The 56894-nt window shown below is 69.4% G+C and carries 54 protein-coding genes and 4 pseudogenes (1 of these 58 running past the window's edge); 30 read left to right on the top strand and 28 right to left on the bottom strand.

Annotation, left to right across the window (positions count from 1 at the left end):
- The 4 genes from ON31_RS19030 to ON31_RS19015 form a co-directional block, all read right to left on the bottom strand.
- A protein-coding gene (locus tag ON31_RS19030; RefSeq protein ID WP_039815482.1) for a hypothetical protein crosses the window boundary here: on the bottom strand, positions 1–264 show its start. The gene continues 288 nt to the left of window position 1, outside the view; only the first 264 of its 552 coding nucleotides appear in the window; its start codon is at positions 262–264; its stop codon lies off the left edge, out of view.
- Position 265: 1 nt separating this feature from the next.
- On the bottom strand, positions 266–1993 hold the full coding sequence (locus tag ON31_RS19025) for a DEAD/DEAH box helicase (RefSeq protein ID WP_039815575.1): 1728 nt from the start codon (positions 1991–1993) through the stop codon (positions 266–268).
- 190 nt (positions 1994–2183) lie between these two features.
- A complete protein-coding gene (locus tag ON31_RS38055; protein WP_029924071.1) occupies positions 2184–2378 on the bottom strand; it encodes a DUF7455 domain-containing protein in 195 nt (64 codons plus the stop codon).
- A gap of 349 nt (positions 2379–2727) precedes the next feature.
- The gene (locus tag ON31_RS19015; protein ID WP_039815481.1) at positions 2728–4512 is read right to left on the bottom strand and encodes an acyl-CoA dehydrogenase; all 1785 of its coding nucleotides are present in this window, start codon (positions 4510–4512) and stop codon (positions 2728–2730) included.
- 52 nt (positions 4513–4564) lie between these two features.
- Here ON31_RS19015 and ON31_RS19010 point away from each other — a divergent pair, with 52 nt between their 5' ends.
- The 3 genes from ON31_RS19010 to ON31_RS19000 are packed head-to-tail and all read left to right on the top strand — an operon-like array spanning position 4565 to position 6653.
- Positions 4565–4966, top strand: coding sequence for a DUF952 domain-containing protein (locus ON31_RS19010; protein WP_051037471.1), 402 nt, complete (start codon positions 4565–4567; stop codon positions 4964–4966).
- 10 nt (positions 4967–4976) lie between these two features.
- Positions 4977–5459, top strand: coding sequence for a cation:proton antiporter regulatory subunit (locus ON31_RS19005; RefSeq protein WP_029924074.1), 483 nt, complete (start codon positions 4977–4979; stop codon positions 5457–5459).
- 6 nt (positions 5460–5465) lie between these two features.
- Complete coding sequence (locus ON31_RS19000; protein ID WP_039815478.1) at positions 5466–6653, top strand: cation:proton antiporter; 1188 nt, start codon at positions 5466–5468, stop codon at positions 6651–6653.
- Here ON31_RS19000 and ON31_RS18995 read toward each other — a convergent pair.
- A complete protein-coding gene (locus ON31_RS18995) occupies positions 6552–7253 on the bottom strand; it encodes a rhomboid-like protein (RefSeq protein WP_039815477.1) in 702 nt (233 codons plus the stop codon). The genes ON31_RS19000 and ON31_RS18995 overlap by 102 nt on opposite strands.
- A gap of 293 nt (positions 7254–7546) precedes the next feature.
- On the opposite strand from ON31_RS18995, the pseudogene eat reads away from it, so the two are divergent.
- From eat to ON31_RS35245, 4 genes and pseudogenes are all read left to right on the top strand, one after another.
- Positions 7547–8964: pseudogene (eat, locus tag ON31_RS18990) on the top strand (ethanolamine permease).
- Entirely contained in the window at positions 8961–10373 is a 1413-nt protein-coding gene (locus tag ON31_RS18985) for an ethanolamine ammonia-lyase subunit EutB (protein ID WP_039815476.1), read from the top strand. The pseudogene eat and the gene ON31_RS18985 overlap by 4 nt, the downstream one beginning before the upstream one ends.
- A pseudogene (locus ON31_RS35250) lies at positions 10370–10690 on the top strand (ethanolamine ammonia-lyase light chain EutC); the annotation flags it as partial. The gene ON31_RS18985 and the pseudogene ON31_RS35250, both read left to right, overlap by 4 nt.
- A 240-nt stretch (positions 10691–10930) precedes the next feature.
- A pseudogene (locus ON31_RS35245) lies at positions 10931–11431 on the top strand (ethanolamine ammonia-lyase light chain EutC); the annotation flags it as partial.
- Positions 11432–11497: 66 nt separating this feature from the next.
- On the opposite strand, the gene ON31_RS18975 reads toward ON31_RS35245, so the two are convergent.
- Positions 11498–11929 (bottom strand): DoxX family protein, encoded by a 432-nt coding sequence (locus ON31_RS18975; protein WP_039815475.1) that lies wholly within the window; start codon positions 11927–11929, stop codon positions 11498–11500.
- 100 nt (positions 11930–12029) lie between these two features.
- On the opposite strand from ON31_RS18975, the gene ON31_RS18970 reads away from it, so the two are divergent.
- Positions 12030–12605, top strand: coding sequence for a TetR/AcrR family transcriptional regulator (locus ON31_RS18970; RefSeq protein ID WP_039815474.1), 576 nt, complete (start codon positions 12030–12032; stop codon positions 12603–12605).
- 14 nt (positions 12606–12619) lie between these two features.
- Here ON31_RS18970 and ON31_RS18965 read toward each other — a convergent pair whose 3' ends face one another.
- Entirely contained in the window at positions 12620–14209 is a 1590-nt protein-coding gene (locus ON31_RS18965) for a Na+/H+ antiporter (RefSeq protein WP_039815473.1), read from the bottom strand.
- A gap of 68 nt (positions 14210–14277) precedes the next feature.
- On the opposite strand from ON31_RS18965, the gene ON31_RS34750 reads away from it, so the two are divergent.
- The 3 genes from ON31_RS34750 (at position 14278) to ON31_RS18950 (ending at position 17106) form a co-directional block, all read left to right on the top strand.
- Positions 14278–15393 (top strand): sensor histidine kinase, encoded by a 1116-nt coding sequence (locus tag ON31_RS34750; protein ID WP_051037469.1) that lies wholly within the window; start codon positions 14278–14280, stop codon positions 15391–15393.
- On the top strand, positions 15390–16037 hold the full coding sequence (locus ON31_RS18955; protein WP_039815472.1) for a response regulator: 648 nt from the start codon (positions 15390–15392) through the stop codon (positions 16035–16037). The genes ON31_RS34750 and ON31_RS18955 overlap by 4 nt, the downstream gene beginning before the upstream one ends.
- 85 nt (positions 16038–16122) lie before the next feature.
- Positions 16123–17106, top strand: coding sequence for a DUF418 domain-containing protein (locus tag ON31_RS18950; RefSeq protein ID WP_218007357.1), 984 nt, complete (start codon positions 16123–16125; stop codon positions 17104–17106).
- Here the strand turns inward: ON31_RS18950 and ON31_RS18945 are convergent.
- The 3 genes and pseudogenes from ON31_RS18945 to ON31_RS18935 all read right to left on the bottom strand — a co-directional run.
- Positions 17078–17911, bottom strand: coding sequence for an MHYT domain-containing protein (locus tag ON31_RS18945; protein ID WP_039815470.1), 834 nt, complete (start codon positions 17909–17911; stop codon positions 17078–17080). The genes ON31_RS18950 and ON31_RS18945 overlap by 29 nt on opposite strands.
- A 292-nt stretch (positions 17912–18203) precedes the next feature.
- Positions 18204–18860, bottom strand: coding sequence for an esterase/lipase family protein (locus ON31_RS18940; protein WP_051037467.1), 657 nt, complete (start codon positions 18858–18860; stop codon positions 18204–18206).
- A 46-nt stretch (positions 18861–18906) separates the two neighbouring features.
- Positions 18907–19122 (bottom strand): annotated as a pseudogene (locus ON31_RS18935) (NAD(P)-dependent alcohol dehydrogenase); the annotation flags it as partial.
- A gap of 419 nt (positions 19123–19541) precedes the next feature.
- Between ON31_RS18935 and ON31_RS18925 the strand changes: the two are divergent.
- Positions 19542–20468 carry an alpha/beta fold hydrolase gene (locus ON31_RS18925; protein ID WP_039815464.1) on the top strand — a complete coding sequence of 309 codons (927 nt, stop codon included), beginning with the start codon at positions 19542–19544 and terminating at the stop codon, positions 20466–20468.
- A gap of 365 nt (positions 20469–20833) precedes the next feature.
- Here ON31_RS18925 and ON31_RS38580 read toward each other — a convergent pair whose 3' ends face one another.
- Complete coding sequence (locus ON31_RS38580) at positions 20834–21112, bottom strand: barstar family protein (protein ID WP_370450459.1); 279 nt, start codon at positions 21110–21112, stop codon at positions 20834–20836.
- 779 nt (positions 21113–21891) lie between these two features.
- On the bottom strand, positions 21892–22458 hold the full coding sequence (locus ON31_RS18915; protein WP_039815460.1) for a CGNR zinc finger domain-containing protein: 567 nt from the start codon (positions 22456–22458) through the stop codon (positions 21892–21894).
- An 82-nt stretch (positions 22459–22540) separates the two neighbouring features.
- On the opposite strand from ON31_RS18915, the gene ON31_RS18910 reads away from it, so the two are divergent.
- The gene (locus ON31_RS18910; protein ID WP_039815458.1) at positions 22541–23716 is read left to right on the top strand and encodes an epoxide hydrolase family protein; all 1176 of its coding nucleotides are present in this window, start codon (positions 22541–22543) and stop codon (positions 23714–23716) included.
- 58 nt (positions 23717–23774) lie between these two features.
- Here the strand turns inward: ON31_RS18910 and ON31_RS18905 are convergent, their stop codons facing one another.
- From ON31_RS18905 to ppgK, 3 genes are all read right to left on the bottom strand, one after another.
- Entirely contained in the window at positions 23775–24278 is a 504-nt protein-coding gene (locus ON31_RS18905) for an OsmC family protein (RefSeq protein WP_039815456.1), read from the bottom strand.
- A gap of 270 nt (positions 24279–24548) precedes the next feature.
- Complete coding sequence (locus tag ON31_RS18900) at positions 24549–25964, bottom strand: RNA polymerase sigma factor (RefSeq protein ID WP_039815454.1); 1416 nt, start codon at positions 25962–25964, stop codon at positions 24549–24551.
- A gap of 146 nt (positions 25965–26110) precedes the next feature.
- Positions 26111–26869, bottom strand: coding sequence for a polyphosphate--glucose phosphotransferase (gene ppgK, locus ON31_RS18895; RefSeq protein ID WP_039815452.1), 759 nt, complete (start codon positions 26867–26869; stop codon positions 26111–26113).
- A gap of 141 nt (positions 26870–27010) precedes the next feature.
- On the opposite strand from ppgK, the gene ON31_RS18890 reads away from it, so the two are divergent.
- A complete protein-coding gene (locus ON31_RS18890; protein WP_370450423.1) occupies positions 27011–27937 on the top strand; it encodes an inositol monophosphatase family protein in 927 nt (308 codons plus the stop codon).
- Between the two features lie 155 nt (positions 27938–28092).
- Here the strand turns inward: ON31_RS18890 and cei are convergent, their stop codons facing one another.
- Positions 28093–28767: an envelope integrity protein Cei gene (gene cei, locus ON31_RS18885; RefSeq protein ID WP_039815451.1), complete on the bottom strand. Its 675-nt coding sequence runs from the start codon at positions 28765–28767 to the stop codon at positions 28093–28095.
- Between the two features lie 379 nt (positions 28768–29146).
- On the opposite strand from cei, the gene ON31_RS18880 reads away from it, so the two are divergent.
- On the top strand, positions 29147–29449 hold the full coding sequence (locus tag ON31_RS18880) for a DUF4193 domain-containing protein (protein WP_029924101.1): 303 nt from the start codon (positions 29147–29149) through the stop codon (positions 29447–29449).
- 224 nt (positions 29450–29673) lie between these two features.
- On the opposite strand, the gene ON31_RS18875 is transcribed toward ON31_RS18880, so the two are convergent.
- Positions 29674–30144: a DUF3093 domain-containing protein gene (locus ON31_RS18875; protein WP_039815563.1), complete on the bottom strand. Its 471-nt coding sequence runs from the start codon at positions 30142–30144 to the stop codon at positions 29674–29676.
- Between the two features lie 82 nt (positions 30145–30226).
- On the opposite strand from ON31_RS18875, the gene dut reads away from it, so the two are divergent.
- Positions 30227–30727 carry a dUTP diphosphatase gene (dut, locus tag ON31_RS18870; protein WP_029924103.1) on the top strand — a complete coding sequence of 167 codons (501 nt, stop codon included), beginning with the start codon at positions 30227–30229 and terminating at the stop codon, positions 30725–30727.
- A 5-nt stretch (positions 30728–30732) separates the two neighbouring features.
- Positions 30733–31626 (top strand): DUF3710 domain-containing protein, encoded by an 894-nt coding sequence (locus ON31_RS18865; protein ID WP_039815561.1) that lies wholly within the window; start codon positions 30733–30735, stop codon positions 31624–31626.
- Between the two features lie 97 nt (positions 31627–31723).
- On the opposite strand, the gene ON31_RS18860 is transcribed toward ON31_RS18865, so the two are convergent.
- Positions 31724–32449, bottom strand: a complete 726-nt coding sequence (locus ON31_RS18860) for an alpha/beta fold hydrolase (RefSeq protein ID WP_039815449.1) — start codon at positions 32447–32449, stop codon at positions 31724–31726.
- A 141-nt stretch (positions 32450–32590) separates the two neighbouring features.
- On the opposite strand from ON31_RS18860, the gene ON31_RS18855 reads away from it, so the two are divergent.
- From ON31_RS18855 to ON31_RS18845, 3 genes are all read left to right on the top strand, one after another.
- Positions 32591–32983 (top strand): OB-fold nucleic acid binding domain-containing protein, encoded by a 393-nt coding sequence (locus tag ON31_RS18855; RefSeq protein ID WP_029924106.1) that lies wholly within the window; start codon positions 32591–32593, stop codon positions 32981–32983.
- Between the two features lie 204 nt (positions 32984–33187).
- The gene (locus ON31_RS18850) at positions 33188–33763 is read left to right on the top strand and encodes a DUF3159 domain-containing protein (protein WP_039815559.1); all 576 of its coding nucleotides are present in this window, start codon (positions 33188–33190) and stop codon (positions 33761–33763) included.
- Between the two features lie 157 nt (positions 33764–33920).
- The gene (locus tag ON31_RS18845; RefSeq protein WP_081592564.1) at positions 33921–34631 is read left to right on the top strand and encodes a sigma-70 family RNA polymerase sigma factor; all 711 of its coding nucleotides are present in this window, start codon (positions 33921–33923) and stop codon (positions 34629–34631) included.
- 47 nt (positions 34632–34678) lie between these two features.
- Here the strand turns inward: ON31_RS18845 and ON31_RS18840 are convergent, their stop codons facing one another.
- Positions 34679–35401, bottom strand: a complete 723-nt coding sequence (locus tag ON31_RS18840) for a potassium channel family protein (RefSeq protein WP_051037466.1) — start codon at positions 35399–35401, stop codon at positions 34679–34681.
- A 2-nt stretch (positions 35402–35403) separates the two neighbouring features.
- A complete protein-coding gene (locus tag ON31_RS18835) occupies positions 35404–36069 on the bottom strand; it encodes a potassium channel family protein (protein WP_039815448.1) in 666 nt (221 codons plus the stop codon).
- Positions 36070–36278: 209 nt separating this feature from the next.
- On the opposite strand from ON31_RS18835, the gene ON31_RS18830 reads away from it, so the two are divergent.
- Together ON31_RS18830 and ON31_RS18825 are read left to right on the top strand one after the other, a co-directional pair.
- A complete protein-coding gene (locus ON31_RS18830) occupies positions 36279–38270 on the top strand; it encodes an APC family permease (protein ID WP_039815447.1) in 1992 nt (663 codons plus the stop codon).
- Positions 38263–39969, top strand: coding sequence for a class I SAM-dependent RNA methyltransferase (locus tag ON31_RS18825; RefSeq protein WP_039815554.1), 1707 nt, complete (start codon positions 38263–38265; stop codon positions 39967–39969). Before ON31_RS18830 ends, ON31_RS18825 begins: the two co-directional genes overlap by 8 nt.
- Positions 39970–40075: 106 nt before the next feature.
- On the opposite strand, the gene ON31_RS18820 is transcribed toward ON31_RS18825, so the two are convergent.
- Positions 40076–40612, bottom strand: a complete 537-nt coding sequence (locus ON31_RS18820; RefSeq protein ID WP_039815445.1) for a D-alanyl-D-alanine carboxypeptidase family protein — start codon at positions 40610–40612, stop codon at positions 40076–40078.
- A gap of 87 nt (positions 40613–40699) precedes the next feature.
- On the opposite strand from ON31_RS18820, the gene vanR-Sc reads away from it, so the two are divergent.
- Both vanR-Sc and ON31_RS18810 read left to right on the top strand, forming a co-directional pair.
- Complete coding sequence (gene vanR-Sc / locus ON31_RS18815) at positions 40700–41371, top strand: VanSc-type vancomycin resistance response regulator transcription factor VanR (RefSeq protein ID WP_039815443.1); 672 nt, start codon at positions 40700–40702, stop codon at positions 41369–41371.
- A complete protein-coding gene (locus ON31_RS18810) occupies positions 41364–42452 on the top strand; it encodes a sensor histidine kinase (protein WP_039815441.1) in 1089 nt (362 codons plus the stop codon). Before vanR-Sc ends, ON31_RS18810 begins: the two co-directional genes overlap by 8 nt.
- 47 nt (positions 42453–42499) lie before the next feature.
- On the opposite strand, the gene ON31_RS36275 is transcribed toward ON31_RS18810, so the two are convergent.
- Positions 42500–42637, bottom strand: a complete 138-nt coding sequence (locus ON31_RS36275) for a hypothetical protein (protein ID WP_174385110.1) — start codon at positions 42635–42637, stop codon at positions 42500–42502.
- 50 nt (positions 42638–42687) lie between these two features.
- Here ON31_RS36275 and ON31_RS18805 point away from each other — a divergent pair, with 50 nt between their 5' ends.
- Positions 42688–43119, top strand: coding sequence for a TetR/AcrR family transcriptional regulator C-terminal domain-containing protein (locus tag ON31_RS18805; RefSeq protein WP_255222167.1), 432 nt, complete (start codon positions 42688–42690; stop codon positions 43117–43119).
- Between the two features lie 118 nt (positions 43120–43237).
- The gene (locus tag ON31_RS18800) at positions 43238–44542 is read left to right on the top strand and encodes a hypothetical protein (protein ID WP_039815439.1); all 1305 of its coding nucleotides are present in this window, start codon (positions 43238–43240) and stop codon (positions 44540–44542) included.
- A 13-nt stretch (positions 44543–44555) separates the two neighbouring features.
- On the opposite strand, the gene ON31_RS18795 is transcribed toward ON31_RS18800, so the two are convergent.
- A complete protein-coding gene (locus tag ON31_RS18795) occupies positions 44556–45236 on the bottom strand; it encodes an SIMPL domain-containing protein (protein ID WP_039815436.1) in 681 nt (226 codons plus the stop codon).
- Positions 45237–45523: 287 nt separating this feature from the next.
- On the bottom strand, positions 45524–47377 hold the full coding sequence (gene glsA, locus ON31_RS18790; protein WP_370450424.1) for a glutaminase A: 1854 nt from the start codon (positions 47375–47377) through the stop codon (positions 45524–45526).
- A 232-nt stretch (positions 47378–47609) separates the two neighbouring features.
- On the opposite strand from glsA, the gene dxs reads away from it, so the two are divergent.
- Positions 47610–49550: a 1-deoxy-D-xylulose-5-phosphate synthase gene (dxs, locus tag ON31_RS18785; RefSeq protein WP_039815435.1), complete on the top strand. Its 1941-nt coding sequence runs from the start codon at positions 47610–47612 to the stop codon at positions 49548–49550.
- A gap of 99 nt (positions 49551–49649) precedes the next feature.
- Complete coding sequence (locus ON31_RS18780) at positions 49650–50453, top strand: enoyl-CoA hydratase (protein ID WP_039815434.1); 804 nt, start codon at positions 49650–49652, stop codon at positions 50451–50453.
- 244 nt (positions 50454–50697) lie between these two features.
- Here ON31_RS18780 and ON31_RS18775 read toward each other — a convergent pair whose 3' ends face one another.
- Positions 50698–51951: a ribonuclease D gene (locus ON31_RS18775; protein ID WP_039815550.1), complete on the bottom strand. Its 1254-nt coding sequence runs from the start codon at positions 51949–51951 to the stop codon at positions 50698–50700.
- A gap of 191 nt (positions 51952–52142) precedes the next feature.
- Entirely contained in the window at positions 52143–52778 is a 636-nt protein-coding gene (locus ON31_RS18770; RefSeq protein ID WP_081592563.1) for a DUF3000 domain-containing protein, read from the bottom strand.
- Positions 52779–52850: 72 nt separating this feature from the next.
- Between ON31_RS18770 and hemE the strand changes: the two genes are divergently transcribed.
- Positions 52851–53918: a uroporphyrinogen decarboxylase gene (hemE, locus tag ON31_RS18765; protein WP_039815546.1), complete on the top strand. Its 1068-nt coding sequence runs from the start codon at positions 52851–52853 to the stop codon at positions 53916–53918.
- Positions 53919–54110: 192 nt separating this feature from the next.
- Positions 54111–55466, top strand: a complete 1356-nt coding sequence (locus tag ON31_RS18760; protein WP_039815432.1) for a protoporphyrinogen oxidase — start codon at positions 54111–54113, stop codon at positions 55464–55466.
- A gap of 69 nt (positions 55467–55535) precedes the next feature.
- Here the strand turns inward: ON31_RS18760 and ON31_RS18755 are convergent, their stop codons facing one another.
- Positions 55536–56144 carry a class I SAM-dependent methyltransferase gene (locus ON31_RS18755; protein ID WP_051037465.1) on the bottom strand — a complete coding sequence of 203 codons (609 nt, stop codon included), beginning with the start codon at positions 56142–56144 and terminating at the stop codon, positions 55536–55538.
- Positions 56145–56293: 149 nt separating this feature from the next.
- A partial coding sequence (locus tag ON31_RS18750; RefSeq protein ID WP_039815430.1) for a response regulator occupies positions 56294–56894 on the bottom strand: 601 nt, incomplete at its 5' end.

The following is a 56894-nucleotide window of genomic DNA, read 5'->3' as shown; positions in this document are numbered from 1 at the left end:
CGCACCGGCGGGGACGAGTTCGGCGATGGTGCGGGTGGCGGCCCCGGTCAGCGGCGCGAACTCCAGGTAGGTGACCGACGCCTCGGAACCGCGGTGGATGGTGGCGCGCACCACGGTGTGCTCGACCTCCGTCCGCACCCCGCCGTGCCGGGCGATGCTGCGGGCGCGGGGCAGCAGCGGTTCGGGTTTGGTCACCGAGAGCGGTTCGGCCAGGCGCACCCAGTCCATACCCCAGGTCGTGAAACCGAATTCGTTGTCGGGCATATCAGTTGCCTCGCTTCCGGCGCAGCAGTTCCATGAGTCGGTCGTCGTCGAGGCGGGCCAGGGTCGCCACCCCGGCGGCATCGGTGAGATCGGTGAGCGCGGATTTGCGATCGTGCATGCCCGCGATGTGCTCCTCGATGGTGGTGCCCGAGGTCAGCGTGGTGACGGTGACCGTGCGGGTCTGCCCGATGCGGTGCGCGCGATCGGAGGCCTGCGCCTCCACCGCCGGATTCCACCAGCGGTCGAAATGCACCACATCCGCCGCCCGGGTCAGCGTCAGCCCCGTCCCGGCCGCCTTCAGGCTCAGCACGAGAACCGGTGGGCCGTCGGCGGATTGGAACCGCCGCACGATCTCGGCGCGCTCCTGCTGGTTCAGCCCGCCGTGGAAGAACGGGGCCGTCACCCCGAACCGTTCGGCGCACAGCCGCACCAGCAGCTCCCCGGTGCGCCGGTACTGCGTGAACACCAGTGTGGGCGCGCCCACCTCCACATTGTTGGCGAGAATATCGGCGCATACATCGAACTTGCCCGAGCGCCCGGACAATTCGTCCAGCTCACCGGTGACGAGGCCGGGATGGTTGCACACCTGCTTCAACTCGGTCAGCACCGCCAGCACGCGCGTGTGCCGTTGCGCTCCGGACCCGAAGCCTTCCGCCTCGGCGCGGTCGAGCAGCCGGTCGTAGAGCGTCTCCTGTTCGGCGGTCAGATCGCAGACCAGGTCGCTGTGGATCTTGGGCGGCAGGCTCGCCGCCACCTGTGCCTTGCGCCGCGCCAGCACCACCGGTTCGATGGCGTCACGCAGCCGCAGCACCGCCTCGGCCGACCCCTCGTGCACGGGTCGCACGAATCGCCGCCGGAACTGCGACCGGTGCGTGAACTCCCCGGGCACCACCAGGTTGAGCAACGCCCACAGCTCGTCGAGATGGTTCTCCACCGGGGTTCCGGTGAGCGCCACCCGTACCGCCGCGTCGATGGCCCGCGCCGCCTTGGCCACCTGCGTGCGCGGATTCTTCAGGACCTGCGCCTCGTCGAACACCACCGCGGCCCAGTGTGTTTCGGCCAGGACGGGGCCGTGCCCGCGCAGCGTGGGATAGCCGGTGACCACCACCGTGCCCGCCGTGGCGTGCGGCGGCTGCCCGCCCCGCCAGGCGACGGCGCGCAGGCCGGGCGCGAATCGTTCGATCTCGTGCACCCAGTTGCCGACCAGGGAGGTCGGGCACACCACCAGTTGCGGTCCCTCGGCGGCCCGCCCCAGCAGGAAGCCGATGGCCTGCACCGTCTTCCCGAGGCCCATCTCATCGGCCAGGACCGCACCGCCGTGCGCGGTGGTCGTCTCCCGCAGCCAGGTGATGCCGCGGGCCTGGTACGGCCGGAGTTCCGCCTTCAGGCCCGAGCGCAGTTCGCCGGAGAGGGCCACCGTCTCCCGCAGGGTTCGCAGTGCCCGCTCGGCGGACACCACGGCCGTTCCCGCCGCATTGGGCACCGCGTGCGCGGCGGCGGGGAGCGGACCGGGTGTGTCGGTGAGCGCCGCGAGCCACGCCCGGCCGGAGCCCGCGAGGTCGGGCAGTGTCAGTGTCGGGAGTCGCTCGGGTTCCACCAGGGCGCATTCGACGTCGGCGATCTCGATCCGCCGCCCGGACGGCACGGCCAGCGCGACGGTCTCCCGCTCCCCGATACCGCGCGGGGCGGCGCCGGGGCCGGTTCCAGCCCAGGTCCAGAGGGCGAACATGTGCCGGTCCGGCAGGTAGGTGACGTGGATGGCGGACAGGGGACACCTCGATTCGGTTCGTGTCAAATCGGCGGGCAGAGAGCGCGACAGCGGGCGACCGTGTGGTCGCCCGCTGTCGGGTTTTCTGTTGGGAAGATTCAGTTGTCGAGCGGACCCCTCGCGTTCACATACCGCGAGGCGGAGGAGCTGATTACAGCGCCGGTGCCGACTCCGTGTCGATCACGGCTTCGAGCTCACGAAGACGATCCATGTGCTCATTGGCGTGATGCTGGCAGAAGAGCAACTCTCCACCACCGGGAAGGGTCGCACGCACGCGCGCGCCTGCCCCGCAGCGGTCGCAACGGTCGACCGCGGTCAGTGGGGTGCTAGTCAGGGTTCCTGGCATGACTCCTCCGTCCTGGCTCCGGGTGCTCACACACCGTTCGCCTGGTGTGGGGCTCACGGACCTCTCCGTGAGCTCGCTACCGCTACTTCCCAGCAGTGGCTATGACTACTTTGTCAGACGTTCGGGACGGGGGCTTTGTTCCCGAGAATGTTTCTTTGTGTTTTCGATAACACGACCTGCGGTTTCGCTAGAAGCGAACAGCCCGCGGCCGCATTCGCGAAACGCCGATATCACCCTCCGGAACAGGCCGATCCATTTGTCTTATCGGGAGACTACCCGGGGGCACCGACACTCACACTCCGATTGGATATCGGCACGGACTCGGTAGCAAACGCGAGTAGGACTCGTTTCAGAACCAGGACTCGTCCAGGTCCAGCGTGGTCCGGTCGCGCGAGACCAGCAGGTCGAACAGCGGACCGGTCCGCGGCAGCTCCCAGCGGAAGAAGTAGCGCGCCGCCGCGCGCTTGCCGAGCGCGAAGGCGTCGCCGCCGCTGGCAACCAGGGACTGCTGCAACCAGATCCAAGCCAGCACCACATGCCCGACCGCCTCCAGATACGCCGCGGAGTTGGCCAGCGCCGTCTCCGGATGGAGGTCCTGCCACAGCGTGGCGGTGGTGGTGGCGACCCGGCCCGCCGCCAGGTCCAGGGCGTCGGCGAAGGCGGTGAGCTCCGTATCGCCGGTGTCGCGCGCGGCGGTCACCGTGGTCGCGATGGCGTCGAGCAGGGCGGTGAGCGCGCTGCCCCCGTCGGCGGTGACGGCCCGGCCCAGCAGGTCCAGGCTCTGAATGCCGTGCGTCCCCTCGTGAATGGGATTGAGCCGGTTGTCGCGGTAGTGCTGTTCGACGTCGTAGTCGCGGGTGTAGCCCGCACCGCCGAGCACCTGGATGGCGAGATCGTTGGCGGTCAGGCACCACTGGGACGGCCAGCTCTTGGCGACCGGGGTGAGGATGCGCAGCAGCACGGCGGCGCGCTCGGCGTCGGTACCGGTGCGCAGATCGTCGACCAGCTTGGCGCAGTACAGCTGGAGCGCGAGCGCGCCCTCCGCGTACGCCTTCTGCGCCAACAGCATCCGCCGCACATCCGGATGCCGCACGATGGGCACCTGCGCGCCGTCGCGCACCCCCTGCGGGCGGCCCTGCGGCCGCGTGCGGGCGTAGTCCAGGGATTTGAGGTATCCGGTGTAGCCCAGGGCGGTGGCGGCCAGGCCGACGCCCAGGCGCGCCTCGTTCATCATCGAGAACATATACGCCAGACCGCGATTGGGCTCGCCGACCAGGTAGCCGACGGCACCGGCGGCTCCACCCGGGGTGTAGCGGCCGTCGCCGAAGACCGGCGCGGTATTGACCGTGCCGCGCCATCCCATCTTGTGGTTGATGCCCGCCAGCGCCACGTCGTTGTGTTCGCCCGGCGTGCCGTCGGCGGCGGGCAGGTACTTGGGCACGATGAACAGCGAGATGCCGCGGGTGCCCGCCGGTGCGTCGGGGATCCGGGCCAGCACCAAATGCACGATATTGTCCGAGAGTTCGTGATCCCCGCCGGAAATCCACATCTTGCGGCCGAACAGCCGGTAGGTGCCGTCCTGCTGGGGGACCGCCCGGGTGGTCATGTCGGCGAGATTGGATCCGGCGTGCGGCTCCGACAGCGCCATGGTGCCGAAGCTGCTGCCGTCGAGCATGGGGCGCAGGAAGCGGTCGACCTGCTCCGGGCTGCCGTGCGTGGCAAGCAGATTGGCATTGCCGACGGTGAGCAGCGCGTATCCGGTGGTGCCCACATTGGCGGCGTGGAACCACGACATGCAGGCGGTGAACACGCTGTAGGGCAGCTGCATGCCGCCGACCTCGTAATCCATGGCCGCGCCGATCATCCCGGCATCGGCGAAGGCCCGCAGCGCCTCGCCGACCGCGGGGATGATGTGCACCTTCTCCCCGTCGAAGGTGGGCTCGTGCAGGTCGCTGTCGCGGTTGTGCGGCGCGAAGTAGCGGGCGGCGAGATCCTGGCTCAGCCGCAGCACCTGGTCGAAGGTCTCGCGCGAGTGGTCGCCGTAGCGGTCCCGCGTCGTCAGCGACTCCACGTCCAGCCAGTCGTAGAGCAGGAATTCGATATCGCGGGCGGACATGATGAGCGACGGGTTCATGGCCACCGGTCTATCAGAGACCGCGCGTCGTGGACACCGCTAGCGTGGCGGCATGGCACTCGACGCACCCGAGACGGTATCGGAGTACAGCGGCCCGCTCCTGCACATCTGTTCGCGGGCGGACTGGGAGGCGGCGCGCGCGGCCGGGGAACTGCGCGCTCCCTCGTTGGCCGAGGTCGGCTTCATCCATCTGTCCGCACCGCGGCAGGTGCACCTGCCCGCCGATCGCCTGTTCGCGGGCCGCCGCGACCTGGTGCTGCTGTGGCTGGACCCGGCCCGCCTGACCGATCCGGTGCGCTGGGAGCCGGGCGTGCCGACCGACCCGGAATCCATGCGGTTTCCGCATCTCTACGGGCCGCTGCCGGTGGCGGCGGTCGTCGAGGTCACCGAGTTCCGGCCCGGTCCGGACGGTCGCTTCGTGCCGGTGGAGCTGCCGCGGGGGGATCTGTCCTAATCTGGACGTCGTGAACGTCGACGTTACTGCGCTGCCCGGCATCGGTGTGCGGAAAGATTTCGAGTCCCGCGGCGGTCGCCGGATCGGAGTGGTGGTGCACCGCGACGGGGGCATCGACCTGATCGTCGCGCAGCGTGACGATCCCGATGCCTGCCTGGCCCAGGTGCCGCTGACCACCGACGAGGCGGCGGTACTGGCCAATCTGCTCGGCGCGCCGCAGCTGGTGGAGAGCCTCAAGGAAGACCATCGGGACCTGCCCGGCATCACCACCCGGCAGCTCCCGATCAACAACAATTCGCCCTACCGGGGGCGGATGCTGGGGGAGACCGGGATGCGCACCCGCACCAAAGCCTCCATCGTGGCGATCATGCGGGCCGGACAGCTGCATCCTTCGCCCGGCCCGGACTTCGTCCTCGATTCCGGTGATCTGCTCGTCGTGGTCGGCACACCGCAGGGCCTGGACGCGGCCGCGCGTATCCTCGCCGACGGCTGAGGCGGCGTGGATCCGACGGCGCTAGGACTCGTCGAACTCGGCGCGATCTTGTTCGTGCTCGGCTGGATGGGCCGGATCGCCGGACGGTTCGGCATGTCGCCCATTCCGCTGTACCTGCTGGGCGGGCTGGCCTTCGGTACCGGCGGGATCGTGGAATTGCACGTCGCGGTCGAATTCGGCCATCTCGCCGGGGAAATCGGCGTCGTGCTGCTGCTCCTGCTGCTCGGGCTCGAGTACACGGCCGCGGAACTGGTGACCGGGCTGCGGCGATCCTGGCTGGCCGGGCTGCTCGATATCGTCGCCAACGCGACGCCCGGTGTGCTGGTGGCGCTGATCCTCGGCTGGGGCACGGTCGGCGCGATCACCATGGGCGGAGTCACCTACATCTCCTCTTCGGGCATCGTGGCGAAGGTCCTCAACGACCTCGGCCGACTCGGTAACCGCGAGACGCCGGTGATCCTGTCCATCCTCGTCTTCGAAGACCTGGCCATGGCGGTGTACCTGCCCATCCTCACCGTCATGCTGGCCGGGCTGGGCTTCGCCGCCGGGCTGAAGACACTCGCCATCGCCATGCTCGCCATCACGGTGGTGCTCGTCGTCGCGTTGCGCTACGGCAGGTACGTCTCGGCGGTCGTGGACAGCGAGGACCGGGAGGTGTTCCTGCTCAAACTGCTGGGCGCGGCGCTGCTGGTCGCGGGGGTGGCGTCGGCGCTGAACGTCTCGGCCGCGGTCGGCGCGTTCCTGCTCGGCATCGCCATCTCGGGATCGACCGCCCAGCAGGCGGCGAAACTGCTGGAGCCGCTGCGGGACCTGTTCGCGGCGATCTTCTTCGTGGCCTTCGGTCTCAATACGGATCCCACCGCCATTCCACCGGTGCTCGGCTGGGCGGTCGCACTGGTCGTTGTCACCACCCTGACCAAGGTGGGCACCGGGTGGCGGGCGGCCAAACGGCAGGGCATCCGGCGGATGGGTCGGGCCCGTGCGGGTGCTGCGCTGGTGGCGCGCGGCGAATTCTCGATCGTCATCGCCGGATTGGCGGTGACGATGGGCGGCGTCGACGGTGAACTCGCCGCGCTGGCCTCGGCCTACGTACTACTGATGGCGATACTCGGGCCGATCGCCGCCCGGCTGGTCGAACCCGCCGTCGGCTTCATCAAGCAGGACCGGCCCCGCGCCGAGCCCGTGGGGCGCTGACTCGCGTTCCAGCCGCCGGGTGGCGAAGACCGCCGATCCGGCGATGAGGAAGCCGATGGTCATGGCCAGGACGTGGCCGTAGTCGGTGAACGTGCGCCCGCGCACCGCCGCCCCGACGTAGACGATGATGAGCAGGCCCGCCCACAGCAGTCGCGGCACCCCCCGCAGTCGGAAGGTGAGCGCCGCCAGCACGGCCGAAATGCCGTAGCTGGGGCCGACATCCGAGGCCAGCGCCACCCGCAGCGGAATCAGGCGATGCTCCACGGCGTAGGCGATTCCGGTGACGGTGCCGAGTGTGGCCCCGACGTGCCCGATGGCGAACACACCGATCCAGCGCAGGGTGCCCAGCCAGCGTTCGGCGGCGGCCATCACCGTCAGGAAGGTGATGATGAACTCCCACGGGAAGTCGCCGTCCACCCAGAACGCCGAGGCCACCAGCACCTGGACAGGGTCGCGGCGCATATTCGCGAGGTTGGTGGAGGCCGAGAAGATGATGTGGCGGTCGGTGATCTCGTTCGCACCCCGCAGCGTCCAGTAGGTGACGAAGAGCGTGAACGCGTAGCAAACGCTGGCCGGTGCCGCCGCCAGGTGGTCGCGCACGGCTCGCACCGCCCGCCGCGGCCGGTGTGGTCGCCGCCACCAGCTACACCACCGGCGTAGCTCGTCGGCGAGATCGAGGGTCCGGGTCCACGGGGACCGGTACCGGTGCGGTACGGGCGGCATAGCTGCGATTGTGCTCGGTCCGCGGCGGATCGGCACGCACGCGGGTCCGTAACGCGGCGTCATGCCGCCACAAACTCGTAGTTACACATCAGCAATATAGGTCCGGAGGATCTACAGGTCAGCCCTCTGGGCATGTGACCAACCGAGTACGAGGGGTACGGGCAACCTGCATGACGACTGCTTCGAGGCCGACGGCGGACACCGCCGAGGATTATCTGGCCAAGCGGACCCTGCGCTCCGGATCGGCGGGCTGGCTGCTGCTGGCCGGGCTCGGCGTGAGCTATGTGATCTCCGGTGACTATTCCGGATGGAATTCGGCCTGGCCGAGGGCGGATTCGGTGGGCTCTTGATCGCCACCGTCCTCATCGCGGGCATGTACCTGGCCATGGTGCTGGGTATGGCGGAACTGTCGGCGGCGCTGCCCGCGGCGGGCGGCGGCTACACCTTCGCCCGCCGGGCGCTCGGGCCGTGGGGCGGATTCGCCACGGGCACCGCGGTTCTCATCGAGTACGCCATCGCACCGGCGGCCATCGCCACCTTCATCGGCGCGTATGTGGAGTCGCTGAACCTGTTCGGGATCACCGACGGCTGGTGGGTGTATCTGGCGGTGTACGCGCTGTTCATCGGCATTCACCTGGCCGGGGCGGGGGAGGCGCTCAAGGTGATGTGCGCGATCACGGTGATCGCGCTGATCGGGCTGGTGGTGTTCGCGGTGGCGGCCTGGGGCCGTTTCGACCTGGGCAATCTCACCGATATTCCCGTCGATACCGGGGCGGCGGGGGCCTCGGAGTTCCTGCCGTTCGGCGCTTTCGGCGTCTGGGCGGCGATTCCGTTCGCGATCTGGTTCTTCCTGGCCGTCGAAGGGGTGCCGCTGGCCGCGGAGGAGGCGCGCGAGCCGGAGAAGAACGTGCCCAAGGGCATTATCGCGGCCATGCTGGTGCTGCTGGTGACCGGCGGCAGCGTACTGGTGCTGTCCACGGGAGCGATTGGCGCGCAAGCGCTCTCGACCTCCGGAAATCCGCTGGTCGAGGCGCTGGGCAGTGGTGGCGCGGCCACGGCGGTGAACTACATCGGCCTGGCCGGGCTGGTGGCCAGCTTCTTCTCCATCGTCTACGCCTACTCCCGGCAGACCTTCGCGCTGTCGCGGGCCGGATATCTGCCGACCAGCCTGTCGGTCACCAACTCCCGCAAGGCCCCGGTGTGGGCGCTGATCGTGCCGGGTGTGATCGGTTTCGGGCTGTCGCTGACCGGCGAAGGCGCGATGCTGCTGAACATGGCCGTCTTCGGGGCGGCGGTCAGCTACGTGCTCATGATGGTGAGCCATATCGTGCTGCGGGTGCGCGAGCCGGGTATGCGGCGGCCGTATCGCACCCCGGGTGGCGTGGTGACCACCGGGTTCGCGCTCGTGATCGCGTGTGTGTCCGTGGTAGCGACCTTCCTGGTGGATCCGGTGGCCGCGGGCTGGACGTTCGCCGCGTTCTGCGCCTTCATGCTCTATTTCGCCCTCTACAGTCGCCATCGGCTGGTCGCGGCCTCACCCGATGAGGAGTTCGCGATCCTGGCCCGCGCCGAGAAGGAGCTCGAATGACGGTGTACCAGCAGCGCATCGGCGGCGTGAGTTACCGGTTCGACGGGTTGGTCGAGCTGTTGGCCAAGGCGACGCCGCGCCGCAGCGGTGACGAATTGGCCGGGTGCGCGGCGCATTCCGACGCCGAACGGGCGGCCGCGCAGTGGGCGCTGGCGGAGGTGCCGCTGCTCACCTTCCTGAACGACGTGGTGGTGCCGTACGAGAGCGACGAGGTCACCCGGCTCATTGTCGACACCCACGATCGCGTCGCGTTCCAGCAGATTTCGCACCTGACCGTGGGCGGACTGCGGGACTGGCTACTGGCGGTGGCCGCCACCGAACACGCGGCCGCCACCTTCGCAGCCGTATCCCGTGGGCTCACACCGGAAATGGTGGCGGCGGTCAGCAAGCTCATGCGTAATCAAGACCTCATCGCGGTCGCCTCGGCCACCGAGGTGCGGTCCGGATTCCGCACCACGGTGGGACTTCCGGGCACCCTGGCCACCCGCTTGCAGCCCAACCATCCCACCGACGATCCGCGCGGTATCGCCGCCGCCGTACTGGACGGGCTGCTGCTCGGCTGCGGCGACGCCGTGATCGGCATCAATCCGGCCACCGACTCGCCACGGGCCACCGCGGATCTGCTGCACCTGCTCGACGAGGTGCGGCAGCGGTTCGACATTCCGACGCAGTCGTGTGTGCTCTCGCACGTCACCACCACGCTCGGGCTGATCGAGGCGGGTGCCCCGGTGGATCTGGTGTTCCAGTCCGTGGCCGGCACCGAGGGCGCGAATTCCGGGTTCGGCGTGAATATCTCGCTGCTGCGGGAAGCGAATGCGGCGGGGCGCGCACTGGGTCGCGGGACGGTCGGCGACAATGTCATGTACCTGGAGACCGGGCAGGGGTCGGCGCTCTCGGCGGGCGCGCACCTCGGCACCGGCGGGAACCCGGTGGACCAGCAGACCCTGGAGGCCCGCGCCTACGCGGTCTGCCGTGATCTCGATCCGCTGCTGGTGAATACGGTGGTCGGGTTCATCGGTCCGGAATACCTCTACGACGGCAAGCAAATCATCCGCGCGGGACTCGAGGACCACTTCTGCGGCAAACTGCTGGGCCTGCCCATGGGCGTGGACGTCTGCTACACCAACCACGCCGAGGCCGACCAGGACGATATGGATACCCTGCTCACCCTGCTCGGCGCGGCCGGTGTCGCCTTCGTCATCGCGGTGCCCGGGGCCGACGACGTCATGCTCGGGTACCAGAGCCTCGCCTACCACGATGCCCTGTACGTGCGAAAGGTGCTGGGGCTGCGGCCAGCTCCCGAATTCGCGGGCTGGCTGGACCGGCTGGGCATGCTGGACGCCGACGGCCGGGTGCGGCCGGTCGAGCCGCTCACCTCGCCGCTGCGCGCCCTGGCGAGTGCGTCATGAGGCCCGTGCGCGGCGATAGCCTCCGTACCGATACCGCCCGTACGGGTACCTCGGAGGAGTTCTGGGCCGAGTTGCGGCGCACCACCCAGGCGCGGATCGGGTTGGGCCGCACCGGGGACGCGCTGCCCACCGAACGGGTGCTGGACTTCCGGGCCGCGCATGCGGCGGCGCGGGACGCGGTGCACACGCCACTCGCGGTGGACGACCTGGCCGCGCGGGTGGCGGAGCTCGGTCTGGGGCGGCCGACGCACGTGCGTAGTCGCGCGGCGGACCGATCGGAGTATCTGCGCCGCCCGGACCTCGGACGACTGCCCGCGATCGCGGCGGGTGCGATCGAGCGGACGCGCACGAGCGCGCCGGAAGCCGCCGCATACGCCATCGAGCCGCATTCCGTCGCGTCGAATGCCACCGCGTCGAGTGTTACCGCGACGGATGCGCCAGGGACGGCACGTACGCCCTCTGTGCGCGCCGTGGTCGGGGAGGCACTGTCGCCCTCGGCGGGTGGGCGCACCGGTCCGGGCATCGAGATGGATCCGAGTAGTCATGTCGGGCAGAGGGTTTCGGCGTCACCCGGAACCGGGGCCGATATCGGTTTCGTGCTCGCCGACGGTTTGTCGCCCCGGGCGCTCGCCGAACACGGTGTGCCCATGCTGCGGGCACTGGTAGCGGTGTTGGGGGAGCGCTACACCCTCGCCCCGCCGGTCATCGCCACCCAGGCGCGGGTGGCGCTGGGTGATCACATCGGTGAAAGTCTCGGCGTCGCAACCGTTCTGGTACTCATCGGGGAGCGTCCCGGCCTGTCGGTCGCCGACAGCCTCGGCATCTATCTCACCCACCTGCCGCGTCCGGGGCGGGCCGACTCCGAGCGCAATTGCATCTCCAATATCCATCCGCCGGAAGGGCTCGGCTACGAGCGTGCGGCGCGGGTGGCGGCGGGTCTGGTCGAGGGCGCCCGCAGACTCGGGCGCTCCGGTGTGGATCTGAAGGACACCTCGGTGAGCGCGCTGGTGCCCGGTGTCGACGCGCTCGTTCTCGAGGCGGGTGGCGCGCAGGTGTGAGCCGACAGGTGATCGCCCCCCGCATTCGTGCGGGGGGCGATCATCCGGTGCGCCTGGCGGCTTCCGTCAGAACGCGGCCAGTACGCAGGCGGCGAGGAAGACGCCCTGCACCACCGTGCGAGCGGGCAGCGGCATCGTCTTGACCCCGCCGCCGGTCCGCGCGGCTCGGATATTGGCCGGGAACATGACGATCAGCAGCGCCGCCAGACACAATGCCGCGACCGGGGCGACCGGCGGCAGCAGCAGGCCCACCGCACCGGCCGCCTCCAGGACGCCGGTGAGGGTGATCATGGCCGCCGCGTTGGGGAAGGCGGGCGGGACCATGGCGATCAGGGCGTCACGTTTGGGCTGGGTGAAATGCGCGCTCGCGGTCAGCAGGAACATGGCGGCCAGACCGACGCGTGTGGCGTGTGGCCAGGAGTCGAGCCAGTCGACACCGAGCAGGCCGATGAGGCGAGACAGTCCGGTGACGGCGATGAGGGCGATGAGTGGCGCCATGGGGCACTCCTGAGGGGCGAGCAGCGAATCTTGACAATGGCTAGATTAGAACCCGCGGCGAGAACTTGTCAATGACAAGATTTGGCGTCAGGATCGAGAGATGACCAAGAGCGCCTACCATCACGGCGACCTGCGCGCCGCGCTGCTGCGGGCCGCGGCCGAACAGATCGCTCAGGACGGCGTGGACGCGGTATCACTGCGCGCCCTCGCCCAGCGGGCCGGAGTCTCGCATGCCGCACCCGCCCATCACTTCGGCAACAAACAGGGACTGCTCACGGAACTCGCCATCGAGGGATTCGAACTGCTGGCGGCGGAATTGCACGGCGCGGCAGGGGATTTCCGTGCCGTGGCCCTCGCCTACATCGGCTTCGCGCGGCGCAACCCCGGCCATTTCGACGTCATGTTCCGGCGCGACCTGCTGTGCGTCGACGATGATCGGCTGATCGCGGCACGCCGTCGCTCCGGGGCGGAATTACGGTCCGGCATAGCGGAATTGGGCATCGATCAGGAGGACCACCGGGCCGGTCAGCTCGCGGCCTGGTCGCTGGTGCACGGTTTCGCGCATCTGTGGCGTGAGGGCGCGCTGGTGGGATCGGATCTCGGTGGCGACGATCCCGAGGCATTGGCGCTGGCCATGGTGTCGGCCGTCCGATTCGAGAGTGGTACCGCCGACTGACCGGGCGGCCGAGATCAGGGCATGGGGTTGGACCGCAGGTCCAGGCGGCGCATCACCCGATCCACCACATCCGGTGGGATACCCGGTTCGCGGCGGGCCGTCAGGGCTTCGGTGCGGCCCGCCTCCATCACCTCATGGGTGATCCGGCGCATCTCGGTGGTGAACTTCAGGGTCTTGTCGGTGGCGAGGCGGGCCTTGTCGTCGGCCGCCTCCGGATCGGCTTGGGCCAGGCGGCGTTCGAAGGATTCGCGCAGCCGCACGTAGACGTCCTCCGGCAGATCCTCGGTGGTCGAAATCTGTTTCAGGCGGGCCAGTTCCGCATTGAGGACCCGCGTCCACAGTTGGCGTTCCAGGGTGCGTTCGAGTTCGGTGTCGGCGTGCACACCGGTCGCGCGCACCACGGCGGGCAGTGTCGGGCCCTGGAGCAGCAGGGTGAACAGCACGACGGCGAAGGCGGTGAACAGGATCTCGGTGCGCCCGGGGAAGGGCTCGCCGTCGGCGGTGGTGAACGGCACGGCGAGGGCCAGCGCGACCGTCGCCACGCCGCGCATCCCCGCCCACCAGGTGACCAGGGTTTCCCGCCAGGTGTAGGGCTCATCCTTGTCGCGGGTGCGCCACCAGCCCCGGAAAACCGCGGTGGTGCCCAGCAGCCACAGCAGGCGCAGCCCGACCACCACCGCCACCACGGCCGCCGCTCCGGTGAGGAAGCGCGGCCAGTCCGGGCCGGTGGTGCGCAACACGGTGCTCAGTTCCAGGCCGATGAGGCCGAAAGCGAAACCGGTGACCAGCATTTCGGTGATCTCCCAGAAGGAGTCGCCCACCGTCCGATAGGCGCTGTCGCTGAAATCCGTTGCCGCGTCGGTCAGATACAGCGCGCTCACCAGCACCGCCAGCACTCCCGAACCGCCGCGGGCGTCGGCGATGCCGTAGGCCGCGAAGGGCAGCAGCAGCCCCAGCGCCACCTGCCACGGCGCTTCGCTCAACCGCTTCATGAGCATGGTGCCCAGCCAGCCCAGCGCCAACCCCACGCCCACCGCGACCAGCGCCGACAGCACGAACTCCCAGGCTGCGCTCCACGCCGAGAACGTCCCGGTCAGCACCGCCTGAACGGCCACCGTGTAGATGACGATGGCGGTGACGTCGTTGAACAGCCCCTCACCCTCGAGCACCGACACCAGGCGGCGCGGCAGCCCCAGCTTGCCCGCCAGCGCCGAGACCGCCACCGGATCCGGTGGCGCCACCAGCGCGCCCAACGCCACCGCCGCGGCGATCGGCACCGTCGGGAACATCTCGTGGAACACCCAGGCCGTGGCCGCCGTGGTCACGATGACCAGCACCACCGCCCGCATGACGATGGCACTCCAGTTGTCGGCGAACTGACGCCACGAGGTGCGCCGCGCCTGGGCGTAGAGCAGCGGCGGCAGCACCATCGGCAGGATCAGCTCCGGATCGATGTGGATCTCCGGCACCGAGGGAATGAGGGCGAGCACACATCCGAAGGCCGTCATGAGCACGGCCGGAGCCTGCCCTATCCGCTTGCCCAGCGGCTGCGCCAGGATCGTCGCGAACAGGACCAGGAAGATCAACTCCAACTGGTGGTGCACCTCCGCCAGTTTGCTGTCGATGCGCTGGATTGTCGAACCGGCTCGCTCGGCCCGCTAGGGTCGGGCCTATGCGTCGCCTCCTGTTCGCGCTGTGCGTGCTGCCCGCCGGGCTGGCCGCGCTGCTGGAGTTGAATGCCACGGGGTCGCTGCCGTGGACGGGCGTGGACGCGGGCGGGGCGGCGCTGGGGAGTTGGGCCTGCTGGACGGCGGCGCGGGAGGACGCGGTGCCACTCCTCCGACGCGCCGGGGTGGTGGCCGCCCTGGCGGGGCTGGTGCTCGTGATCGTCGCGGTGAGCCTGTGGTCGCCGGGCGGGCACGGTTGGGCGGTGGCCTCGGCGTGGGTGGCCGTGGTCGCCAGCGGGGTGACCGCGTCGCGGATCGTCGGCATCGCCGACGCCGGGCTCACCGGTGCGCTGGCCGTTGCGGCGGTCGGCTCGGCCTTCGCCCTGCGGACCGCCGATGCGCCGACGGCGGTGTTGATCGTCACCGTTCCGACGGTCACCGCGCTGGGCATCGGGTTGCTCGTGCGGGCCCAGCGCCAGCGGCTGGTGGCCGAGCGCAGTGCGGCCGTCGCGGGCGAACGTGCCCAGATGGCAAGGGAACTGCACGATGTCATCGCGCACGAGGTGATGGGGATGGTGGTGCTGGCGCAGGCCGCACAGGCGGGAGCGGGGGAGCGGACCCGGCCGCTGCTGGAACGCATCGAACAGTCGGGGCGGCGGGCACTGGGCGATATCCGTTCGCTGGTCGACACCCTGGGCGACGGTGCGGGCTCGCGCGGCACCTACGACCTCGACGATCTGGTCTCGCGTTTCGCCGATACCGTCGCCGCCGAGGTGGTGTCGGACATCGACCCGGACGTGCGTGACGCCGGAGTGGCCGATGCGGTGCTGTTGGCGGCGCACCGGGTGCTGGCGGAGGCGTTCAACAACATTCGGCGCTATGCCGCCGACGCGAGCCGCATCGATACGGTGGTGCGGGTCCGTGGTGCCGAGTTGATCGTCGAGGTGTGTGACAACGGTTCCGGGACAGCGGGATTGGGTGGCGGCGGTGGCACCGGGCTGACCGGACTGACCGCGCGAGCGGCGGCGGTGGGCGGCAGCGTCACCGCGGGTCGTCGGCCCGACGGCCGCTGGCGGGTGTCCGCGCGGCTCCCGGTCGATGGAAAGGCTGGCGGGATATGACGATTCGGGTACTGATAGCCGACGACCAGGAGATGGTGCGCATGGGTTTCGCGCTGATCCTCGACAGCGCGCCCGATATCGAGGTGGTGGCCCAGTGCGCCGACGGTGCCGCGGCGGTGGCGGCCGTGCGCGAGCATCGGCCCGATGTGGCGCTGCTGGATATCCGGATGCCGCGACTGGACGGACTCCAGGTGTGCCGCCAGATCAGCGGCGAGACGCGCGTGGTCGTGGTGACCACCTTCAACGACGACGACTATGTCGATACCGCGCTCGCCCACGGGGCGACCGGATTCCTGCTCAAGGACTCGGGTCCGGACCTGTTGCTGGCCGCCGTGCGTGCGGCCGTCGCCGGTGACGCCCTGATCGGCCCGGAACTCACCACCGGGCTGCTGCGCCGCACCCACGCCCGCGCGGGCCGCCGGGTGCCACCCGAACTGGCGGCCGCGATCGCCGCCCTCAGCCCACGCGAACTGGAGGTGACCCGGCTGGTGGCGCAGGGCGCGACCAATGCGGAGATCGGGGAGCGGCTACACCTGTCGCTCGGCACGGTGAAAACCCATATCGCGAGCGTGCAGCGGCGGCTGTCGGCCCGGAATCGGGTGGAGGTGGCGGCCCGCGCCTGGCGGGGCGGGCTCATGGACTGAGATCGGCCGATCGGCCGACGCGGGTGAGCGGATACCGGCCGTTCGGCCGATGCCGGACGGATGCCACGGCGGCCAGCATGAGGGCATGCGACGACTGCCGAGCCTCGATGTCCTGCGTGGATTCGCGCTGTGCGGAATCCTCTTCGCCAATGCGCCTGCCATACTGCGGCTCGAGCCGGTGCGCGACGGTGCGCTCGACCCCGTCCCGCGGGTGCTGGAACTCGCCGTGTACGGGCGGTTCTTCCCGCTGTTCTCGCTGCTGTTCGGGATCGGCTTCGCGCTCATGTGGCGCTCGGCACGCCGCCGGGCGGCGGCGCCGCGCGTGGTGCTGCTGCGGCGGATTCTCGCTCTGGCGGCGCTGGGTGCGCTCCATCAACTGCTGCAACCGGGGGAAGCGCTGCTGCCGTACGCCATCGCGGGGCTCACGGTGTTGCTGCCGTCGACCTTCCTGCCGCAGCGGTGGGCGATCCCGGTGACCGGTGCGGCGGGTGCGCTGCTCACCGTCGCCGGGGTCGCGCAGGGTGGTGGCCTGGTGCTGGTGCCCGGGCTGTTCCTGCTGGGGTTCGCGGCGGGCCTGGCCGATCTGCCGCGACGATGGGAAGCCGTTGCGGGCCAGGCACTGCCGACAGCCGCGCTGGTGTTGGTATCGGCCAGCGCCGCCGGAGTCCTGTGGCAGTGGGGGCATCCGGAGGCCGGTGCGGCCGTCGGGCTGCTCATGGCGGCGACCTATGCCTGCCTCGTGTCGATGCTCACTCGCACAAGGGCTTTCGCGGTGATCACCCCGGTGCTGGCGGCGCTGGGCCGCACGGCGCTCACCAACTATGTGGCGGCCACCCTCATCGTGGTCGGCCTGCGCTTCGCCGCGCGGTTCCTCGGCATCGTTCCGGACGCGCCGCGGGCCTGGTCGCATACGGTCGTGCTGTGTCTGCTGATCCTCGCGGTTCAGGGGGTGGTCTCCCGGTGGTGGCTGAGCCGCTTCGACCAGGGGCCACTGGAGTGGTTGCTGCGCAAAGCATCCTGGGCCGGGGCGGACCCGGCGGTCAGGGTCGGTAGCGGGGCGGCTGCGTAGTCGTGGTCCGGGGTGCGGCCGGGTTGCTGCCGGCCAGCGACCACGGTTCGGGCGCCGGCGTCCGCGGCAGCGTCTCGCGGCGGCTGCGCTCGTCCACCTCGGTCAGTCCCACGTGGATGAGCAGGACCAGGGTCACCATGCTCACCGAGATCATCAGCGGCGCAAGCAACTCCATGGCTCCCGCGCCGGAGGGCGTGGTCGGGTTCGCCGCATGGTGCGCGCTCATGGCCGCCATGCCGGTGTAGTGCATGCCGCATACCGCCACACCCATGATCAGGGCCGCGCCGATGGTGGCGAGGATTCCGTTGATGTGCAGCGTGAACCACAGCGCCACCGTCGCCGCCACCACCGCGATCACCATGGACAGCGTGACCAGCGCCGGGTCGTACCGGACGATCGCATCCGATTTCATGGCGTACATTCCGGCGTAGTGCATCGCACCCACGCCCGTTCCGGTGATCGCGCCGCCCACCGGCAGCTCCCACCGTCCCCGCCGTTCCCGCGTCACGATGGACAGTCCCAGCCACACCACCACCATGGCGATCCCGGCGCTCAACAGCGTGATGGGTATGTCGTAGCGAATCGTGGCCCCGTGAATCGAGAATCCGAGCATGGCGATGAAGTGCATCACCCAGATCCCGGTGCCCCCGATGGCCACCGCCGCCGCGATCAACCACCCGCGCCGTCCACCACCGGCCCGTGCCCGTGCCGTACATCGCAGTCCGAGCAGCGAGCCCGTGACGGACATGACATAGGCCAGCACGGGCGTCACCCACCCGTAGCTGAAGTGATGAATTTCGAGCACACGAACTCCATTGCCGGAACAGGGCTTTGGCGCTTCACCGCCGCGATCGAGCGCGAACCTTACCGCCCGGTAGCGGCTTTGTGAAATTGAAAGGCCATTTTTCCTCGAAACTCGTTCCAATTGGTGATAGCTCGAAGTTTCCGCAGGTGGCGGGCAATTCACGGGCGAATCGACCGGGGCTGCATGCGCTCGAGTTGCTGGAACCGCACGGACGTGTGCCCGCCGGTGACACTGGGCGCGTTCGGGCCGGTTCCATCGGATGCTCGACGCGGCCGAGGACTGTAGGCGTGGATCAGGCGGGGCAACGCCCGACGAGGGCGTCACGGACGGCGGCGATGAACTTCGGATCGCCGGGTTCGTCGGCGTGCTCCACATCGGGAATCTCGGCGCGGCACCAGTTTTCGCCGATGACGTCGTGGCGAGTGGCGTCGCGTGAGCTGTTGAGGAAGGTGTAGGTGACGGGCGCGGGGGTGGGATCCCCGGTATTGAGCTGGATGATGAACGGGTTCACCGGGCACATCTGACCGCCCTGGTCGGGTGCCAGCAGGCAGGCGGGAGCGTAGCCGCGCTGACCAGTGCCCATGGAGATGTAGCCGCGGGTGGTGTCGGTGCCGCCGAGGAATCTCAGATAGTGGCGCGCGGACAGTCCGCCCATACTGTGGCCGACCAGGCTGACCCGTTCGTGGCCGTGCGCGCGCCGGGCCCGCTCCGCGACCTCGGCGATGGTGCGGGCATTGGCGAGGTTCTCGTCCCCCGGCAGGTCGACCACGTACACCGGGTACCCGTCTCGTTCCAGGGCCGACCGCATCGCGTCGAACTGGGCCACCGATCCCCGCCAGCCATGGATGAGCAGCACCGGTTCGCGGCCGGTGTCCGCGGCGGCGGGAGTCGCGGAGTACAGCCCGGCCAGCAGGGTGACGAGGATCGGCAGCACGCAGCGAAGCCACATCGGTTGATACCTCTCGGGTCGGCGGAAGTGGCTGGTAGTGGACGGATTACGGCACGATGACGGCTCGGCCGCGCAGGGTGCCCGCGGCCGGTCGCCGAGACGCCTCGGGTGCGTCGTCGAGGGTGAAGCGTTCCACCGCGATGTCGAGGACGCCCTCGTGCGCCAGGTCGATCGGTTCGATCAGCTCGGCGCGGGCACCCCGGTACGGTGCGCTGACCGCCGCCTCGTACGGGCTGATACCGAAACCCACACGGGCGGCGGATTTCCGTGGAACCTCCCGCACCTCCGGCTCCGAACCGACGGCCACATACCGCAGCGCCCTCACAGCTGTCCTCTCGGTCGAGTCACATATGGTGCGCGCCTGAGAAATGCCGAGCTACAGCTGTCGAGGTTAACGCACTCGTCGCCGCTGTTCGCCGTCGATGCGCCCGACGGGGTCGTCGGTGCGCGCGAGGCCGTCTCTCGATTCGGCTGCTGCTCGGCGGGTGTCGGCGGGCTCGGACGTGACGGTCGAGACGAAGCCGATCGCGTTCGCGCTCCGCTATCGGGGCTCGGTGCGGTCCGTGTGTGCGGATGACCCGGTGGCTATCGCGAGGCCGGAGGCAGCGGTCCAGCGCTCTCCGCAAGCCTCCGGTGTGGCCGCGGTGCGGGTAACCGCCTGGGCGGTGTGGTCAGCCTAGGCTGAGTGTCATGGCAGCCGACGAGTACTTCCTCTCGCCGAACATCGGTAGACCGGCTGAGGCGGTGGGGTACTTCGCCGATCGCGCCGGGTTCGACCGCTTCGCCGCCGCGTACCGCGACGGCATGGCAGCGATGCCCGTACCGGATGAGATGGTGGCGGTATCGACATCATTCGGTCCGGTGCGGGCGTACCGATTCGGGAGCGGCGGTGGCCGCCCGCTGGTGCTGCTGTCGGGTCGGCAGGCCTCGACACCGATGTGGCGGGCCAATCTGCCCGCGTTGCTCGCCGACCGGACGGTGTGGTCCATCGACAGTATCGGCGAACCAGGTGCGAGCACGCAGCTCGCACCGCTGGTCACCCCGGAGGATCAGGCGACCTGGGTGGCCGAGGCGATCGCCGGGCTCGGGCTGGACCGCCCGCATCTGCTCGGAGTGAGCATCGGCGGGTGGCTCGCGACGCGGGTCGCGATCCATCGGCCGGAATCCGTGGCCACGGTGACGCTGCTGGATCCCGCGAACACCTTCGCACCCCTGAGCTGGAAGATGATCGTCGTTTCGCTGGGCAGCGTGCTGCCCGGAATGCCTATGCGCCTGCGGTATCGGCTGCTCGGCTGGATTTCCGGCGGCGCGGAGGTAGACGATTCGGTGCCCGAGGGCAGGCTGATCGCCTCGGGCATGCGGGATTTCCACAGCGCCCAGCCCATGCCAGCGCGACCGACCGAGGCGGAGTTGACGGTAATCAAGGTCCCGGTGCTGGCAATTCTGGCCGGGCGCAGCATCGTTCACGACGCCGAACGGGCCGCGGCGACCGCGCGGCGGATCCCCGGCGCGGACGTCGAGGTGTGGGCGAGCGCGTCACACGCGATCAACGGGGAGTTTCCGGAGCGGATCGCCGAGCGGTTCGCGACCTTCACACAGCGCCGCTAGGCAGTGCGTTCCGATAGTCGTCTCCAGATGGTCGGAGCCATGCAACGCCGCGCAGGAGGGCCGCGCCGTAGCTCTCGCCCTGACACAACGACCGACGGGATCGGCAGGGGCCGACACACGACCCCACCACCAGCATTCTGACCGATGCTGGCAAGGGCATTCTGCGGACCGCCGGGTCGGCAGCGCCGGAGTGGCCAGCACATGACCCATACCGCTGAACGCTCGCTTCAGGACTGCCGTGGCACCTGCGGGCGAAGGCCGTGTTCAATCGGGGTGCGGGCCGTAGCAATCGCAGCAGACAAGCGCTGACCGAACGCGGCGAAAGTCTGCGCCCGCATCGCGATGGGCGCATTCGGGCGGGACCGCTATCGCAGGATGACCTCGATACCGTTCTCATCGAAGATCTCCAAGAGCAGATCGAACAAGGTTCGCCCGGCATCCACGGCTGGGTCCGTCAGCAGATGCTTCCGTGCTACGTCGGAGTGCAGCCATTCCAGGGTGAATGGGTTGGAGGCGCCCCATCCGCCGCGCAGGCAGTCGCACAGAGCGTCGAGGTTCCAGCCGAAATAGCCCCCGGGGCCGTTGATCGCTTCACCGAGCGCGCAGTAGAAGCTGACGATATCGGTGACAGCGTGTCCATCCAGCGTGAAGACTTGACCCGGGCCAGAATCCGGCCTGCCTCGGCGCTGGTAGGCACTTGTCCAGAGTGCCACCGCCAACCACGCGATCCTGTTCTCGGTGTCGAGCCGTTGCCAGATGTCGCGACGGTTCATTCCACCGTCACGGCTCAGGTTCCATACCCATTCGCCACCGAAACGCGCGTTATCGCAGTACAGCGTCACGCCGAGATCGACCGAACCCGAATCCGGGCTCGACGGACGAGCCGTGGTTACCGTCATCTCGGAGACGAAATAGGAGCCCATGGAAACACCGTTGGAGTCGAGAACGTCCAGAGAAGCACCACCGACACGGACTCCGTCAGCAGCCAAGGACCCCAGGCACTTCCGCAGTTTCCCCTGTGGGTTACAGCCCAGAAGCTCGACCTCGAGCAGCTGTCCCTCGGACCGTACTGCGAAAAGTCCCCGGACATCGTGCGCGATGCCCCAGGGTTCGTCATCGTCGTCACCTGTCAACGCGCACATCCCCAAGCCATCGGCTTGATCGGCTGGCATCTCCACTCCCTTCGCGAGCCGCCCATCCTATGCAGTCGCGCACTGGCGCGGACAAGCGAGAAGTCCGGTAAGGCGCGAGTTCCGCACGTGCGCTTGCTCCCCGCGCCGTGGAGGCCGCCGGTTCGGCACGGGCACCGCGAGATCGCCGCTCGGTGCTCGTAGACCTTGATGTGGCAGTAACTCACGCATGGGGAGATCACGGCGGCGGACGTAGCCTTGGCCGCGGTGATCGCCGGGCGTCCCGTCGAAGGCTATCTTGTCGAGTTGCTTTGGTTGGCTTGGAAGCGCGCCTTCTTCTGGCGGTTCCCGCAGGTGTTCATGTCGCACCAGCGGCGGGTGCGGCTTCGGCTGGTGTCGAAGAAGGCGGCTCGGCAGGTGGGGGAGGCGCACAGGGCCAGTCTTCCGTCGCGTTCGCCTGCCAGGATGTCGATCGCGTCGGCGGCGATGACGCCCAGGGCGTCTTCTACGCAGGACGGTGCGCTGAGCCGCCATTGCCGGTTGCCGTCGGGGGTCAGGATCGGTGCGGCTCGGCCGTGAACGCTGCGGTCGTTGATGACTCGGACTGCTGCGGTTGGGAGGGGAGCGTGGGTCGCGGCCGCGGTCGCGGCGGCGTGAATGGATTCTCGTAGTTCCCAAGCGAGCTCGAGCTGGGCGACGGTGCAGGAATCCACGGCCAGTCCGTTCACCACCAGCCAGTCGACGAGTCGTTGCGGGGTGGGAATGCGCTCCACGGCGTCGCCGTGACGCTCCGACAGCGTTCCCGTGAAGCTGGTTGCCAGCACAGTGCCGAGACGGAAATCGGGGAACCGGGCAGCCATGGAACCACCTTAGCCGGTTGCGCGTCGAGATTGGGCCGTGTTAGAACCGGCTAAGCCGGTTCTACGATGGCTAGGAGGTCTCATGCCCCGACCGACCAGCGATGTACAGGCATTCGAAGCCCACGCACCCGATGCCGAACTCGACGATCTGCGCGCGCGGTTGGCCGCAGCGCGGCTGCCGGAACCCGAGACGGTCCATCGCCCCGCGCCCGACCCACGGCGATGGGACCAGGGCGTGCCCCTCGCGGATCTCGTCGATCTGGTGAACTACTGGCGCACCGGATACGACTGGCGCTCGTTCGAAGCGCGCCTCAACCGGATCGGCCAGTTCCGCACGACCATCGACGGTATTCGTGTCCATTTCCTGCACCGCCGATCCACACGTACGGACGCCACCCCGCTGATCATCACGCACGGGTGGCCCGGCAGTATCGCCGAGTTCGTCGACGTGGTGGACGAGCTGGCGGAACCGAAAGACGTTGCGGCTCCCGCATTTCACGTCGTGGTCCCGTCGCTGCCGGGATTCGGCTACAGCGACAAGCCCGCCACCACCGGCTGGGGAATCGAAAAGATCGCTGCCGCATGGGTGGAACTGATGGGCAGACTCGGCTACCGCGAATTCGTGGCCCACGGCGGCGACTGGGGCGGAGTGATCACCACGGTCCTCGGCGGCAGATTCCCCGACCACGTTCTCGGCATCCACACCGTGACCCCGCAGGCACCGCCCGGACTGACCACGGACGGGCTGACCGCGACCGAGCGCGCCTGGACCGAGGAAACCCGCGACTTCTGGGGCAGCCGCCGCGCGGCGTACGCGAAGCAACAGGCGGCGCGCCCGCAGACCATCGGCTACTCGCTCGTCGACTCACCGGTCGGCCTGCTCGCCTGGATTCTCGACAAATTCGCCGAGTGGACCGATACCGAGGACAGCCCCTTCGAGGCGATCTCCCGGGACAGAATCCTTGACGACGTCACCCTCTACTGGCTGACCCGGACCGGCGCGTCTGCGGCCCGCATCTACTACGAGAGCCACAACTCGCTCGACCCCGAACTGCGCGTCGACGTCCCGTCGGCGATCACGGTGTATCCCCGCGATATCGAGAAGTGCCCGCGCCCTTGGGCACAGCAGCGCTTCCGGCGGATCGTTCGATGGACCGAACCCGGCACCGGGGGACACTTCCCGTCGCTGGAGGTACCCGAGTATTTCGTCGAGGATCTGCGAGAAGGTCTCGCGGCCGTACTGGCTGCCGGTCGGTAGCGCGGCTCGGGGTGAGGCAACGTCCCGGGCCTCCAGTATTGGCCGAAGCGGTTGGGTGTCAGGGTCGACGCACCACGATCGACGGCGGCACGGCGAGCGACCTCCCCACCGCGCAATAGCGCTCGGTGAGCGTGGCGAGCCGGGCCAGGGCGTCATCGTCGGCATCGGTGTCGACGGTGAAGGTGAGCACCAGATCCTGAACGCCGATCGGCGCCTCACGATCGACACCCAATGTGCCACGGGCGTCGAAGCAGCTCTCGGCACGCCCCTCCACCGAATGCAGTCGTACACCGGACGCCGTCGCGACCGAATGCAGCGTCACACCCGCGCAGGCGAGCACTGCTTTGAGCAACATGTCGCCCGAGCACGCATCCGATCCATCACCGACGGTGGCGCGGTGCAAACCCGCGCGACTCACTCCGGCGAACTGGCCGACATCGAACGTGACCCCCGGCGAAGCGATCCGGCCCGTCGCGCGCAGCGGAGTGCGCGCGGAGGCGGGGTCCTGACGGTATCGCTCTTTCAGCGGCGCCTGGGCGGCGCGCAGCGCTGTCGCGTCCATGATCTGACGGTAGCCCGATGCGGCGGCGATTCGGAGTCGACGCGACCGATATCCCTCGACGGTTCCGTCGGGACACGCAGTCGTCGGGCACGCGACGATACCCACGATGAGGAGTCTCCGCCGGGTGCCGCAGCTCAGCGATACGCTGTCCGGCGACCCCGCGTTACCAGTCCCTGAGCTCTCGGCCCTCCACCCGCACTGCGAGATCTGTTGAACCGCAAAGAGATCGGGCCGCCGAGCAGATGCTCGGCGGCCCGATCTCGGTGATCGCTAATCCAGATAATCCCGCAGGACCTGGGAGCGGCTCGGGTGGCGGAGCTTGCTCATGGTCTTGGATTCGATCTGGCGGATGCGTTCGCGGGTGACGCCGTAGACCTGGCCGATTTCGTCCAGGGTGCGGGGCTGGCCGTCGGTGAGGCCGAAGCGGAGACGGACTACGCCCGCTTCGCGCTCGGAGAGGGTTTCCAGGACGGACTGGAGTTGGTCCTGGAGGAGCGTGAAGCTGACGGCGTCCACCGCGACGACGGCTTCGGAGTCTTCGATGAAGTCGCCGAGCTGGCTGTCGCCCTCGTCACCGATGGTCTGGTCCAGGGAGATGGGTTCACGCGCGTACTGCTGGATCTCGAGGACCTTCTCGGGCGTGATGTCCATTTCCTTGGCGAGTTCCTCGGGGGTGGGCTCGCGGCCCAGATCCTGGAGGAGTTCGCGCTGGATGCGACCGAGCTTGTTGATGACCTCGACCATGTGCACCGGGATGCGGATGGTGCGGGCCTGGTCGGCCATGGCGCGGGTGATGGCCTGCCGGATCCACCAGGTGGCGTAGGTGGAGAACTTGTAGCCCTTGGTGTAGTCGAACTTCTCGACGGCGCGGATCAGACCCAGGTTGCCTTCCTGGATCAGGTCCAGGAACGCCATGCCGCGGCCGGTGTAGCGCTTGGCCAGCGAGACGACCAGTCGGAGGTTGGCCTCCAGCAGGTGGTTCTTGGCGCGGTTGCCGTCGCGCATGATCCAGTTCAGATCGCGGCGCAGCTGGACGTTGAGCTTCTCACCCTTGTCGGCGTACTCCCGGATCTTCTCCGTGGCGTACAGACCGGCCTCGATGCGCTTGGCGAGTTCGACCTCCTCCTCGGCATTGAGGAGGGCGACCTTGCCGATCTGCTTGAGGTAGGCGCGGACCGAGTCGGCGGAGGCGGTGAGTTCGGCGTCCTTGCGGGCCTGTCGCAGCGCCTCGGACTCCTCCTCGTCCCAGACGAAGTCGCCGGACGCCTTGTCCTTGGCGGTCGGCTCGTCGGCCTCCTCCTCGGTTTCGGCTTCGGCCTCCTCGGCCTCGTCCTCGGCCTCGTCGTCCTCGACTTCGAGCTCCTCGTCGCCGAGGTCCTCCTCGTCGACCTCGAGGTCGCCCAGGTCGTCGATTTCCAACGACTCGTCGTCGAGGTTCTCGGTTTCGGCGCCGTCGGCGCCCTCACCGGCCTTCTTGGGGGCCGCCTTCTTCGCGGCCTTGGTGGCCTTGGTCGCCTTGGCGGTCTTCTTCGCGGCGGTCTTCTTGGCCGCCGTCTTCTTGGCAGCGGCCTTCTTGGCCGGAGCCTTCTTAGCGGCAGCCTTCTTGACCGGCCGTGCTGCGGTGGTGTCTGCGGAGTCGGCAGCGTCGGCCGATTCGGCGGTCTCTCGGGTATTCGTGGCTACCACGTACGCCCTTTCGTGACGGTTTCGTGCGGCGTCACGCCAGAGTGGTCATCCGGCGGAGCGGTTCGGTCGGGGGTTCCGGCAATCGCCGGGTTGGCTTTCCGGCTCACCGCCGGGCTTGTTCCATTGTAACGATCGAACCTGGCTGCTTACGGTGCGATACCGGCATCGACGGCCATGGCGGCTCCGACGATGCCCGCGGTGTTCTTCAAATCGGCCGCCACCACGGGGGTTCTGTTGGTCAGCAACGGGATCCACTGCTCGTAATCCCGACTGATCCCGCCGCCCGCCACGAAGACATTCGGCCAGAACAGATTCTCCAGGGTGACCAGCACCTTGCTCACCTCCTCGGCCCACTGCGGGTAGGTCAGGCCGAGCCGATCCTTGATCGACGCGGCGGCGAGATGCTCGGCCTCTTGGCCGCCGACCTCGACGTGTCCGAGTTCGGAGTTGGGCATCAACACGCCGTTGTACATCACCGCCGATCCGATACCGGTGCCGAAGGTGAGCAGCACCACCAGACCGGTCAGTTCCTTCGCCGCGCCGTAGCGGTCCTCGGCGAGTCCGGCGGCGTCGGCGTCGTTGAGCACGGTGACCTCACGGCCGCCCAGCGCCGCGGAGAACAGGGCGCGGGCGTCGGTGCCGATCCAGTTCCGGTCGATATTGGCGGCGGTGCGGGCGATGCCGCCGATCACCACGCTCGGCAGGGTGATGCCGACCGGTCCCTCCCATCCGGCCTGGGCGACCAGCTTCGCCACCGCCTCGGCGACGGCGTTCGGGGTGGACGGCTGCGGCGTCGGAATCTTGATGCGCTCGTGGACCAGTTCGCCGTCGGTGAGATCCACCGCGGCTCCCTTCACCCCACTGCCACCGATATCGATGCCGAACGCGTGCCCCCGAGCGGACATGACGACTCTCCTCGTTCTCTCCTGATAAGCCGGTACACCATCGTGGTCGCCCGCCACATCGCGTCCTGCACCGGCGTATGAGCTGTGTCGTGCCCGACAAGCCTAATGCGCGTTTCGCCGGATCTGTGCTGCGATGGATGCGTGCCGGACTCCGATTTCACTTCGACTTCCACTTCGACCTTCACTTCGACCGCATCGAACACCACCGACGGCCCCGATGGGACCGATATCGCCGAACTGCGCCGTGTAGCGGTACTTCTGGCCGAAACCGCCGCCGCGCACGTGCGCTCCCGCCGCCCCGAGGTCTTCGGACCGCACGCCCGCGAATCGGACGCCGTGCAGGCCAAGAGCACGCCGACCGATCCGGTCACCGTCGTGGATACCGAGACCGAACAGTTGGTTCGCAAACTGCTGGCCGAACTGCGCCCACACGATCGCGTGGTGGGGGAGGAGGGCGGCGGCTCACTCGACGGCGACGCCGTGCACTGGGTGGTGGACCCCATCGACGGCACCGTGAACTTCCTCTACGGCATCCCGGCCTACGCCGTCTCGGTGGCGGCCATGCGGGACGGGCGTTCGCTGGCGGGAGCGGTGGCCGACGTGGCGCACGAGGTGATCTACAGCGCGGGGCTGGGGCAGGGCGCGCACCGGCTCGAACCCGGTGCGGACCCGATCCCCTTGCGCTGCAATGCCGTGGACAGCGCCGCCATGTCGCTGGTGGCCACCGGCTTCGCCTACGCGCGCCACCGCCGCACCCGGCAGGGGCGGCTGATCGCCGAACTGCTGCCGCATATTCGCGACATTCGACGTGTCGGGGCGGCCGCGCTGGATCTGTGCATGGTCGCCGAGGGGCGCGTGGACGCCCACTACGAACACGGTTTAAATCTCTGGGACTGGGCCGCGGGAGCGCTCATCGCGGCGGAAGCCGGTGCGCGCCTGCGCCTTCCGGCTCCCGAGGCGTCCGGTGCCGAGGGCGCGCTGACGGTCGCCGCCGCGCCGGGCATCGCCGACGAGCTGTTCGGGCTGCTGGAGGAGCTGGGCGCGACCGAGGCCATTCCGGAGAGCTGAGGCATACCGGGCGGCTGACGGCGGCACGGGGACGGCTGGGGCGCTGTATCGCACGGCTGGGGCGCCGGACAGGCGTGGGGCCGTGAACCACGGTTCACGGCCCCACGTCGATCGGGCTGGACAACCCACCGGGCGGCAGGTTCGGAGAACTCAGGTCAGCACTTGGCCGTCCGGGCGGCGTCGAGCAGGGCCGGGTCGATGGCCGGTTCGCTGCCGGGTGCCGGATTCTTCAGCGAACGCAACACCTCCTCGGCGTCGGTGCTGGGCCGCACGTCGCGGAACAGCGAGCCGAGCACCAGGTCCACGCTCTCGTCGGTGCGCTGGTCCTCGATGAGTTCGGCGCAGGGCGCCACCAACTGCACGGAGGCGGCGGCCGCGCGGCCGTTCACGCCGTAGCGGATCTGCCCGCTGCACTCCAGATCGCCGTTCACGTACACCGTATCGTTACCGAAAGCCTCTGCCGCGGGCGCGAATCCGAGATCGCTGAGCTGCGAGGCCACATGGGTGGCCTGGCCGCGCTGGCCGTTGGCGTTGAGTACGCGGACCTTGGTCTGGGCCAGTGCCGCCGGTTCCACATCCCGCAGCCGCGAGGGGGACACCCGCTGACCCAGTTCGGTCGCCGCGGGGGCGTCGGTGCTCTGCGCGGGGCTGGGGGAGTTGCAGCTCATGGCGCCGGAGTCGCGCGCGTCGCGGGTGAGCGCGCCCCACCAGACGAGCAGGCAGATCACGGCGAGCGCACCCACCAGCGCCGCCCACGGTTCCCAGCGGCGTCGGATGAAGGGTCGGCCCTCGGAATCGGTCGCGGTGCCTCGAGTGATCAGTGAAACCACCCTCACACTCTACGAAAAGGTCTCGCTCACGGTGCGGAAGGTCTCGGCGAGTTTCAGCAACGGTGACGATTGCCCCTCAGTTTCGACTCGTGTGTGTTTTGATTGCGACTTTTGTCGTGGGGTCCGCTATTGTCTGGCGGCCAGATCGGATCATCCGAGGTGAATCGGGGGTGCGATTTCGGGAACAACAAGGGCATGTCCTGCGTTGACCGAGCGCGATCAGGGACGGATCCACCGGGTCCGGACCGGTCAGTGACCGGTGTGCGTCGTGACGTACACCACGGGCGGGGCGGTGCACCCCGATCCGATTCCCCTCCAGGGGGTCGGTGAGAAGTGCGTCGGTCCGGGATATACGGAGTAAGGACGAGGGGAAGACGACATGGCAACCGACTATGACGCACCGCGGCGCAGCGAGACCGACGAAGTGTCGGAGGACTCGCTGGAGGAGCTGAAGGCTCGCCGCAACGAGGCCGCGTCCGCTGTCGTGGATATCGACGAGTCCGACACCGCGGAGTCGTTCGAGCTTCCCGGCGCGGACCTGTCCGAGGAAGTGCTCTCGGTCCGGGTGATCCCGAAGCAGGCCGACGAGTTCACCTGCTCGAGCTGTTTCCTGGTGCACCACCGCAGCCGACTGGCCGAGGAGCACGGTGGCCAGCTGATCTGCATGGATTGCGCGGCCTGAGAGCCGGACACTGTTCGGCGAGGGGAATTGGAGTCCGCGCTCGGACGGCCGAGCGCGGTCAGGACCGTGTCGAGTTCCGCAGCGCGGCTCGACCAGCCCAGGTCCACTGTGACCAGCGCTGCACGACCTTGTCGGGGCCCACTCGGCGTGGCCCGACGCGGCAGGGGTTCGACCGAGCCCCGCACGACCTGCCGGGTCCACCAGCGCGGCCCGGCCGACGGGGGTCATCGACCGAGCGCTGCCAAGACCTTGTCGGGCCGACGCGTACTGACCAGCCAGTACGGCGTCGGGTCGTCGGGGTCGTCCAGCACCAGCAGCACCATGGGGCCGATCCAGGCCCGATGCTGGACATAGGCGGCCGGGTCGAGCTGCCGGCCCAGTGCCGCGCTCTTCGCGCTGGCGGGCACCGCCGCCGCCCGCGCCACGAACGATGCGGGCAGATGCGCCCGGTCCGCGCGTAGTTCCGGCACCCCGGCCGCGTCGCGCGTCACCTCCACGCGGTGTCGCGAAAACCACAGCAGCACCCACACCACTATCGGGAACAGCACCGCGTAGGGCAGCCATGCCCGCAATCCCGGTGCGCCCATGTGGATTTCGGCGGCCAGCAGCCCGGCCACGAGGAAGCCGGCCGGCCACCACCACAGCGGCACCCAGAGGCGCTCGCGGTAGAGGGTCGCGGTCTGCTGCTGTTCCATGGTCACCTGTGACGGGAGCTGGTCGGACACGACCCCAGACTAGGTCAAGGGGTGCGGCTCGGAACGCGTAGGCTCGGCATACGTGACCGGTATTCCACCTATTCCGTTGCTGCGGCTCGATCCCGGCATCCCCGTACCCACGCGTGCCCACGCCGGCGACGCGGGTGTGGACCTGTGCACCACAGAGGACGTCATCATCGAACCCGGGGAGCGGGTGCTCGTCGGCACCGGGATCGCCGTCGCTCTCCCGATGGGCACCGTGGGGCTCATCCATCCGCGGTCCGGACTGGCCGCCAAGCACGGCCTCTCCGTTGTCAACACCCCCGGCACGGTCGACGCCGGGTACCGCGGCGAGATCAAGGTGTGCCTCATCAATCATGATGTGCGTACCCCCATCGAGCTCCGGCGCGGTGACCGCATCGCCCAGTTGCTGGTGCAGCGGGTGGAGCTGGTCGACTTCGTCGAGGTGGAGCAGCTCGACGACACCGCTCGGGGCGCGGGAGGATACGGATCGAGCGGAGGGCACGCGAGCCTGTCCGAGGGGTCCGGTGGGGCGGGCGTGGCGACCGGCAAGGAGGCATGACGATGGTGTTCGGACGGAAGAGAAAGCGCTCCGACAGAGAACCCGAGGAGCGGTTCGACGACGAGTACATCGACTACGACGAGTCCGAGTATCGGGACACCGACTACCAGGACGCCGACTATCGGGACGCCGACTACGACGACGAGTACGCGGACGAGGCCGACAGCGGCTACGACGATGCCGCGGCCCACTTCGCCGAGCGCACCGGGCCCTACGACTACGACGACGTGTCCGAGTTGCTGGCGAAGGTCGCCGATCAGCGCCTCGATCTCGGCTCGGTGATCGTGCCGGTGCCGCCGGGCGGCCAGCTCCAGGTGGAGATGACCCCCGAGGGCAGCCCGCAGGCGGTGCACCTGGCCACTCAGCACGGTCGTATCACCGTCGCCGCCTACGCAGCGCCCAAGTCGCCGGGGCAGTGGCGGTCGGTGGCGGCCGATCTGGCGGACACGCTGCGCAAGGACGGCGCGCAGGTATCCGTCCAGCAGGGGCCCTGGGGTCGTGAGCTGCACGCGGTGACCCAGGGCGCGGATCTGCGCTTCATCGGCGTGGACGGCCACCGCTGGATGGTTCGCCTGGTCGCGGCCGGTCCCTCCGGCGCGGCCGATGAGGGCCAGCCCCTGGTGGCGGCGGCGCGGGCGATTCTGGGCGAGACGATCGTCCGGCGCGGCGACGAGCCGCTGCCGGTGCGCGAACCGCTGCCGGTGGTGCTGCCGCAGGAGCTCGCGGATCAGCTCGCCGCCGCCCACCAGCAGCAGCTGGCGGCGCAGCAGCAGGCGGTGGCGGCGCAGATGGCGGCCATGAACACCGGGCAGCATCCGGTGATCGCGCCGACCGAGCCGGACCAGCCGCGCCGCGGTGCCGAGGGTTCGGCCATGCAGCAGCTGGGGTTGAACGGCTGAACGGCCCCGAACAAGTAACGGACGCAGTGTGATACGGCCCGCTCACCGACGGTGAGCGGGCCGATTGCGATATCGGGCACAGTGACCGTGGGAAGGGTTACGCCGATGTGGTGGGGCGCACGGTGGTTCGCAGCAGCGCTGGGACGCCGCGGCGGCCCAGCACGCTCGGGTCCGCGCCGAGTTCTTCCAGGGTGATGCGGTGCAGTTCGCCATGGGGCAGCAGGGCGGTCCACTGTTGCGCCACCGTGATCGGATGCACCGGATCGTCGACCGCGCCGATCACCGCGACCGGTGCGGTCACGCGCGCCAGCAGGTCCGGTTCGGGCCAGCCGTAGGCGGCGGCCTCGTCGAGGAAGCGCGGCAGTTCCGGCCACTGGGCGCGCCAGGAGCGGGTGAGGGCGTCGGCCAGCCAGGCCGGGCTGGAGGCGCGCATGCGGGCGGTCACGGCGTCGATTCCGTCGGAGCGCAACTGGACGGCGGTGGCGGCGGCGGAGCGGGCGGCGGGACAGTCGGTGGCGTCGGCTCCCGTCCACGCGGGCAGGGCGGCCACCACACCGGCGGTGCGGTCCGGATGTCGTGCGGCCCAGTCGGCCGCGACGGCCGCGCCGAGTGAGATTCCGGCGATCAGCACCGGCCCGGAGCGGGCGGCGGCGTCCAGGGCCGCACGGTAGCTCGCGACCACGCCGCGCGCATCCGGATCGACCGCGTGCAACGGCAGATCGACTGCGGCGCAGGCGGTTTCGAACGCACGCCGGGCGAAGTGGGCGTCGGATCCGGTTCCGGGCAGAGCGACGGCGATCGCCGGACGGGGTAGCTCGGGCACCCGGATGAGGCTACTCACGTCGGGCGCGCGTGGCGGGGGCAGGCCCACACCTCTACAGTGGCGGTGTACGGCCGAAGCCGGTCGTGTGGGAAACCCGACGACGTGAGACCCACGCCGTCTTGCTCTACAGGGAAGTGCGAGATGCCATCCTCGGGTGGGAAGGACACACCCTCCGGTTATTTCCGGCGGTTGAGCCGTCGGCTGACCGAGGACCTGGATCGATTGGACGCCGAGGAACTCGCCGAGACGTCGGAGGCGTCGGGGGCCTGTCGGGCGTCGGAGTGTCGACGGGGTGAAGAGGTCACCATGCTGGGTCGGCTGCGCAGTGTCGAAGCCTGTCCCAAGGCGGCCGGCGCGGAGGTCGAGGCGGAGTTCTTCGACGGCACCGACAGCATCGCCCTGGTGTGGATCGGGCGTCGCCGCATCCCCGGCATCGAACCGGGACGTAGGATTCTGGTCCGCGGCCGGATCGGTGAACGCGCCGGCGGCAAGGTGATCTACAACCCCTACTACGAACTCCACGAGAAATCCTGAGGCATGCCGATACCGAGCAGCGACGACAAGGGTACGAACTTCCGGACCGCCGGACAGCCGGGCAGCGTCGACGACGCGGCGCTCGCCGCCGCCGAGCGACCCATTTTCGATGACGCGGACCAGGCCCTGCTCGCCGCTGCCGACCGCGAGGCCGCCGCGGAGGAGGCCCGCGAGGAGCGGGTCGAACAGTCGCTGCTCGAGCAGATGGGCGGTTTCAGCGGCCTGATCTACTCGTCACTGCCCGTTGTGGTGTTCGTGCCGGTGAATACCTGGCGCGGCCTCACCACCGCCATCTGGGCGGCCCTGGGGGTCGCTACGGCCATTCTGATCTGGCGGATCGTGCGCCGCGATCCGGTCCAGCCCGCCATCTCCGGATTCCTCGGGGTGGGCGTGTGCGCCTTCATCGCCTACCGCATGGGTGAGGCCAAGGGCTTCTTCCTGTTCGGCATCTACGCCAGCCTGGTGTACGCGGGCGCGTTCGTGCTGTCGCTGCTGGTGCGCTGGCCGCTGGCCGGTGTCATCTGGGGTTTCCTGAACGGCCACGGCAGCGACTGGCGGTCCGACCGGCGGGCCATGCGCCTCTACGACCTGGCCACCGCGGTGTGGGCGGTGGTGTTCAGCGCCCGCTACGTGGTGCAGAACCACTTCTACGACGCCGACTCCACGGGGCTGCTGGCCGCGGCCCGCATCGCCATGGGCTGGCCGTTGACGGCGGTGGCCCTGCTGGTGACCGTCTGGGCGGTGCGCCGCGCCGGGCACCTGCCCGCGCGCAAGCCCTGATGCGCGAGCCCCGGTTTCCGGGGGCACTTATCGCGCGAAGCGCGCCGGACGCAACACCTTTGGGGGCATCGGTGGCATAAAGGTGGATCCCAACCCACCCCTGGGGTACCTATTTCGGCGCTCCGGTTCGCAGCAACATCGTTTGTGACAGGAAACGATGAAAGGACCGGAGTTGGTTACCGAGGGCAAGGCAGCGGCGACGTCGGACATCCGCGACGAGGGGCGCGGGTCGGCGGCGCAGGGCGCCTCGCGCCGGCATCTGGCGGGGCGGGGTTCCAAGAACAGTGCGGCGACGTCGGAGAGTCGCCGGGCGGCAGCCGAATTGGAGAAACTGATCGGACCGGCCGCCAACGGTGACAAGCACGCGGTATCGGACATGCTGCGGATCGTGTATCCGCTGGTGCGCCGCTACTGTGCGGCCCGCATGAGCGGCGCGGCCCATCTGCACGTCACCACCGACGATGTGGCGCAGGAGATCTGCCTGGCGACCGTGCAGGCGATTCCGCGCTACCGCGACCAGGGCAAGTCGTTCCTGGCCTTCGTCTACGGCATCTCGGCCAACAAGGTGGCCGACGCCTACCGCCGGGCGCAGGTGCACCCGGCCTATCCGGTGGCGGAGTTCCCGGACGAGCCGAATACCGAGGCGGGGCCGGAGGAGCGGGCGCTGGCGTCGGAGGCCAGGGCCGCCACCCGGGAACTCATGAAGGTGCTGGCCCCCACCCATCGTGAGGTGCTGGTCATGCGCATCGTGCTGGGGTGGACGGCCGCGGAGACGGCGGAGGCGATCGGCACCAGTCCGGGCGTGGTGCGGGTCATGCAGCATCGCGCGCTGAACAAGCTGCGCGCCGAGTTGCGGGCCGCGTCCTGAGCGCCGGGCCGGATCGAACGCCCGCGGCGGATCCGGTCCGGAGCGGGTCAGGAGGCGAAATCGGCTCCGGTGGAGAACTCCGCCGGGGTCGCGGCCGTGCCGGAGCCGAAACCATTGACGCCGAGGGCCTTCCGTAGCTCGTCCTCGGCTTCCACGGAGGTGACGAACAGCAGTTCGTCCTCCCCTTCGAGCGGGTCGTCGCCCTGCGGCACGATCACCCGGCCGCCGCGCAGAATGGTCACCAGCGCGACGTCGCGGGGGATGGCGAGGGTGCGAACGGCCTTGCCCGCCAGCGGCGTATCGGTCGGCAGTGTGATCTCCACCAGATTGGCCTGACCCTGGCGCAGGGTCATCAGCCGCACCAGGTCGCCCACCGACACCGCCTCCTCCACCAGGGAGGCCAGCAGGCGCGGTGTCGAGACGGCCACGTCCACGCCCCAGGACGTATCGAACAGCCACTCGTTGCGTGGGTCGTTGACGCGCGCCACCACCCGCCGCACCCCGAACTCGGTCTTGGCGAGCAGGCTGAACACCAGGTTCACCTTGTCGTCGCCGGTGGCGGCGATGACCACCTCGTAGGTCTCGAGGTCCGCTTCCTCGAGCAGTTCCAGTTCGCACGCGTCGGCGTGCACCCAGACGGCGGTGGGGGCGACGGTGGGGTCGATGTGGTCGAGGCGGCGTTCGAGCAGCATCACCTCATGGCCGCCGCGCAGTAGTTCCTGGGCGATGCTGCGGCCGACGGCTCCGGCCCCGGCAATGGCTACCTTCATGATCAGTCCTCGTGGGCGGGTGCGGTGGTGGCCAGGGCGACGGCCTCGCCGACGGTGCCCGAGGTCGCGGCGATGTAGACGGCGTCGTCCGCCTGCAGCACGGTTTTGCCGGTGGGCAGGACGCCCTGTCCGAAGCGGATGATGAACGCGACGCGCGCGCCGATCGTGCCCTCCAGATCGGTGACGGTGCGGCCGTACCAGTCCTCGTGCAGTGTGAGTTCGGTGACCGCGACGGTGCCGGTGGGGTCGCGCCAGGAGGTGCTGGCCTGGTCGGAGACGAGGGTGCGCAGGAAGCGGTCGGTGGTCCAGGGCACGGTGGCGATGGTCGGGATGCCCAGCCGTTCGTAGACGGCGGCGCGTTTGGCGTCGTAGATGCGGGCGACCACGCGTTCCACGCCGAAGGTTTCGCGCGCGACCCGCGCCGAGATGATGTTGGAGTTGTCGCCGGAGGATACGGCGGCGAATGCGCCTGCCCGTTCGATTCCCGCGCGAGTCAGGACATCTCGGTCAAATCCGACACCGGTGACGCACATTCCGGGAAAATCACGGCCCAGGCGCAGGAAGGCGCTCGAGTTCTGGTCGATCACCGCGACCTCGTGACCGATGCGGACCAGGGCCCGCGCGAGGGAGGAGCCCACGCGCCCACACCCCATGATCACTACGTACACCGTTCGAACCCCATTCCCGAAAACCGCGGTGTGCGGTCTGGTTGCTTGTCCGGGGGGCAACCGTACCGCCCATGTTCCTCCGAGGCCACGTTCCCCCTCCTGAATGCTTTCAAACCGGAACGAGAATTTCTCACATCGAAGAGGTGCATATCGGCCGCCCGGCCGCGCCGCGAATAACGCATGCCCCGGGCTGCCTTATGCTGCCTCGAGTGTCGAAGTTGACGACGGCCGCCAAACGCATGGTGGTGGGCCGCCCCTTCCGTAGCGATTCCCTGGGGCACACGCTGCTACCCAAACGGATCGCCCTGCCGGTGTTCGCCTCCGATGCGCTGTCGTCGGTCGCGTACGCGCCGGAGGAGATCTTCCTGGTGCTGTCGGTGGCCGGGCTGTCGGCGTACGTGTACGCGCCGTGGATCGGCCTCGCCGTCGCGGTGGTGATGGCGGTCGTGGTGGCCAGCTACCGGCAGAACGTGCACGCCTACCCGTCCGGCGGCGGCGACTACGAGGTGGCGACCAAGAACCTCGGGCCCACGGCGGGCCTCACCGTCGGCAGCGCGCTGCTGGTGGACTACGTGCTCACGGTGGCGGTGTCGATCTCCTCGGCGGCCTCCAACATCGGTTCGGCGGTGCCGTTCGTGGCTACGCACAAGGTGCTGTTCGCGGTGGTGGCCATCGCGCTGCTGACCGCCATGAACCTGCGCGGGGTGCGCGAATCCGGCACCATGTTCGCCATCCCCACCTACGCCTTCATGTTCGGCATGTTCGCCATGCTGATCTGGGGTTTCTTCCGCACCGACGTGCTGGGTGAGACGGTGCACGCCGAGTCCTACGGCTTCGAGCTGCAATCCGACGAGGACCATCTGCTCGGCATCGCGCTGGTCTTCCTCATCGCGCGCGCCTTCTCCTCCGGCTGCGCGGCCCTGACCGGTGTGGAGGCCATCAGCAACGGGGTGCCCGCCTTCCGGAAGCCCAAGTCTCGCAATGCCGCCACCACCCTGCTGCTGCTCGGCGTCATCGCCGTCACACTGTTCATGAGCATGATCGTGCTCGCCCAGCGGGTCGGCATCGTGTACGCGGAGAATGTGAAGGACCTGGTCGGCGCGCCCGCGGGCTATGAGCAGAAGACCCTGATCGCGCAGCTGGCGCACGCGGTGTTCTCCGAATTCCCGATCGGGTTCTACTTCATCACCATCGTCACCGCGCTGATCCTGGTGCTGGCGGCCAATACCGCCTTCAACGGATTCCCGGTGCTGGCGTCGGTGCTGGCGCAGGACCGGTTCCTGCCCCGGCAGCTGCACACCCGCGGCGACCGGCTGGCCTTCAGCAACGGCATCGTCTTCCTGGCGGGTGGGGCCATCGCCTTCGTGGTGCTGTTCGGCGCGGAGGTGACGCACCTCATCCAGCTCTACATCGTCGGAGTGTTCGTCTCGTTCGTACTGAGCCAGACGGGCATGCTGCGGCACTGGACGCGGCTGCTGCGCACCGAGACCGATCCGGAGCAGCGGGCGCGGATGAAACGCTCACGGGTGATCAACGCCATCGGTCTCACGATGACCGCAGCGGTGCTCATCATCGTGCTGGTCACCAAGTTCCTGGCGGGGGCATGGATCGCCATCGTCACCATGGCGTCCATCTTCGGGCTCATGAAACTCATTCGCCGCCACTACGACACGGTCGCGCGCGAACTCGACGAGACCGAATGGGACGGCGTGCTGCCCAGCCGCACCCACTCCATCGTGCTGGTGTCCAAACTGCATCTGCCCACCAAGCGCGCCATCTCCTATGCCCGCGCCACCCGGCCCGACACCCTCGAGGCCATCACCGTGAACGTCGACGAACCCGATACCCGCGCGCTGGTGCGGGAATGGGAGCGCAGCGATATCTCGGTGCCGCTCAAGGTGATCGAATCGCCCTACCGCGAGATCACCAAGCCGGTGGTGGATTACGTGAAGCGGCTGCGCAAGGATTCCCCGCGCGACGTGGTCACCGTATTCATTCCCGAATACGTGGTGGGCCGCTGGTGGGAACAGCTGCTGCACAACCAGAGCGCGCTGCGGCTCAAGGGCCGCCTGCTGTTCGAACCCGGCGTCATGGTGACCAGCGTGCCGTGGCAGCTCAGCTCCTCGGCCAAGGCCCGCCGCGAGGGCGAGGTCAGCGCACCGGGCGCGATTCGGCGTGGATTCGGTGACGGGCGTGGGTGATTGGCGCGGAGCCGAACTGGAGGTACGTCTCGGACCACCCGGGCACGGCGGCTTCTGCGTGGCCCGGCACGAGGGGCGGGTGCTGTTCGTCCGGCACGGTCTGCCCGGGGAACTGGTACGGGTCCGGGTGACCGAGGACCGTGGCGGCTCCTTCTGCCGCGCCGAGGCGTTCGAGATCCTGGAGCCGTCGCCGGACCGGGTACCGGCCCTGTGCCCGGTCTCGGGTGTCGGCGGCGCGGGCTGCTGTGATTTCTCCTACGCCACCCCCGAGGCACAACGTGAGCTGAAGGCGATGGTGGTCACCGAGCAGTTGCGGCGGCTGGCCGGATGGGAGACCGAGGTCGTCGTCGAGCCGATTTCGGTGGATCTCGGGCCGCTGCGCCGGGCAACGGGCCCGAATCCGCCGCGGCCGTTCTCCGGACCGGTGCCCACCGGCGGCACCGGCGACACGTCGGCCGCCACGGCGTGGGCGGACGGCGCGTCGGTGCCCGGCGGTTCGGTGCCGGGAACCGCCGCGATTCCGGATGGCGGGCGGCCGGGTGATCACGGGGCCGGGGAACTGATCCGGGGCTGGCGCGGCCGCGTGCGGTTGGCCGTTGACGCCGAGGGGCGGGCCGGGGTGCACCGGTATCGCGGGACCGAGGTGATCACCGATCTGCGCTGTCCGCAGCCGGTGACCGGTGCGATGGCGGGGATCGCCGAGCGCAGGTGGACGCCCGGGGCGGATCTCGTTGTCGCCGTGGACGGGGACGGGCAGCGACATATCGTCGAACTGGCCCCGCCGGAGGTCGGCGAGGCAGGTGGTCGGCACGCTGGGCGAGGCGATCGGCGAACCGGATACCGGGCGCCGGGTGGTCGCGGCGGCGGCCGTGGAGCACGGGGAAACGACCCCCGCCGACATGACCGCTCGGACGGTCGCCGAGCCGGTGGCGCGGACCGTGATCGCCGCGCTGGCACGGACAATCGCCGCCGGGGCAGCGCTGAGCACGACTACCGGGGCGGTTCGGGCGATCACCGGCGAGATGACCAGATCGGGGATATCCGGGGTAGCGGAAGCGACGATCGCCGGGGTGCCGCCGCGCGGCGGGCGGCGGCGCATGCTCCGCGTGCCGAGACCCTGGTCGAGGGCACCGGCCGGGCGGTTCAGTATGTCGCGGGTCGCCGCTGGGAGCTGTCCGCTACCGGGTTCTGGCAGCCGCATATCGGTGCGGCGCAGTGCTATTCGGATGTGGTGGCGGAATGGGCGTATGCCTCGCCCGGTGCGCTGGCCTGGGATCTGTACTGCGGGGTCGGCGTTTTCGCGGCGCGGGTGGCCGAACAGGTCGGGCCCGCCGGGGCGGTGTCGGGTGTCGAATACGCTCGGACAGCCGTCGCCGACGGCGCCGCGTCCCTGCGCGACCTGCCGTGGGTGGACCTGCGCGCCGAACGGGTCGAGCGTTGGATCGCCGAACAGCCCACGGCCACACCGGAAGTCGTGGTGCTCGATCCGCCGCGGGCGGGTGCGGGCAAGGAGGTGGTCGCGGCACTCACGGCGCGCTCACCCCGCCGCATCGTGCACATCGGCTGTGACCCGGCCGCCTTCGCCCGTGACATCGGCCTCTACCGGGCCGCGGGCTACCTGGTCACCGAGTTGCGCGCCTTCGACGCCTTCCCGGGCACCCATCACGTGGAATGCCTTGCGCTGCTGGAACGCTCGTGATCAGGAATTACGCTCCGCCGACCATCGGCACAAGCGTCGGTCCGGCCGGGGGTCGGTCGCTCAGCGCAGCTGCCGGGTGACACGCGGTCCGAGGAGCGCAATGTGTTCAACGCCGCATCCTCGGATCGTGAGCTGGATCGGGATACATGGGGACGCACCCACCGTGGATCGCCTCGGGGCGCAGTTCGTAATGCCAGGGTTCGTTGGCGTAGATCTGGCACAGGCCGTACCGGGCACCGTGCACAGCCAGCCACGTCGCGGCATCCGAGGCGAGGTCGACGGCGTCGCCCGATACGTGCGGCGACGTTTCCGCGGTGGCGACCCAGCGGGCGGCCGCTGATCGCGAACCGTACTTCGTGACCGCCTCGCTCAGCAGGCGATTCTGGTAGTCCGGGGAACGCCAGCCGCTGTTGACGGTGAACGTGACACCGTCCGCGGCGGCGTCGGCCGCGGCCCGCCGCAGCGCTCGCAGTAGATCGGGGCTCAGGTTCGCGACGCCGGGATACCGGTCGTCGAATACCGTCGCGTCGCGGGGCAGGCCGCCGTCGGCTTCGGCGGACTCTCCGCAGGCCACGACGATCGATGCGAGTGCGGCGAACAGGCCCAGGACGGCGAGCCTACGGGTGACAGGTCTAGGACTCATGCTGCCAGTCAAGGCAACGGGGTGTTGTGGGCCCGTAAGCCGTTTCGCATACGTCGGCGACATACGTCGACGCCTAGCATCGACAACATGCGGGTATTGGTGGTGGAGGACGAGCCTTATTTGGCGGAGGCCATTCGCGACGGATTGCGTCTGGCCGCGATCGCCGCCGACATCGCGGGTGACGGTGACACCGCGGTGGAACTGTTGAGCGTCAATACCTACGACATCGCCGTCCTCGACCGCGATATCCCCGGTCCCTCCGGCGACGAGATCGCCCAACGCATTGTCGCCTCCGGTAGCGGCATGCCCATTCTGATGTTGACCGCCGCCGACCGGCTCGACGACAAGGCGTCCGGATTCGAGCTCGGCGCCGACGACTACCTCACCAAGCCTTTCGAACTCCGCGAACTCGTACTCCGGCTGCGAGCGCTGGACCGTCGGCGTGCGCACAGTCGGCCGCCGGTGCGGGAAATCGCCGGATTGCGGGTGGATCCGTTCCGCCGCGAGGTCTATCGGGACGGTCGCTATATCGCACTCACGCGCAAGCAATTCGCTGTGCTCGAGGTGCTGGTGGCCGCGGAGGGCGGTGTGATCAGCGCCGAGGAATTACTGGAGCGAGCATGGGACGAGAACGCCGACCCGTTCACGAACGCGGTACGAATCACCGTGTCGGCCTTACGTAAGCGGCTCGGCGAACCCGGTCTCATCGCCACCGTGCCCGGCGTCGGCTACCGGATCGACGAATCCGCCCATGAATAGGGCACCCGGGTTGAGCGTGCGCCTCAAACTCACGCTCAGCTACGCCGGATTCCTCATGCTCGCTGGTGTGCTGCTGCTCGCCGCCGTATGGGTGTTTCTGCTGCGTGGCCTGCCGATCGGGAATGTCGTTCCAGACCCCGCCAATCTCCCGCTCATCTTCGATCCGTCCAATTTCGGTCCGGTCGTGTTCGGCACGGCCGCGGCCGCCGTGCTGGCGTTCTTACTGGTATTCGGTCTGGTCGGCGGCTGGCTGCTGGCCGGCCGCATGCTCGCGCCGCTGGACAGCATCGCCGCGGCCACCCGGGCCGCCGCGAATGGCTCACTCGCGCACCGAATTCGACTTCCGGGCCGCCGGGACGAGTTCCGCGAACTCGCCGACGCTTTCGACGGCATGCTCGCGCGACTCGAGTCCCATGTCACCGAACAACGCAGATTCGCCGCGAATGCCTCGCATGAACTGCGCACGCCGCTGGCGATCACACGGACCCTGCTGGATGTCGCCCGCGACGATCCGGATCGCCGCATCGGCGAACTCGTCGAACGTCTGCACGCCGTCAATTCCCGGGCGATCGAGCTGACCGAAGCCTTGCTCCTGCTCAGCCGCGCCGATCAGCGTTCCTTCACGCGGGAAACGGTCGACCTTTCGCTGTTGGCCGAGGAAGCCGCCGAAACACTGCTCCCTTTCGCCGAAGCGCGCGGGATCACCATCGAAACCTCCGGCGACATCACCCCGACCGTCGGCTCATACGCACTCCTGCTGCAACTGACGATGAACCTCGTGCACAACGCGATCGTGCACAATGTCGCCGACCGCGGCACTGTGTGGGTCACGACCACGATGCACCCCGGCACGGTCGTGCTCATTGTCGAGAACACCGGCGAAATGCTGTCGGCCCAGGTGGTTGCGACGCTCGTCGAGCCGTTCCGACGCGGCAATGAACGCATACGCACCGATCACGCGGGCGTTGGGCTCGGGTTGGCCATCGTCGAGAGCATCACCCGAGCGCACGACGGAACCCTGACGCTCACACCGCGCGCCGCCGGCGGGCTGCGGGTCACGGTGCGGCTGCCGGGGGCCTGAAGGCGGTCCGGCGTCGACGAGATCGCCGAGTCGGCGCGGCGTGGTGGTCAGATGAACAGGCCGAGGACGGCACCGCTGGCAACCAGCTCGAGCACCCAGTCGGTCATGTGGACGAGTGCGGTCGGGATCGGGACGTTCTCGTGCACGATCGCACCGGAGAGGATGGTCACCGGGAGAATCGCCACGATCGCGCCCAGCGCCGCTCCGGCCCCGACGCCGTGTCGATCACCGGCCGGTGGCGGACTGGGCGACCAGCGGCCGCCATGCCATGCGGCCCGCCCTGACGAGACTCGAACGCGCCGAGGATGTACGCGCGGAGCTGCTCGTCTGGGCGCGAACCCTGCTGGCCGGTGCGCTCAGCCCGACCGTGGTGGAAATGCGGCGTCTGGTCACCGCCGAGGCGGGCCGCCGGCCCGAGGTCGGGGCGACCTATCTGCACCAGAGTTGGATCCGCAATATCGGTGATCTCGCCACGACGTTGCAGACCCTGGACGCGCGTGGCCTACTGTGCGTCCCCGACCCCGCGACGGCTGCGCAACAGCTCACCTGGCTGGTCGTCGGTGCGCCGCTGAACGCCCGGATGCTCGATGCCACCGCACCGTTCCCCGACACGGTCGACGCGGCGATCGTCGTGTTCCTGGCCGCCTATCGGCCACACCCGAGCTGAACCGAACACCGTGGCACCCCGGGGAATTCCGGGCATTCGAGGTACGAGCCGGCGGATATCGTCGGTGTATCGAAAAACCCATACGCGCTGGCCACACCGCGCCGTCTTGTCTCGAGGCATGAATCGCAGCCTTTCAACACCCGCTACGACCGCGCCGGGTTGGCGGTGGGTCGCCTTTCGTTTCTGCTTCGTCTATTTCGGCTTGTACTGCCTGCTGCTCACCTTTATCCCGTTCGCGCTCCTGGGCCTGCTCGGACGGTGGGTCCATCGACTCGGCGGGACATGGACGGTCGCGCCGGCCGACCCGGTCACCGGATGGGTGGGCCGGACGTTCTTCGGCGTCGACGCCGTGCTGCACCGGGACTCCGGAGCCGGTGACCAGACGGCCAACTGGGTGCTGGTGTTCTGCATCCTGGTCGTCGCGATCGTGGCCGCCGCGGCGTGGACCGTCTTCGCTCGCCGGACCGCGCACCCCCGGCTGTCGGCGTGGTTCACCCTCTTCCTGCGGCTGTGCCTGGGCGGGATGATGGTCAGTTTCGGAGTCGCCAAGCTGATCCCGACCCAGATGCCCGGCCCGACGCTGGCACAGCTGTTGCAGCCCTACGGGGATCTGAGTCCGGCCTCGGTGCTGTGGCTACAGGTCGGCAGCTCGCAACCGTACGAGATGGCCCTCGGCGCGGTGGAATTAGTGGCCGGTCTGTTGCTGTTCGTGCCGCGGACAGCGGTTCTGGGCGCACTGTCGAGTGTGCTGTGCATGGCTCAGGTGCTGCTGTTGAACCTGACGTTCGACATACCGGAGAAGCTGCTGTCCGGGCACCTGCTGCTGATGGGTCTGATACTGCTCGCCCCCTACTGCGCTCGACTGTTCGATCTGTTCGTGCGGCAGCGCCCGTGCCGACCGCTGACGCCGCCCACGCTGTTCACCGACGCTCGGAAGAACCGCATCGCCGGGTGGGTTCAGGTCGTTATCGGCCTCTGGGTCGTGCTGGGCGGCTACGACCGCTGGCAGGTCTGGCAGGAGCAGTACGGTCCCGACAGTCCGAAGTCCGAGCTGTACGGGATTTGGGAGGTGCGCGATTTCACCCTCGACGGACAACCGGTACCACCGTTGACGACCGACGAGAATCGGTGGCAGCGAATAGTTTTCGATGACCCCGCGGAAGCGACCTATCAACGGATGAACGGTGAACTGGTGGCGGCGCACGCCGAATTCCGCCCGGACGGACAGGTGATACTCAGCGACGAGACGAGACAACCGTTCGCAACGCTGTCGGCCGAGCGGCCGGTGCCGGATCGGCTGTCACTGCGCGGGACATTGCGTGGCCGCCCGATCACGGTCACGCTGGAACGCGTCGACCCGAACAGCTTCACCCTGAACAGTCGCGGATTCCATTGGGTGCAGGACTACCCGTACTTCCGATAGGTGGCGGGACTGTTCAGCTCAGCTGCCAGGTGACGCGCAGGCTCGCGGACAGTTCGCTCTCGCCGAGTTCGACGGGAATCTCCGGGACACCGCCCATCCCGGCGGATTTGGCGGAGACGGCGTAGGCGCGGGGGACCGGGGTGGGCATCGAGGTGTTCTCGGTGATCTCCACCACCGGGCCCAGGGTGCGCCCGGCGCGGGTGGCGTACCGGGTGGCCTTGGCGAGGGCGTTGTCCCAGGCGGCGTCGCGCGCCCGTTCCAGCAGCGCCTCCTCGTCGGCGACGGTGAGGTTCAGGCCGCCGAGGCGGACGTCGTCGCCGCCCGCGTCCACGGCGTGCGCGATGACAGTGGCCGGGGGAGTGCCGGATTCCGTTGCGGCACCGGTGGATCCGACATCGCGGAGTGCCACGGTCAGTGCGGTGGTGGCGATGTAGCCGGTGATGCGTTCGCGATTCTCCGCCCACACGGTGTCGGTGCGCACCGACAGTCCGCTGGTGGCGATATCGGCGGACCGCACCCCGTCCCCGCGCAGGCTGGCGACCACCGCGTCACTGCGCTCCCCGGCACGGGCGTACGCGGCCGATACGGTCTCCGCCCGCGACTCGATGGAGATGGTGACCCGCATGAGATCCGGCGTGGAGCGGGCCGCCCCGCTGCCGAAGGTGGTGACGGTGCCGGTCTCGATGCTGCTCACGGGCTTTCCTCCTGGTGGGGGGACAGGTCCCGGCCGATGCTACCGACGCCGCGACCTCGACAGCGCCAGCGCCGCAACGATGCGGCCCATCGGGTGCGCGAGCCCGACACGGCCGACGTGTCGGAGCGGTGTCGGTCGGGGTTCGCGGGCGGCGCGAAGTGGATCCCCAGCCCTGGACGCGGAGACCTCGGGCGCCGGCCGATTCCGACGTGGTCGTCATTCCAGGACGAGCGAGGTCGCCCGGGCAAGCCCCAGCGCGCCATGCCAGCGGCGGTGCGGCCCGGAATTCAGTACGCCCCGCCGTGGGCGGCCAAGGCGCGCACGGCCGCGTCGGCTTGGCCGTACGCGGCAGCGGCCAGGCGTTCGAGCAGGGCGACCTTGAGTGCCGGGGCCTGCTGGGTGAGGGTGTCGAAGCGGTCGGGTGTGAGCACCGCCAGGCTGACGGTGGTCTCGGCGAGGATGTCGTTGGGAAACGGTTGGTCGAGAATCAGGGAGATCTCGCCGAAGGACATGCCGGTCGTGAGGGTGACGAGGCGGTGGCGGCGGCCGTCTCGGCCGGTGAACCCGATCCGCACCCGGCCGTCGAGAATGAGGTACAGGCCGGAGCGCGGACTGCCCGCGGCCACGATGGTCTCACCGCGCGCCAGCGTGCGCACCGTGAATTCCGCTGCCAGGGAATGCCGTTGGTCCTCTGGCAGCCCGGCCAGCGCGGGGTGGCCCGCCACGGGGACGGCCGTACGCTGTGCGGGCGGCCCGTAGCGGTCGAGCACGACCTGTTCACACCATTCCGCGGCGCCGTCCCGGTCGATGAACACCCGCCCGTGCGGATCGTCGGGATCGAGGCTCGATTCCAACTGCCCGAGTTTGGCGTCCGGGTCCACCAGTGCGACCCGGCAGCCGGTGGCGGCCAGTTCGGTACGCAACTCCTCCAGCATGCGCACCGCGATGGCGCTCACATCGCCCACCTCGCGCACGTCGAGCACCAGCGCGTCCAGTTCCCCGGGGAACTCCTCCACCGCCCGCACCGCCGACTCCGCACCCGCGAACAGCAGGTCACCGTGCAGTTCGACAATGCGTGCCCGGTCGCCGAAACGTTCCAGCACCGCCAGGTCCGCCACCTCGCGCCGCAGCCGCGACGGTGCTTCGGCCACCGAATAGGCGGCCCGGATGGCGGTGTGCGCGGCGCGGGTCACGTGCAGGAAGTGCAGGCCGAGCCGCTCCGACAGTTCCCGGCACGCCCGCACCCCGCGCACGCTGCTGCCGTGCGCGTCCAGTCGCGGCGAGTACACCGCGATACCGAGCTGACCGGGCAGTACGGCCAGAATGCCGCCACCCACACCGCTTTTCGCGGGCAGGCCCACGGTGGTCACCCAGTCTCCGGCGGCGTCGTACATTCCGCAGGTGGTCATGACGCTGAGCACCTGCCGCACCAGCGGTGCGGTGAGCGCTCGCTCCCGGGTGAGCGGATGCACCCCGTTGTTGGCCAGGGTGGCCGCCATCATGGCCAGGTCGCGGCAGGTGATGTCGATCGAGCACTGCCGGAAGTAGCGATCCACCGCTTCGTCCGGGTCGCCGTCGATGATGCCCGCGCCGCGCAGCAGGTAGCCGATGGCCCGATTGCGGTAGCCGGTGCGCGCCTCGGAGGCGTACACCGCCTCGTTGAGTCGCAGCTCACGCCCGGCGAACCGGCTGTAGCTGCGCCGGATGCGTTCGAACCGGTCGCCGGCGTCGCGGCCGGTGATCAGGGCGGCGGCCGCGATCGCACCGGCGTTGATCATGGGGTTGCGCGGGCGCTGGGAGGCGGGGTCGAGGCTGATCTCGAAGAACGGTTCCCCGCTCGGCTCCACGTCGATGCGTTCGGCCACCGCCGGACCGCGGTCGGCCAGCGCCAGCGCGTAGGTGAACGGTTTGGAGATCGACTGAATGGTGAAACGGGTGTCCAGATCGCCGCTGCCGTACACCCGCCCGTCGGCGGTGGCCAGGCACAGGCCGAACGAATCCGGTTGCACCGCAGCGAGTTCGGGAATGTAGTCGGCCAGCGCGCCGGAGTCGTCGGCGCGGCAGCGGCGGTACACCTCGGCGACGATGCGGGCCACCACACCATCGGGGGAGGGCGTGGTGTCGGCATGCGGTGCGGGCACCGATTCACTGTATCCACGGTCTGGCCGGAATCCGGGAGGTCGAACAGGCGTGCCCCACCGCCGCCCGTTGTCCGCTCCGACCCGGCCGACGGCCCGCGCGAACCCGAGTATCGTGTGTAACCTCACATTCGAAGCCGATGTCGCAGGTGGGGTTTCATTCCCGGCATCGGGGGCCGGTAGGGGCTCCGTAGACTGTGGCAAACACAGGAGTTTTCCGGAGGGAGCAATAGCCGTGGGAGTGCTTTCCCGGGTCGATACGCCCGAGGACCTGCGTCGGCTGTCGGTACCGGAGCTGGGCGAGTTGGCCGAGGAGATTCGCGAGTTCCTGGTGCGGAAAGTCGCCGCGACGGGCGGTCACCTGGGGCCGAACCTCGGCGTCGTGGAGCTGACCATCGCGCTGCACCGCATCTTCGACTCGCCGGCCGACCCGATCATCTTCGACACCGGTCACCAGGCGTACGTGCACAAGATCCTGACCGGCCGCAAGGACGGCTTCGATACGCTGCGCAAGCAGGGCGGGCTGTCCGGTTACCCGTGCCGCGCCGAGAGCGAGCACGACTGGGTGGAGTCCTCGCACGCCTCGGCCGCGCTGTCCTACGCCGACGGACTGGCCAAGGCGTTCGCGCTGACCCGGCAGAAGCGGCATGTGGTCGCGGTGGTCGGCGACGGTGCGCTCACCGGCGGCATGTGCTGGGAGGCGCTGAACAATATCGCCGCGGGGCAGGATCGCTCGGTCGTCATCGTGGTGAACGACAACGGCCGCTCCTACGCGCCCACCATCGGCGGCCTGGCCGACCGGCTCACCGCGCTGCGCATGCAGCCCGCCTACGAGCACGCCCTCGACGCCACCAAACGCATCGTGCAGTCCATTCCCCGGGTGGGCGAACCGGCCTACTCGATGCTGCACGCGCTCAAGACCGGCATCAAGGACGCGGTCGCGCCGCAGGAGCTGTTCGGCGACATCGGGCTGAAATACGTGGGTCCGGTGGACGGGCACGACCCGGTGGCTCTGGAAGCGGCGCTGCGGCGGGCCAAGGACTTCGGCGGCCCGGTGGTGGTGCACGCGGTCACCCAGAAGGGGCGCGGTTTCAAACCGGCCGAGGACCACGTGGCCGATCAGATGCACGCCGTGGGCCGCATCGATCCCGAGACCGGCGAGCCGGTCGGCAAATCCGGGGCGCAGAGCTGGACCGCGGTGTTCTCCGAGGAACTCATCGCCCAGGCCGAGCAGCGCGACGACATCGTGGCCATCACCGCCGCCATGCCCGGACCGACCGGGCTGAGCGCGTTCGGGAACCGCTTCCCGGAGCGCATGTTCGACGTCGGCATCGCCGAACAGCACGGAATCGCCTCGGCGGCCGGGCTGGCGCTGGGCGGTATGCATCCGGTGGTCGCCATCTACTCCACCTTCCTCAACCGCGCCTTCGACCAGTTGCTCATGGATGTGGCGCTGCTGAAGCTGCCCGTGACGCTGGTGCTCGACCGCGCGGGCCTCACCGGCGACGACGGCGCCTCGCACAACGGCATGTGGGATATGTCGGTGCTGGGTATCGTGCCCGGAATGCGCGTGGCGGCCCCGCGCGATGCGGCCACCTTGCGGGAGGAACTGGGCGAGGCGCTGCTGATCAACGACGGCCCGACCGCCATCCGCTTCCCGAAAGGCACGGTGTGCGAGGAGATCTCGGCCATCGAGCGGCATGACGGCATCGATGTGCTGCACCTGCCCGACGGTCGGGAATCGGTGCGGTCGGTACACGGCGATGTGCTGCTGGTCGGCGTCGGCTGTTTCGCGGAACTGGCCATGCGCACGGCGGAACTGCTGGAGGCGGAAGGGATTTCGGGCACCGTCATCGATCCGCGCTGGGTGCTGCCGGTCAACGAGGGCATCGTGAAACTGGCCGAGCACTACCGCATGGTGGTGACGCTCGAGGACAGCGGACTGCACGGCGGTATCGGCTCCTCGGTCTCGGCGCGGATCCGCGCCGCCGGGCTGGACGTGCCGACCCGGGAGATCGGTGTGCCGCAACGCTTCCTGGATCACGCCTCCATCGCACAGCTGCGTCAGGAGCTCGGGCTCACCCCGCCCGATGTGGCGCAGCGGGTGACCGCCTGGTTGCGCGGGGGCGCGCTGACCGTCGACGCGGACGTGGTGGCGGAGCAGGCCGTCTCGTAGGGCGCGGAGTCCGCGCGATTCCGGATGCGGGGCGCGGCTGCTCGCGTAGATTCTAGAACCGGTTACAGTTTATCGGGAACAGCCGGTTCAGGAGTTCGCATGTCCTTCGTGCTCGTCGAGAAGCCGCGTCCGCGGGTCGCGCTCATCACGCTCAACCGCCCCGAGCGCATGAACGCCATGGCCTTCGACGTCATGGTGCCGCTGCGGGAGACCCTGCAGGCGGTCGCCGCCGACAACGAGGTGCGCGCGGTGGTGCTCACCGGGGCCGGGGAGGGCTTCTGCTCCGGGGCGGACCTCCAGCATTCGGGCAGCGTGCCCGGCGTCGCGGGGCTGACCCGGACCAGTATCGCCCGTCGCTCCATGGACCTGTTCAACGACGTCATGCTGGCGCTGCGCCGCATGCATCAGCCGGTGATCGCCGCCGTCAACGGCGCGGCCATCGGCGGCGGGTTCTGCCTCAGCGTGGGCGCGGACATCCGCATCGCCGCCGAGGACGCCTACTTCCGGGCGGCGGGCATCAACAACGGCCTCACTTCGGCCGAACTCGGCTTCAGCTATCTGCTGCCGCGCGCCATCGGCTCCTCCCGCGCCTTCGACATCATGCTCACCGGCCGCGACGTGGATGCCGCCGAAGCCGAACGCATCGGCCTGGTCTCCCGCGTCGTCCCCGCCGAGAAACTGCTCGACACCTGCTACGACCTGGCCGAGCAGATCCTGCGCTACAGCCGCGTCGGCACCGAGCTCACCAAGCGCATGCTGTGGAGCGGCATGGAGGCGGGCAGCTTCGAATCGCATATGCAGCAGGAGGGCATGGCGCAGCTCTACGTGCGGCTCACCACCGAGAACTTCGACGAGGCCATGCGGGCTCGCAAGGACCGCCGCCCCCCGGTCTACGAGGACTGACATCCAGCCGGTCATCCTCCGCCACTGGAGGACGCCAGCCCTCCGGCCGTGCTCGTCGCCGGGGTCGCGCCGATCGCAGTGGGCCGTGCTCATCGCCGCGGCCGCACCTGTCGCCGGGGCCGTGCCCGCCCCCTTCGCTGAGGGCCGTGCCTGTTGCGGTGGGCCGTGCCCGTCGCTGGTGCCGCACCCGTCGCGGGTGGCGCGCCTGTCGCGGGTGCCGCGACCGTCCTCGTGCGGTGTGGGGTTATGTCTGCTGTGCGGGCGTGAAGAGCGCGGTGGCGAGGCGTGGCACCGTGAGTTCTCGCTGCCACGGGCGCGCGCCCCCGGCGCTGAGGTAGTCGTCGATCACGGCCGCGCCGTCGCCATTGGCGGCGGTGCGCGGCAGACCGTCCCAGCACATGCGGCGCAGCAGGTCGGGTGTCAGCAGGTTCTCGACCGGAATCGACACCTCACCGGACAGGTCGGTCATGGCGGCGCGGGCGCGCTGCAGGCGCGCCGCGGCGGCCGGGTCGCGGCGCTCCCACCGGTTCACCGGCGGGGGCCCGTCGAAGGGCTGCGCCAGCGGGGGCAGTTCGCTGTCGGGCAGCGCGCGGGCCCGCTCCACCGCGCCGAGCCATTCGCGCGAGTACCGCCGTTGCCGCGGGCCGCCGAAGATCGGCAGGGCGCGCAGCTGGGCGATGGTCTTGGGCTCGTTCGCGGCGGCCGCGATGATGGCCGAATCCGGCAGGATGCGGGCGGGGGCGACATCGCGCAGCCGGGCGAGCTTGTCGCGGGTGGTCCACAGTTCCCGGACGATGGCGAGCTGACGGGTGCGGCGCAGGGTGTGGATGCCGGAGGTGCGTCGCCAGCGGTCGGCCTTGGGCGGCGCGGGCTCGGCGGTGCGCACATGTTCGAATTCCTGCGCGGCCCAACCGGTCTTGCCCTGCTCGTCCAGTTCCACGGCGACGGCGTCGCGCAATTCCAGCAGCAGTTCCACATCGAGGGCCGCGTAGTTGAGCCATTCGTCGGGCAGCGGCCGCGTGGACCAGTCCGCAGCGCCGTGACCCTTGCGCAATTCCCGCCCGAGCAGTCGCTCCACCATGGCGGCCAGGCCCACGCGCTCGAATCCGGCCAGCCGTCCGCCCAGTTCGGTGTCGAACAGGCGGGCGGGGTACAGGCCGAGTTCGGCCAGTCCGGGCAGATCCTGGTCGGCGGAGTGCAGCACCCACTCCAGATCGTTGACGGCGGCGGCCAGGGGCTCCAGATCCTGATCCACCGGAATCGGGTCGATGAGGAAGGTGCCGGACCCGGCGCGGCGCAGCTGGATGAGGTAGGCACGGCTGGAGTAGCGGAAGCCGGAGGCGCGTTCGGCATCCACGGCGAGCGGTCCGGAACCGGCGGCGATGCTGCGGGCGGCGGCGGCTATCTCGGCGGCGGTGTCCAGTACCGGTGGTACGCCGTCCACTGGCGCGAGCAGGGGGACCGCGGCAGTGGCTTCGGAATCGTCTGGTACGGACATGGTCTTGAACTCTACGGGTTGGGCGCGGCCGGGTCCGCGTCCCATTCGGATTCGGGCGGCTGCGGAGACTGCGCCGGACTGATCGGTATCGTACGTGGCCGCCGCTGATTTCGTTGCGGTACAGAAAGTTTGATGTTCAGTCAGCTGGACACCGGCCGGTCGCGGCTGTGACGAGGGTGATAGCGGAGTGATTACTGTTGCGTGTCGTCCGCGCCGCCCGGCCGCACCTCGAGGCGCGTCACCCCCGCGGGCGGCAGCCCGGCGGCGTAGGCGAGCACCTCGCCGAACGCCTCCACATGCGGCCGCATCAGGGTGTCGCCGACCGTCCAGGAGGCCCGCAGCTCCAACTGCTGCGCGCGCGGAGGACCGGCGATATCACCGAAGCGCACCGAACTGGTCGCGGTCACGGTGCCGCCGAGCGCGGTGAACGGGACCCGCGATTCCAGCGCGTCCACCAGCCAACTCCACGCCACCTCCGGCAGCAGCGGGTCGGCGGCCAGGGCGGCGTCGATATCGGCCTGGATGTAGGCGACCAGCCGGAACACCCCGTGCCAGGCTTCCTGGCCGTCGGGGTCGTGCAGCAGGATGAGTCGGCCGAAGGCGTCACCGTCGGAGTCCACGGGCACCACGGTGGTGTCGCCCTGCGTGACTTCCGCCCCGACGGCGTACGAGTAGGGGGCCAGGCGCTGCGGCGGGCGGATCGGTGCGAGCTCGATCCGAGGATGCACGGTTGCGGTGCCCATCGCCTCGACCGCGGCGCGGAACCGGGCGGGTTCATCGGGTTCCGGGGTCGGTGCGGCGCCGTCGCGGAAGTCGAGCGGTGTCACGCTCAAAAGGTAAACCTCCCGGGGCCGGTGTCGTCGGAGGCGCGCCGCCGGTCACCTCTACGATGAGCGGTGATGAGCACTCACACGCGCCGCCGCTTGACCGATGCCCCGTTCCTCGCCGCCGCCACCGGCGCGACGCCGCATCGGCGTCCGGTGTGGTTCATGCGCCAGGCCGGGCGGTCGCTGCCGGAGTATCGGGAGCTGCGCGCCGGGATCGGCATGCTGGAATCCTGCTTCGATCCGGAGCTGGTGTGCGAGATCACCATGCAGCCCATCCGCCGCCACCGGGTGGACGCGGCAATCCTGTTCTCCGACATCGTGGTTCCGCTCAAGGCCGCCGGTATCGACCTGGATATCGTGGCCGGTGTCGGCCCCGTGGTCGCGAATCCGGTACGCACCCTCGCCGATATCCGCGCGCTGCCGCGGTTGCGCGCCGAGGAGGTCGGGGCCGTCACCGCCGGTATCCGGCTGCTGCTCGACGAACTCGGCGACACCCCGCTCATCGGTTTCGCCGGCGCCCCCTTCACCCTGGCCTCCTACCTGGTCGAGGGCGGCCCCAGCAAGCATCACGAGCGCACCAAGGCCATGATGCTCGCCGATCCGGACGCCTGGCATCAACTCATGGGCGTGCTCACCGACATCACCATCGAATTCCTGCGCGCCCAGCTGGACACCGGCGTGGACGCCATGCAGCTGTTCGACTCCTGGGCGGGCGCGCTGCCGCTGGCGCAGTACCGCGAGTTCGTACTCCCGCACTCCGAGCGCGTCTTCGCCGAGCTGGCCGAATACGGCGTCCCCCGAATCCATTTCGGCGTCGGCACCGGCGAACTGCTGGGCGCGATGGCGGAGGCGGGCGCGGATGTGGTCGGCGTCGACTGGCGTGTCCCGCTGACCGACGCCGTCCGCCGCATCGGCCCCGGCAAAGCCCTCCAGGGCAACCTCGACCCCGCGGTCCTCTTCGCCGGACCCACGGCCGTCGAATCCGAGATCCGCCGCATCGCCCACGAGGCCGACCAGGCCATCGCCCTCGGCGCCACCGGCCACATCTTCAACCTCGGCCACGGCGTCCTCCCCGACACCGACCCGGGCGCCATCACCGCCGCCGTGGAACTCATCCACAGCCTCCCCACCCCACTCTGACCGGCCGCCGCTACCAGGAGCCGATGGGCTTCGGGCTCCACGACTGCCGTGTCGGCGGTCAGGGCGGCGTGGGTCACAGCCGGTGAGGGAGTAGGTTCCGAAGGGCAGTGGCTCGCCGGTGGGATGGGGGTGTCGCTGTCGCCTCGCCCGGGTGATCGGGTGCGGTGATTCCGAGTGGCTGAGGAGTGGTCGATGCGGGTCGCGGTGGTCGGTGGCGGGATCAGCGGGTTGGTGGCGGCGTATCGGTTGCGGGGGGCGTTGGGGGAGCGGGTCGAGCTGGTGCTGGTGGAAGGGGGTGAGCGGGTCGGGGGGATTCTGCGGACCGTCGATATCGCGGGGGAGCCGGTGGATCTGGGGGCCGAGGCGTTCGTGGGGCGGCGGCCCGAGATCCCGGCGCTGATGCGGGAATTGGGGATCGCCGAGCAGTTGGTGCACCCGGCGGGCAAGCGACCGCTGATCTGGTCGGGCGGGGCCGCGCATCCGCTGCCCGAACGCACCCTCATGGGGATTCCCGCCGCGGCGGAAGCGGTTGCGGGGCTGGTCGACGCGGAGACCATGGGGCGGATCGCGGCCGAGCCGGAATGGCCGCTGCGCTGGGAACGCGGCGCGGATGTCGCGGTGGGCGCGCTGGTGGCGGAGCGTTTCGGGGCGCAGGTGGTGCGGCGCAGCGTGGATCCGCTGCTGGGCGGGGTGTACGCCGGAACCGCCGACACCATCGGAGTGCGCGCGGCCCTGCCGACCCTCGCGGCGGCGCTGGACGACGGAGCCGCCAGTCTCACCGAGGCCGTGCGCAAGGCCCTTCCGCCGCAATCGGATACACCGGTCTTCGGCGGCATTCGCGACGGCTATCGGGTGCTGCTGGACGCCTTGCGCGCCGCCGCTCAGGTACGGGTCGAAACCGACACCGCCGCAACCCGTCTCACCCGCACCGGTGCGGGCTGGCAGCTGGATCCGATCGGCCCGGTGGACGCCGTGGTGCTGGCCACCCCGGCCCCCGTCACGGCCGCCCTGCTGCGCGAGGTCGCCCCGTCCGCCGCCGACCTCGCCGGTGGTATCGAACTGGCCTCCTCCGCCGTGGTGGCGCTGGCCCTCCCGCGTGACACCCCGCTGCCCGACAACTCGGGCATTCTCGTCGCCACCGGAGAACCCCTGCGCGCCAAGGCGTTCACCCTGTCCAGTCGCAAGTGGCCGCACCTGGCCGACCGGGACGTGGCCCTGGTCCGCGCCTCCTTCGGCCGCTTCGGCGACCCGGTCCCACTGTCCTGGCCGGACACCGAACTCGTCGCCGCCGCCGTCGACGATCTCACCGCCGTCACCGGCGTCCCGATCCGCCCCCTGGCCACCGTCGTGCAGCGCTGGCCCGGCGGGCTCCCGCAGTACGCCCCGGGCCACTCCGAACGCATTGCGGCACTGCGCGATACCCTGGCCGACCGCCCGGGCCTCGCCCTGGCGGGCGCCTACCTGGATGGCGTCGGCGTTCCCGCCTGTGCCGCCTCCGGCACCGCCGCGGCGGCGCGCATCGCCGCCCACCTGGTCGGCGGCCGATAGTCTCCCGCATCCGAACGGACGTCTCCTGCCCGGACATGGTGCCCGTCGCCGCGGTGACCGCTGCGGGGGTCAGTGGTCGGATACTCCCGAGACGAGGACGGCGGTCGGCCGCTGCGGCATCCATTCGGTGGTGATGTGCGTGAGCAGGGCGGCGTTGAACTGGTCCGCCAATCGGGTGGCGGCCTGGCCGTGCGTGAGACGACACCCGGGCGGGCGCATGTAGACGAGCGCCAGCCGACCTCCGGGGCGCAGACGGCCGACCAGGTCCTGGATGACCACGTCCGGATCGCTCCAGTACTGCCAGACATTGATGCCGTAGACGAGGTCGAAGCCGCGCAATTCGGGGTCCAGCCGGGTCGCGTCGCCCAGGCGCAGGTCGAGCCGCCCGGATCGGAGGAGCGCTCGATTGCGACGGGCGGCCTGACGCAGCATCACCGGCGAGATGTCCACCCCGGTGACCTCGATATCCGGCGTTCTGCGGCACACCTCGCCGAGGGTGACCCCGGGACCGTAGCCGAGTTCGAGCACCCGGGCGCCGGCGGTGGGGGCGAGGCGATCGATCGCCCACCGCCCGCGCCTGATGTTGTGGCCCCGATGGGCCATGATCATTCCGGCGAGCGATCCGATCGGCCGGCGCGGGTGTGCGAAGTGCGTGTAGAGGCCCTCGATGGCTGACAAGAGCTGTCTCCTGGCTTCCTGCGGCGACGGGTGGCATTGCGGCACAGTCGTTCTCGTGCAGCTATCGCCGACCAGGCTTCCCGGCACTCCGGGTTCACTGTATCCGATGTGGCCACCGGGTCGTCCGATTCACGGCCGACGCGGCCTCGTCACGGTTCGGTGAGTCCGGCGCGGATGGCGTATCGGGTGAGGGCGAGCCGGTCACGCAGGCCCAGCTTGTGCAGAATGTTGGCGCGGTGCCGGTCGACGGTCTTGACACTGATGACCAGCGCGTCGGCGATCTCACGAGTGCTGTGTCCTTCGGCGATGAGCTTCAGTACCTCCTCCTCGCGGGGGGTGAGGATGGTGTCGGGCAGGCTGTCGCCATTGTGGGCGCGTTGCAGGTAGTCGCGGATGAGGGCGGTGATCGCGCCGGGGTAGAGGAACGGTTCGCCGCGCATGGTGGCGCGGCAGGCCTCCAGTAGTTCGCGGTCGGCGACGGATTTGAGGACGTAGCCGGATGCCCCGGCTTTGAGGGATTCGAAGAAGTACTGCTCGTTGTCGTGCATGGACAGCATGAGGATGCGTACGTGCGGGTGCTGGCGGTTGATTTCGCGGGCGGCTTGCAGTCCGGTCATGCGGGGCATGGCGATATCCAGGATGGCGAGGTCGACTGCGGTGTCGGTGAGGCGTTGGATGGCGTCGGCTCCGTTGGCGGCCTCGGCGACGACGGTGAGGTCGGGTTCGGCGTCGAGGATGAGCCGCAGGCCG

Origin of the sequence: Nocardia otitidiscaviarum NBRC 14405 (genome assembly GCF_000308635.1) — a bacterium.
GTDB lineage: Bacteria > Actinomycetota > Actinomycetes > Mycobacteriales > Mycobacteriaceae > Nocardia > Nocardia otitidiscaviarum.
This window is presented reverse-complemented; position numbering and strand designations above follow the sequence as displayed.

Coding starts and splice junctions, on each gene's coding strand:
- ON31_RS18845 (WP_081592564.1), top strand. CDS start 33,921: ATGAAAGGACCGGAGTTGGTTACCGAGGGCAAGGCAGCGGCGACGTCG.
- ON31_RS34750 (WP_051037469.1), top strand. CDS start 14,278: ATGCGTCGCCTCCTGTTCGCGCTGTGCGTGCTGCCCGCCGGGCTGGCC.
- ON31_RS18950 (WP_218007357.1), top strand. CDS start 16,123: ATGCGACGACTGCCGAGCCTCGATGTCCTGCGTGGATTCGCGCTGTGC.
- hemE (WP_039815546.1), top strand. CDS start 52,851: ATGAGCACTCACACGCGCCGCCGCTTGACCGATGCCCCGTTCCTCGCC.
- ON31_RS18760 (WP_039815432.1), top strand. CDS start 54,111: ATGCGGGTCGCGGTGGTCGGTGGCGGGATCAGCGGGTTGGTGGCGGCG.
- ON31_RS18970 (WP_039815474.1), top strand. CDS start 12,030: ATGACCAAGAGCGCCTACCATCACGGCGACCTGCGCGCCGCGCTGCTG.
- ON31_RS18810 (WP_039815441.1), top strand. CDS start 41,364: ATGAATAGGGCACCCGGGTTGAGCGTGCGCCTCAAACTCACGCTCAGC.
- ON31_RS19010 (WP_051037471.1), top strand. CDS start 4,565: ATGGCACTCGACGCACCCGAGACGGTATCGGAGTACAGCGGCCCGCTC.
- ON31_RS19015 (WP_039815481.1), bottom strand. CDS start 4,512: ATGAACCCGTCGCTCATCATGTCCGCCCGCGATATCGAATTCCTGCTC.
- ON31_RS18880 (WP_029924101.1), top strand. CDS start 29,147: ATGGCAACCGACTATGACGCACCGCGGCGCAGCGAGACCGACGAAGTG.
- ON31_RS18820 (WP_039815445.1), bottom strand. CDS start 40,612: ATGAGTCCTAGACCTGTCACCCGTAGGCTCGCCGTCCTGGGCCTGTTC.
- ON31_RS18915 (WP_039815460.1), bottom strand. CDS start 22,458: ATGGCTGCCCGGTTCCCCGATTTCCGTCTCGGCACTGTGCTGGCAACC.
- ON31_RS18855 (WP_029924106.1), top strand. CDS start 32,591: ATGCCATCCTCGGGTGGGAAGGACACACCCTCCGGTTATTTCCGGCGG.
- ON31_RS18840 (WP_051037466.1), bottom strand. CDS start 35,401: ATGAAGGTAGCCATTGCCGGGGCCGGAGCCGTCGGCCGCAGCATCGCC.
- ON31_RS18775 (WP_039815550.1), bottom strand. CDS start 51,951: ATGTCCGTACCAGACGATTCCGAAGCCACTGCCGCGGTCCCCCTGCTC.
- ON31_RS18800 (WP_039815439.1), top strand. CDS start 43,238: ATGAATCGCAGCCTTTCAACACCCGCTACGACCGCGCCGGGTTGGCGG.
- ON31_RS18985 (WP_039815476.1), top strand. CDS start 8,961: ATGACGGTGTACCAGCAGCGCATCGGCGGCGTGAGTTACCGGTTCGAC.
- ON31_RS18850 (WP_039815559.1), top strand. CDS start 33,188: ATGGGCGGTTTCAGCGGCCTGATCTACTCGTCACTGCCCGTTGTGGTG.
- ppgK (WP_039815452.1), bottom strand. CDS start 26,869: ATGTCCGCTCGGGGGCACGCGTTCGGCATCGATATCGGTGGCAGTGGG.
- ON31_RS18940 (WP_051037467.1), bottom strand. CDS start 18,860: ATGTGGCTTCGCTGCGTGCTGCCGATCCTCGTCACCCTGCTGGCCGGG.
- vanR-Sc (WP_039815443.1), top strand. CDS start 40,700: ATGCGGGTATTGGTGGTGGAGGACGAGCCTTATTTGGCGGAGGCCATT.
- ON31_RS19025 (WP_039815575.1), bottom strand. CDS start 1,993: ATGTTCGCCCTCTGGACCTGGGCTGGAACCGGCCCCGGCGCCGCCCCG.
- ON31_RS18910 (WP_039815458.1), top strand. CDS start 22,541: ATGCCCCGACCGACCAGCGATGTACAGGCATTCGAAGCCCACGCACCC.
- ON31_RS18905 (WP_039815456.1), bottom strand. CDS start 24,278: ATGGACGCGACAGCGCTGCGCGCCGCCCAGGCGCCGCTGAAAGAGCGA.
- ON31_RS18875 (WP_039815563.1), bottom strand. CDS start 30,144: ATGGAACAGCAGCAGACCGCGACCCTCTACCGCGAGCGCCTCTGGGTG.
- ON31_RS38055 (WP_029924071.1), bottom strand. CDS start 2,378: ATGCCAGGAACCCTGACTAGCACCCCACTGACCGCGGTCGACCGTTGC.
- ON31_RS18955 (WP_039815472.1), top strand. CDS start 15,390: ATGACGATTCGGGTACTGATAGCCGACGACCAGGAGATGGTGCGCATG.
- ON31_RS18975 (WP_039815475.1), bottom strand. CDS start 11,929: ATGGCGCCACTCATCGCCCTCATCGCCGTCACCGGACTGTCTCGCCTC.
- ON31_RS18780 (WP_039815434.1), top strand. CDS start 49,650: ATGTCCTTCGTGCTCGTCGAGAAGCCGCGTCCGCGGGTCGCGCTCATC.